Below are 56,218 nucleotides of genomic sequence, written 5' to 3'. Positions count from 1 at the left end.
AGAATATTGATACTGTTGGCAATATTCCATTATCACAGCGTGAGCGGCAATGATTTTTCTCGTCATTTCATCACACATCTCTTTCTGTTCCATGCATTTATCCGGATGCCACCTGGCCAGCAGACGACGGTAATTCTTTTTGATCGATTCTTTTGTCGCGGTCTCTGGAAGTTCAAGAACAAGTCGTGCCGCGGTAATTTTCTGGTATGAATCAATCATGTGTCTTTTTGCTTTTCTTGGATTTCTCAAGCTTTGCCATGAGAAACGTCGCACCCCGGAGAGAAAGACCTGATTTGTCGGCCAATTCCTTGTCACCTATCGGGCCGTGTATTTTGACAAGTGCCTGCACTTCCGCTTCCAATTCTTTCAGATGATGAGAAACGAGCGGTTGAGAGCCAGTGGAACCTCGATTTTCAATGGGGAAAAAGACATTCTTCTCTCTTATAACGACAATGACCACAACGTGAACCTGTTTTTGCGATACAGGCTCCCCATTACTTGCCCATACGAAGAATCTAGAACCGAGGAATCTAGAACCCGGCACAGAACAACATATCAATGGATATTTATATATTATCTTGCCAATGTCAATTAATTTTTCACGTTTTACTGGAATCAGCCTTCAGGGCGGGAGTCATAAAATTTTTCAGAAAAGCAAAAGGCTGTCCGACAGGCATAGGGGGGGAAATAAAAAAGCACCTACCGAGTGAACGATAAGTGCTTGAAATTCCTGGAGCGGGATACGCGATTCGAACGCGCGACTTTCAGCTTGGGAAGCTAATTTTTTATTTTTCTCTGTATTTACTTCAATGTTGATTACTTACCTTTTTTCAAATACTTAAAACACCCTGTTTGTTGATTGACTTCCTCTTATTTACTGGTATATTCCTTCTATTGGTGGGGAATACGGTGGGGAATAGACTTTCAGCTTGGGGGCAAACATGGCAGCAAAAAAAAGATTCAAGACTTCTTACCCTGGAGTTTTTTACATCGAGGGATTGGCTGTAGGGAGATCGGGAATAGAGAAAATCTATTACATCCGATACAAGCGTAACAGGAAGCTAATTGAAGAAAAAGCAGGTAGACAATTTACCGATGACATGACCCCGGCAAGGGCGGCAGGAATAAGAGCTCAGCGGATTGAAGGCAAACAGGAAAGCAATCAAGAAAAGCGAGATGAAGAGAAAAAGTATAGATGGACCATTGAAAAATTATGGGAGCATTACAAAACCCACCCGAGAAAAAACGGCAAGGTGGGCGTGAATCGTTCAGACGTTTCTTTCTGGAATGTATATTTAAAAAATGTCTTCGGGCAAAAAGAACCGCACCAGCTCGTCAAGCTTGATACTGACCGGCTTAGAATCAATCTCTTGAAAAAGCGATCACCTCAGACAGTAAAGCATGTTTTGGCACTACTTCGCAGAATAACAAAACATGGCGCTGACAGTGGGCTTATCCCCCCCCTACCCTTTAAAATAAATCTACCTGAAGTCGACAATATAAAAACAGAGGATCTTTCCCCGGACCAATTGCAAAGCCTGATTACCATTCTTGATACAACACATCTCTCCACGGCTGCAAATATGATGCGATTGGTTTTATTTTCTGGACTGCGCCGGGGAGAAATATTCAAGCTAAAATGGTCTGATATCGACTTCCACAGGGGTTTTATTACCATACTCGAACCCAAGGGCGGCAAAAGTCAGAAAGTGCCTCTAAACGTCAATGCGCGTGAATTATTACAGTCGATCCAGAAACAAGACAGTGAATATATTTTTCCTGCCCGGGGCGGCGGACCTCGAAAAGATATTACAAAAGATGCCCGGGCAATAAAAGAGGCTGCAGGTTTACCGGCGGACTTCCGCCCCTTCCACGGTTTACGACATGTGTATGCCACCATGCTGGCGAATTCCGGCCGGGTGGATATGTTCACCTTACAAAAGCTGTTGACGCATAAGAGCCAAGAGATGACGGCCCGCTATGCTCACCACCGGGACGAGGCCATGCGACGAGCTGCAGAAGAGGTTGGAAATATTTTGACGGATGCAATGCAGGTCGACGGGAAGAAAAACGTTGCTTGATTAAAGATAAGTGAAGTTAAACTTTCTGTTTGACAATGGCAAAGATAAGTGGTAATCATCTTTGTATGGAAGAATACAAAATCAAAGACGTAATTGAAATCCTTGGTATTAACAAATCAAGGGTTCAATATTACTACGACACCGGAGTCATTGTTCCTTTAAGAGATTCTAAAGGACCAGGCACCAATAGGTATTTTTCCAGGAGGAATATTGCTGAAATACTTCTTGCTATGACTCTCACAAAACTTGGAGTAGGTATCAGAATTAATGCTATCATAGTAAATGTACTAAGAAATATAGAGCGAGAAAAAAGTGAAGAGCTGCGTAAAAATGGGGAAATCCAACCCCACGAAGTTCTTAGCTGCATAGAACCAGGTGGGGTTGATTATGGTAGCATTATCTATTTATCTATAGCTTTTAGTTTTGAGGATGAACAACACCCAACTGTTAATATTCATATTTTTAATGATGGAAAAGATACCCACCAAATTGATATTCCATTTGATAAATCCTCATACATCTTGTGGGTAAACTTAACAGAAATAAAATTAGTTTTAGAAGAAAAACTGAAAATAGATTATTAGCACCAACTTTTTTTTGACCACAGAAGATAAGTAAACTTAAGCTTTACATCAATTATCTTCAGCAAATTGGAGATCCTATGCGAACAAAAAAGAACATCAAGATCAACATTGAAATGGCAAAGGCGAACATGACTCAAGGACGATTAGCGTCTTTAGCAGGCATTCCAAGACCAACATTAAATCAGATCATATCCGGCCGGATAAATCCCACTGAGGAAGAAAAGCGGATGATTGCCGAAGCTCTCAACAATTCAGTAGAGGAAATATTCCATGAATAAACCGCAATGGATCACAGAGAAGGAAGTGTCGACGATGACCGGCCGGGCAGAACAAACGCTCAGAAACGACCGGATGAAACGGAAAGGCATACCGTATTCAAAACTAGGCCGGTCTGTCAGATATCGAGTTGAAGACGTTGTCGACTTTATGGAAGGCAAAAAAATAACATTTTCATAAACGGGAAAATAACCATGACCGACAGCCGCGACATATTCGAAGAAGCAGAGAAAAAAGGCCTGAAAATTACATCATTCAAGACTGCTAATCAGCGCCTTTATTTTGTTCGGGACAGAATGACCAGGCTACTACTCGACGGCGAGAGCCTGACCAGAACCGAACTAACCGAGTTTGTAAATCAGTACTCCATGAAGGAGAAATAACGTGGAACAAATGACACCAGTCGGCAGGCTTAAACAGATTATGGATGTAAGCAAAGCCATGTCAAAAATCCTGGATGAGTCGGACGTTGAACACAAAGACAATATGTCAACTCAGCTCCGGGCAAACATTCTTGTATTAAATCACCACATCGAGCAGATGAGCGCCGAGTTGTCGGCAAAACATAACCATCCAATCAAAACAGGAGACACTACCATGGCAAAATTGACCGAGCAGGAAGAGAAGTATTTAAGCGAAAACACCCCGGCAAGAGACATTGAAAGCATTGACCGCATTGTCAGATTGTCCAGGGCTTTAGTTGCGATCTGCAACGACATCGAGACAAGCGAAGAGGTAAAGGACACTGTTTTGTGGGCAGTAACCACCAACCTTGAACACATGAGCAAGATTGTCGATGGAGCACAGCACTACCAACAGTTGCTGCAGAAACAGGCAAAAGAAGCCTGATTTTACCATAACCACCCACCACCTACCAACGGGAGAAAACAATGGATTCAAAAGCACTTAGCACGAAAGAGATGATGGATATTTACAGAAAATCACTCTCACAACAGGAATGGATGAAAATATACATCGGCCGAAAATGTGACGTCGCCGGGACACTGGACGAGCAAAACAGACCGATTTTTCAAACCATTTCTAAAGATGGAATACTTACCGGCTGGCGATATGGCGATGATCTGGAACAGGCCAAGAAAGCGGCAGATAACGACGGTAAATAACTGTCTCTACCCGGTCTATGCGGGGCCGGGTAGAGGTCACAACAAGGAAACGATGACTGATTATTCCTCATATGCAGAAAATATGCAAGCTTGGATATACTCCATAGTGCTTCGAGTAAACATGACGACACCTGACAACCTGGCGATGCTGTGCGCACTTGTGGCGGTTTTTGAGGTGGTCTTATGAGTGCGACCAAAGAAACCTTTCTGCAGGCCATGCAACAGGCTGGACTTATCCCACCTGACGAAATTATTGCTGATGGGAAAATTCATCGTTTTCCTTGTAATGGCCGGAAAAACGACACCGCCGGATGGTATCTCTATTTTGGTGACAGCATACCCGCCGGTAGTTTTGGATCATGGCGAGACTGTCCTACTACCACCTGGCGCGCCGATATCGGACGGCAACTTACCCCAGAAGAAGAGCAGGCACACCGGGACCGGGTAAAGGTTATGCGACAACTTCGCGATGCCGAAGAAGAGAAGCTCCGAACTGAATGTCGTAAATGGTGCGTTGATATCTGGCAGAAATCAAAGGATGCCACCGGCGAACATCTATATTTAAAAGAAAAAGGTGTGCAGTCTTATGGCCTTAAACAGTTGCGTGATAGTCTTTTAATACCTCTTAGGGACGTAAACGGAACTATCCAGGGAATGCAATTTATTCCCACTGACGGCTCGAAAAAATTTAAAACCGGATCAGCGAAACAAGGAAATTATTATTCAATCGGCAAACCACAGGAAAACACCCTGCTTGTCTGTGAGGGGTACGCTACCGGCGCAAGTCTTCATGAATCAACAGGGCATGCAGTAGCGGTTGCCTTCGATGCCGGGAACCTAAAGCCAGTTGCCGAAAATCTCCGTAAGAAATTCCCAGATATGAAGCTGATTATTTGTGCCGACAACGACGGATCAGGTGTTGGCCGACATAAAGCAGATGAAGCGGCGGCAGCTGTTGACGGCATGGTTGCAACGCCGCCTGATACCGGCGATGACTTCAACGATTTGCACCAAAAGAGAGGCCTGGCAGCGGTGAAAAATATTATTGAATCTGCGGACATTCCCAAAGGTAGAAAAAAGCAATCTATCGAAACAATGACCGATGAAGTCTACCCACAGAAAAAGAAAATATACCCTGTAGATATCATCAATTTCCTTGGCCTTCAATTTCCGCCACGTGAAAATCTTATGTCTCCATGGTTGCCGTCACAAGGGCTCGTAATGCTTTATGCAGGTCGTGGGATAGGTAAGACACATCTTGCTCTTGGAGTGGCTTATGCTGTTGCATCTGGCGGCCCTTTTCTTGGATGGCAAGCACCTTCACCGGCGGGCGTTCTTTACATCGACGGAGAGATGCCGGGAATAGTCATGCAAGAGAGACTAGGCGCGATCATCATGAGCAACGACAAAGAACCGGTTGCGCCCTTTATTCTCCTGACACCGGATCTGCAACCGGAAGGCATGCCCCGCATTGATACCGAAGAGGGACAGCAAGCCATAGATGGCATACTCACCGACGATATTAAACTCATAGTCGTTGACAATATCAGCACACTGTCAGGAGCCAAAGAGAACGATGCAGATGGATGGACACCAATACAAGCATGGGCACTGAGACAGAGGGCGGCAGGCCGTTCTATTCTGTTTGTGCATCATAGTGGCAAAGGTGGACAGCAGAGAGGCACAAGCAGGCGGGAAGATGTGCTTGATACCGTCATAAGCCTAAAACGGCCTATGGACTATCAGCCGGACCAGGGCGCAGTCTTTGAGATCCACTTTGAAAAAGCACGTGGAATCTATGGTGATGATGTGAAGTCACTTGAAGCGACACTCACCACAGACGAACACGGAAAAATGACCTGGCTCACTCGTACTGTTGAGGCTGGAACATTTGACCGAGTGGTTGCGCTATTGAATGAGGGCATGAAGCAAAACGAAATTGCCATAGAGCTAGGCCTGCATAAATCGAACGTATCACGCCATGCGAAAAAAGCAAAAAATGAAGGGTTGGTGACAGTATGAATAGTCCATTGAAAAAAAGTTGCGCAGTTGCGTTGCCTAGGGAGCGCAACTCCGCAACTTTTACCCAAAAGACCGCAACAGCAGGCGCAACCAATACGCAACCAACAGGTCTGAAAGCCTTAGCCTGTAGGGTTTTAGAGCGCAACAAGGAGCGCAACTCCCCCGCAACTACCCCAAAAACAGACCGCAACTTTTCACCCGCAACTAAAGCAGTTGCCGCAACTATTCAAAAAAGTTGCGCAGTTGCGTTTACTAGGGAGCGCAACTCCGCAACTCCGAAAAATGAACATCTCCAGGCGATCAGTGATAACGACGATGATATCATGGCGGCAATATCTCCCCGGCTCCCTGGCAGGACATGGGCACCCGGGAACCCTTACACCTGCAAGTGTGGTGATGTGACAGGCTGGACCCTGGCCGGTCAAGCATTATGTCCTCTCTGCTATCACGAAAAGTATCATGGGCCCGATGACCAGGCAGACCGACCAGGGAAAACAGCAGTACAGATTTTATGCAAAGCCTCAAGCCTGATCGGAATAATTGCCGCGACAGATGGAAGATTTTGCAAAGACTGGCAGGATCATTTTTGCATCGGCTGTGAGCTCTATAAACCACAGATAAATATTCTGAAAACCATTACCCAATAAGGTGATAACCATGATGGCACAACGACTGATAACGGCAGCAGCAGAAAACGGCATAGTCCTTATTCCCACCGGCAATGACCCGCACGTCTCTTTTCGTGGTCAACCAGACACTCAGCTACTCAATATGATTGCAGAGCACAAAGCCGAGATCATAGAAGTGCTCAAGGCGCGAACCTGTTCGAAAACTCTATACGGCCGGGAAAATATGCTCCCGACGTTGGAGAAATTCATATGAGCGGAAAACTGAAAATTAATGAATCGCTGATAACAATTTCTGATTTCATCCATTCAGCCCGGACCGCGTCTCCTGATGTTGTGCTCAACAGCTTGATTGATTTATCCATGCAACTGGTTCGTGCAACGTGTTTACCCGGGACCGACGAAGAGACTATAACCGTGCTTGCGATCTATGAGGCCAGTAAGGTGTTAGAGAGATCCGAGGTGGACATTGAAAAAAGGATAGCCGAGGCCGAGGCGGAGAAGGAAACAATTGACCGCCTCGAACCTTTGGGCGGCCTGCAATAACCATGGAGAGAATCAAACATTTGCTCTCAGCGATGGAGACGATTGAAAAACACGGCGACCCGGCTACCGCGGCATGGTTCCGGGAAGGACTGCAAAAATTCATGACCGGTAGCGAACGCGCAAAACTCGATGCGTGTCTTGGTCTTTCCGGCAGTCGCGGAAAGTCCACAAGTCGAACTCTCTATGCGATCACCACGCGAAATAAATATCTATCCCTGGCAATGGATTACATCGATAAAGATTTACCCAATATGACGAAATGCGAGCAACTGGCAGATGCAATCAAGGCGTTTGAATCAAGAATATATCCTCGTGTTTGCGATTTGAAAGAACCGCCGGCGGAATGGTCAGAGCAAAGGAAGTATCTATTTATGGCGAAACGTACAGGTGCACCGCTCACAACGAAGTGGCGCTCTCTGCACCTGTGGATATTTGGTATCTAAGTGGCTGGAGTTTTGTTTTTAAATGATGATTTAAATGCAAAACATATGCGGTATTCTTTGATTATTAGAGCAGGACAAACAAGGTTTTCACCGAGAACGGGAAGACTACAATCAAACTCAATGAGGTTTTAAAATGAATGAACGTGAGAATTTAGATTATGAAGACCAGAAACTTTATGACACTTGTCAAGCAAAGTGGAACTCTGACAAGACCATTCGTGAAGAATTCATGGAGCTTGCTGACTATTTCCATTTCGAAAAAGCCAACAAAAAAGGCACTGTTCGAATCCAGGGCTTGAGGCGGTAGGCCATGTTTGAGAAGAGTCTACAAAAGATCCGCGACGGCATTATGCAGTTTGCCGACGATAGCCGGAAATTGAAGGCGGAATTATCAAAGGCACTTGACGACAGACAGGACTTATTGCTGTTGCCTTTGCCAAAAGATGATTTTATTTTGAAAATACAAGACGCTGTTGATCGGGGAATGGGCAACAGTTTTCCGAACAGTTTAAAGCATCGTCTCGCCTATGAACTTGAAAACCCAAACACCACGACACAGAACCCAAGTTTTAATGTTCTGGCCGGTATCTCTGGGCGTGATATTGAACCGTCTGCATTGCTATGGTGTCTTGGCCCACAGATCAAGGAGGGGATTGCACGAGCCATACAGACGTGGCCTTGGCCTGCCGAGGTAGGCTTACCACGGGCAGAACGTGCGAAACAGTTAGCAGTCCTAGACAAAAGGATAGGAGAGCTCCAAAGTAAACTGGATGCAATCAAGCACATTGCCGACGAGCAATCAGTTGCCATTCGTGGTGTTGAATCCGGAAGTATTGAATCGGCCCGCGAGTCGAAGCGGAAAGAGAAAGAGCATAAGCGTTTGCGTAGATGATGAATCACTCGGTGTTGCACATGTCGGATAAGACCGAACTGTTGTGTCTCACAGAATCCCATGAGCTGGCCGTTTCTTCAACTTGGCGGCAGCTGCGCAACTGTGAGAGAGATCCACTGGTTTAGGTGACCAGACCTTTTGCCCGCTGTCCAGGCTCACACCTGGCGGCGGGTTTTTCATTGGTGCATGGCTTATGTGTACTTGATGTTGCTAGATGTTCTGGGTCCTCCTAGGCACTTGCTATGCGGGGATTTTGACAGCCCGATATATCACTATTCACAAAATATTTTACAGAGGGGTTCCGTTTCCTATGAAATATAAAAATAAAATGAAGAAAAAGTATTTGCGATTGAAGAAGGAATATTCGCAATTGAAGCGAGGACTCAACCGGGCAAAGGCGGCAGAGGACGAAATGATTAAGCAGGCGGAAAAAAACGACGCGGCTCGACCGACAATCGCCCTGGAGTCATTCAAAGCGGAACCGGTCGGTGATGAGTGATGGCGACACAAAAGGAGGTTGCCGCACACCTTGACCTCAGCGACCGGCAAATAAGGAACCTTATTTCCACCGGCATTTTACCGGCGGGAAGAGGTAAAGGCGGGCTGGACCTGGACGACTGCAGGCGATCATATATTTCCTACCTGCGCGGCCTTTCGTCGGGACAGGTGCAAGTCAAAGGTGATCTTGATTTAACCGAGCAGCGGGCTATTCTGTGTTGTGAGCAGGCCCGCGAAAAAAAGCGGCAGAACGATCTGGAGGAGCAGCTTGTTGCGCCTGTCTCGGTAATCACGGAGGCAATCGAGCAGGTTGCAAAACAGATGATACCGATACTCGACGCATTGCCGCTGCGGATGAAGCGAAACAATCCTTTATTATCTGGCCATGATATCCATTTGGTCAGGAAGAGTGTGGCTGAGTGCAGAAACATCATTGCACAAATAAAACTCCCCGATGATAAAGATTGAAAATGCGTAATCAACTAAGCACCTTATTGAGCAATTTTAGCCCTGGAGAAATGAGTGTGATTGCAGAAATTTCTCATCGTATGGCGATCATTAAAGGTGAACGGTTCACCGGGCAAATCATTCTTACAGTGATTTCCAACGTAGGCGATGTTATCGATGCGCGCGTCTCAAAAACAGAACGGATCAAGGTAGCCAAAAAGTAGAGGCTCAATTCAACAGGCGGCAGCGATCCACGACAAAGGTGATTGACCTCGTGTATGTAACGTTTTGTAACACTTGACCAGGCCCGGCAGGAGATCATTCTTGACCGGGCTTTGCTGTTTCCGGAAACACTGACACATCTCGTCAAACAGGCTGAGGCACAGACCGGCGCACCAATGGCAACAGTATGCCGGGCGCTTGCTGCTGAAGTGAACAAGGATGCTGCACCACAGGACAAGGTGAACGCTGAGCAATTGCGAGGAAGGGTGAGGGTTAGAGAACTTGGTCGAGAAAAACTGGGTCACAGTGACCCAGCTAAAAACGAACATGAAGAACCAGAACAGGAGGAACAACCAGAAATGCAACCAGCGGCAGCGATCACGACCACGACACCCGGTACAGTATCATATCACTATATCATATCATATCGCGTTACAGTGTAACGGTTTTCTCCAATGGGGATAGTTCAATCGTTGGGGACGTATTCAATTACTCTCATTTGGTGGGGAATATGATGGGGAAAACAAAAAGGCACTTACCAAGATTCTTGATAAGTGCCTGAATTTGCTGGAGCGGGATACGCGATTCGAACGCGCGACTTTCAGCTTGGGAAGCTAACACTCTACCACTGAGTTAATCCCGCTTCTTTGTGCGCACACTATAGAATCAGGGGAGGATTTTGTCAAAGTTTTTTCTCATGACCTGCACATATCTCGGCTTGCCGCAGGTGTTCCGCGGCATCCGTTCAGCCCTGCAGGCCTCTTTTGACAATCAGGGTAAATGCCGACCCCTTGCCTTCCTCACTGGCCACCTCGATTTTGCCGTTATGGGCCTGGGCGATATGCTTGACGATGGCGAGCCCCAGGCCGGTTCCCCCAACGGTCCGGCTCCTGGCCTTATCGCTGCGGTAAAAGCGCTCAAACAGCCGGGGCAGGTGTTTTTTGGCAATACCGCAGCCGGTGTCCCGCACGACGATCCTTACGGTATCATCCTGGTCATTGTCACTGACCACGCCCGCAACCGTGACCGTATCTCCCTGTTTACTATAGGTAATGCCGTTAATCAACAGATTGACCAAGGCCTGTTCGAGGAGGGTGGTATTCATTTCGACCTGAATATTATCGGCACAGTCGATGACCATCTTCACTCCGGCCTCATCGGCTTTCAGCTGACAGGTCTGGATGGCCGACTCGATCACCGGCCGAAGCAACCCTTTTTTCAGGCGGATTTGATCCTGTCTCGAATCTTCTTCAATTCTCGACAGGACAAGGAGGTCGTCGATAATAGTGGTCAGCCGCTCGGACTGCCGCAGAACAATGTGCAGAAACCGTTCGGCATCTTCGCGAATATCGAGTGCGCCGTCAAGCAGGGTTTCGACATAACCGCGAATGGAGGTAATCGGCGTGCGCAGTTCATGGGAGACGTTGGCAACGAAATCCCGCCGCACATTTTCCAGCCGGCGGAGCTTGGTCACATCGTTCATGACCACCAGCACCCCGACATTTTCACCGACACCGTTGCTCAGGGTGACAATATTGGTCTGCAAAAACCGGTCACCGTCAAGATCGTGGAAGACTATTTCCTCCTCGAGACATTCCTTGCTCGCCAGGGTGTGGCTGATCTGCCGCTGCAGATTGACGTTACGCACAATCTGCTGCACTATCCGGCCCGGAGCGGTCTTCCTGTCGACGTCGAACAGTTGTGCGGCGGCATCGTTGAGGCTGATGACCCGTTCCTCGGTATCGATGGCGATGACCGCTTCAACCATGCTTGAAAAAACAGTCTCCAGCTGATTTCTATGGGTAACGATGGCCTGAATTTTTTCATCGAGGAGTTCCGCCATGCGATCCATGGAGGAGGCCAGGGTAATCACCTCAAGCGACGCGGTTTTTCGCGCCATCGGCAGCATCCTTTCACTGAAATCTCCCCGGGAAAACCTTTCGGCACTTTTGGTCATCTGTTCCAGCGGTTTGCTGATATTGCGGGAAATCAGCAGGGTGATAACCCCGGCCAGCAGCATAATCGCCATCGCCCCCATGCCTATCCTTATTTTGATCGCCGCCAGGGTTTTTTCCAGTGTGGCCACCGAAACCGAGGTCCTGATAACCATATTTACCGAGCCGCTGCCTGTATTTTCGGGAACTTGCTGAAAATCGACGCGCAGTGGAACAGCCACATAGAGTCGATTTTCGTCAAGGGTATCACTGAAACGCCTTGATTTGCCAATGCCACCGGCAAAAGCCTTCTCAATTTCAAGCCGATGGCGGTGGTTATCCATCACCTCGGGATTTTCGTTGGAGTCGGCGAGGACCTTGCCATTCAGAGAGACGACGGTAATCCGGGTCCCCGACTCTCGACCGGCACGCACACAATATTCCCGCAACTTTGGGATCCGCCCCTCGACCAGATAATCGATCACTCTGGAACTGATCAACTTGGCCCGCGCTTCAAGATCGGCTTCGGTTTCCTGCAGATAAAATTCCCTCAGGGAAGTGGTGCCGTACCAGCCGACGGCAATAACGGCGATGAGAATTGTCAGGATATTGGCCGGAAAAATCTGCCAGACCAGTTTTCTTGGTTTCAACATAGTGCTACGCCTCGGCCTCCGGTGTTGATCGATAACGATAGCCGATACCGCGAACCGTTTCGATCATCCTACCGTATTCGTTCAATTTTTTACGCAAACCAAAGATCTGGACATCAATAGCTCGAGGGGTGATAAGAAAATCATACCCCCGGGCATGATCAATAATCTGCTGCCGGGTAAAAACCCAGCCGGGCTTTGCGGCAAGAAGAGAAAGAATACTGAACTCCGTCGAGGTCAGCTGCACATCGGCGCCGTTCACCTTCACCTCATGCCGGCCCTTGTCAATCTCCAGCCCGTCGACGACGATGATCGATTTCCGCGATTCATCGGCCTCGCTCTGGTCGGTAAATGCCCGCTTGATCACCGCCTTTATTCTGGCGATCAGCACCTTGGGGCTAAAGGGCTTGGTGATATAGTCATCGGCGCCGCACTCGAGGCCGGCCACCACATCTTCTTCTTCTCCCTTGGCCGTCAGCATGATGATCGGGATGGAGCGTTGACTATTCGATTCAACCTTTCTCATCGCGGTGCAGACCTGCAGGCCGCTTATTCCCGGCAGCATCAGATCGAGCAGAACACAGTCGATCTCTTCGGTTCGCAGTCGCTGCAAGGCCTCTTCCCCGGAATCGGCACAGGTGACATGAAAACCTGCTCTGATCAGGTTATAGCTGACCAGCTGCTGAATATCCGCCTCATCCTCGACGACAAGCACGTTGACTTTTCCCATAACCTATTACTTTGTTTTCATTTAGTTAACTAACGTAACTCTGACAGCGGCCGCCATAGCCAACCATAATCGCGTCAGAATTTCCCCCCTGAGCATGTCCCTATCGTGTATCATTTTTTGCTCCGCCGCAAGCCCCAATCCACCCTCCTAACCATATCTTAATATTTCCCTAACGGACAACAAACAATCGCCCTCTATTGTAGCACGCATACCTACCGGAAACCGCTTTCCGGCATGGGCGACATAACATTTTCTTAGAGGATTTTAGCAATATGGATCACCATTACACCTTTCATCACGAGCTGACAAAACTGAACAAAAAGCTGCTCAAATTGAGCACCATGGTCGAAGAACGAGTGCGTACAGCAGCCCAGGTGATCGAATCGAAAGACCAGGCGGTCATCCAGGCGTTGATCGTCTCCGATTATGAGGTGGATGACATGGAGGTCGAGATCGAGGAGGACTGTCTGAAGATCCTTGCCCTGCATCAGCCGGTGGCCAGTGATCTCCGATTTCTCATTGTGGTTATCAAAATCAACAACGAAATGGAAAGAATTGCCGACTACGCTGTCAATATCGCCAAGCGCGTCGATAATATTTCTAAATTCAACCACCCCGCGGCCATCTCCTACGACTTTTCAAAGATGAGCGACAAGGTCGTTTCCATGCTGAAAAACAGTATTGATGCCCTGATAAACAAGGATGTCAAACTGGCCAGATCGATATTTCATGATGACGACATCGTCGATAAATGCCGAAACCGCTGTTATGTGGACATAAAAGAAAGAATCAAAAAAGACCCTCTGCATCCGGGCTATCATATCAACACCTATCTCCTCGCCCGCCATCTTGAGCGGATCGCCGATCGTGCCGTCAATATCGCCGAGGAAGTCATCTACTTCGTGGAAGGCACCATCACCCGATTTAATTGAGAGAAATGATCATGTTTAGCTATGTACTCCCCTGCATTCTGCTCCTCTCCGCCGGGGCCTATTATTGGGGAACTGCTCGAGCCAAGAGTATTGCCGAAGCCGCGGGCGGCATGCGCTCCCTGCATTCCCTGCCGAGCCATTACGGCATGCTCACCGCCCTGAGCTGTGCAATTCCCGCCCTTTTGCTGTTTATCGTATGGCAGATGGTCGAGGATACGATCGTCACCTCTCTGGTGACAAAAAGTCTGCCGGCGGAACTCCTGCAGCTGTCCGCCAATGAGCTGACCCTGGTGTTGAACGAGATGAAAAACGTGGCCTTCGGCGGTTTTGGTGCACACAATACCGCTCCGGCCATTCAGGCTGCCGCCGACCTGTATCTCACAACCAGGAGCTGGATGAGAAACCTGGTCGGCATCACCACCATCCTCTGCTGCATAGTGCCCGGCGTTATTGCCCACCGGAGTATCAACAAGGATTTACGCGCGCGAAATCTGGTTGAGGGCACGGTAAAAATCTTTCTCATTGCCTGTTCAACGGTCGCCATTCTTACCACCCTCGGCATTGTTCTCTCGGTGGTATTCGAGGCATTGATATTTTTCCAGAGCGTCAATTTTTCCGATTTTCTCTTTGGCCTGCAATGGAGCCCGCAAACAGCCATGCGCGTCGATCAGGCAGGCTCTTCCGGAGCCTTCGGCGCCGTGCCGGTTTTTGTCGGAACCTTGCTTATCGCCCTGATAGCCATGGCGGTGGCCATTCCCGTCGGCCTGCTTGCCGCTATCTATCTGTCCGAGTATGCCAGTTCCCGCATGCGCACCTGGGCCAAACCAATGCTGGAGATTCTTGCCGGCATTCCAACAGTCGTCTACGGCTTTTTTGCCGCCCTGACAGTGGCGCCGCTGATCAGAGATCTCGGCCAATCTGTCGGTTTACAGGTTGCCTCGGAAAGTGCCCTTGCCGCCGGCCTGGTTATGGGCATCATGATCATTCCTTTCGTCTCTTCGCTCTCAGACGACGTCATCCATGCGGTACCCCAATCCATGCGTGACGGCTCCCTGGGCCTTGGCGCCACCCGCTTTGAGACCATCAGGTATGTTATCATTCCTGCGGCTCTGCCGGGCATTGTCGGCAGTATCTTGCTGGCCGTGTCCCGGGCAATCGGCGAAACCATGATCGTTGTCATGGCCGCTGGCCTGTCCGCCAACCTCACCTTCAACCCATTGGAAGCGGTGACCACGGTAACCGTGCAGATCGTTACCCTGCTGGTCGGTGATCAGGAATTTGACAGCCCAAAGACTCTGGCCGCCTTTGCCCTGGGGCTCTTGCTCTTTGTGTTCACCCTTTTTCTCAATTTTATCGCCCTGCGTGTCGTGCGGCGCTACCGCGAGCAGTACGAATAAATTGATTACATGGCAATGACACTCTCATTCAGAACCGATAACATCCTATTTTTACAAAAGAGCCATGAACAGTACTGAAACGACCTCTGACCTCCTGAAACCGACCAAAAGACTCAAGCGGCGCTACCGTGCGGAGAGATATTTTAAACGTCTCGGATTGACCGCCATCGCCCTCTCCCTGTCTTTTGTGGCGTTTTTATTTTTCACCATCTTCTCAGACGGCTACACGGCTTTCAAGCAGAGCTATATCGAGCTGGAAGTCCATTTTGCCGCAGAAGAATTTTCCCAGGAAAAACTGGCGAATGCCGATTATCCCGGCCTGGTGAAAGCAGCGATGCGCACGATGTTTCCCGAAGTCACCTCCAGAGAAGGAAAAAGACAGCTCTATAGCCTGATAAGTCCATCGGCGGCCTATACTTTACAGGATATGGTCGAAGCCGATCCGAAAATAATCGGCACCACGCAGAAGGTATGGGTTTTGGCCGATGATGATGTCGACATGCTCATGAAAGGTAAAATTGACCGCAGCCTCGGTGAAGGAAACAGGCGGATCCGCGATATCCAGCTCGCCTGGATAGATAGGCTGATAAGCGAAAAAAGACTGGAAATGAGATTCAACAAAACTTTTTTCACCACCGGGGATTCACGGGAGCCCGAGCTGGCCGGCATCCTTGGGGCGGTCAAAGGTTCCTTTCTTACCCTGCTCATCACCCTGTCGCTGTCCTTTCCCATCGGGATTGCGGCGGCAGTCTACCTGGAAGAATTTGCCCCGGAGAACAACTGGACAGATCTCATTGAAATTAATATCAACAACCTTGCCGCGGTACCCTCGATCATCTTTGGCCTGCTCGGCCTGGCCATCTTTATCAATTTCTGGGGTCTGCCCCGCTCTACGCCGATAGTCGGCGGACTGGTTCTGACCCTGATGACCCTGCCAACGATCATTATTGCCGGCCGTGCTTCGCTGAAATCGGTGCCGCCGTCCATACGGGAAGCAGCCCTTGGCGTCGGCGCCTCGAAGATGCAGACGGTGATGCATCATGTCCTCCCCCTGGCCCTGCCCGGGATGCTCACCGGGACCATTATCGGCATGGCCCAGGCCCTGGGGGAAACCGCACCCCTGCTGATGATCGGCATGGTTGCCTTTATCGTCGATGTTCCAGGCGGCATCACCGATCCGTCCGCCGTCCTGCCGGTACAGATTTATCTCTGGGCAGACAGTCCGGAACGGGCGTTCACCGAGAAAACAGCAGCGGCAATTATGATCCTGCTGACCTTTCTCATCGCCATGAACAGTCTGGCAGTTTTTCTCCGCAAGAAATTTGAAATCAAATGGTAACGGAATCCTAATAATTAGAGAGTATCTTTGCCATCGTTCCTCCACATAAACATGCATACAAAGGTATCAAATTAAACCCTACAAGGAGAAAAAAATGAAAGTAACAAGTATTTTCGCAGCGGGTGCTCTGACCCTCGCTCTCACCGCCCCGGCAATGGCCGCCCGTGACTATATTTCCATAGTTGGGTCGTCAACCGTCTACCCCTTTGCCACCGTAGTCGCCGAACAGTTCGGCAAAACCAGTGGTTTCAAGACGCCTAAGATCGAGTCGACCGGATCGGGCGGCGGTTTCAAACTTTTCTGCAGCGGCGTCGGCGTGAACTTTCCGGACATCACCAACGCTTCCCGGGCGATCAAGGCAACGGAGATGAAAACCTGTGCCGACAACGGGGTCACGGAAATCGTTGAAGTAAAGATCGGATACGACGGCATCGTCCTGGCTAATTCCAAAACGGTAGAAGCTCTCAAGCTGACCCGGCAGGATATTTTCCTCGCTCTCGCTAAAGAAGTACCCGATCCGGCCAATCCCGGGAAACTGATCGCCAATCCCTACAAGACCTGGAGAGAAGTCAACAGCAGCTTGCCCGACAGCAAAATCGAGGTTCTCGGACCGCCGCCGACATCAGGCACCCGCGATGCCTTTGTTGAACTGGCCATGGAAAGCGGTGCAGATACTTTTCCTGTCATTGAGGGCATGAAAAAGACCGACAAAGAGGGCTATAAAAGAGTCAGCCAGACCGTCAGGGAAGACGGTGCATACGTTGAAGCAGGTGAAAACGACAATCTCATTGTCCAGAAACTTCAGGCCAATCCCAACGCCTTAGGTATCTTCGGTTTTTCTTTTCTTGACCAGAATGCCGATATCGTCCATGGATCGATCATCGAAGGCGAAGAACCAACCTTTGAAGGTATTGCCAAGGGCGCCTATCCGGTCTCTCGGCCCCTCTTCTTCTATGTGAAGAAAGCCCATGTTGACGTGATTCCCGGCATGAAGGGATACCTTACGGAGTTCACCAGCGAAAAAGCCTGGGGTGAGGAAGGCTATCTCACCGACAAGGGCATGATCCCCATGCCGAAAGAGGAAAGGCAGCTGTTTGGTGAAAACGTCGCTTCTCTCAAGGCTATGGAAATGAAGTAATCATCATAAACAGCAGCAAGGAAAGGCCGGCAGAGCCGTTCGTCTTGTATCGGGAGGGCTCTGCCGCTGTAAACGCAACACCCATAAGGCAGCAACATTAAGGCAACACCATTAAGAAAAGCGGAGAATACCATGGAACTCGTATCCAGAACCAGCAATCCGGCCTTCCCGACCATGCTCAGCGAAGATATTGTCCGGGAAGCGGACGAGGCACATACCTCTACCACCGGCAGGAAAACCGTCGGCAGCCCTTTTGTCGACAATCCACGTATGACCTGCAGGGATGTCGAGGTCTACTACGGCGAAAAATGCGCCATCAACAAAATCAGTATCGATGTCGACTGCAATGAAGTTCTGGCGATGATCGGGCCTTCCGGTTGCGGTAAATCCACCTTTCTCCGCTGCCTGAACCGAATGAACGACACGGTCCCCTCCTGCCGCGTCATGGGTGACATCCGCCTGGACGACATTGATATCTACCACCCATCAATTGATGTCGTGCCTCTGCGGGCACGGGTCGGCATGGTCTTTCAGAAACCGAATCCTTTTCCAAAATCGATCTACGACAATGTCGCCTATGGGCCACGGATTCACGGGTTGACCAGAAACAAGGCCGAGCTCGACGAGATTGTCGAGACCTCGATTTTGAAAGCCGGACTCTGGGAGGAAGTGAAGGACCGGCTGCAGGAACCCGGCACCGGTCTGTCCGGCGGCCAGCAGCAACGTCTGTGCATCGCCAGAGCCATCGCCGTGTCCCCTGAAGTCATCCTCATGGACGAACCCTGTTCCGCCCTCGACCCAATTGCCACGGCCAAGGTTGAAGAACTTATCGCCGAGCTGCGCACGCAGTTTTCCATTGTTATCGTCACCCATGCCATGCAGCAGGCGGCCAGGGTATCGCAGCGTACCGCCTATTTTCATCTGGGTGACCTCATCGAAGTAGGCCCGACCGATAAAATTTTCACCAATCCCAGGCACCGGCTGACGGAAGATTACATTACCGGCCGCTTCGGTTGAGTCAAGCAACCACCATCAAACAACGATCAGGGCTCATCGTGACAGAGGTCACAGCTCTGGGAAATTGTTTTGCCGAAGGCCGTCTGGTGCTCGTCGTCATGACATCGGAAACAACCGTACCCTTCATCCTCGTTCTGATGGCCAAGATGCTGTTTGTACGTTCCCCAGGTCACCTTCATTTTCGGCCAGACGTTGGCCATGTAGGTGTCGAGCAGGTAGGCGCCGGAGCTGATCAGGGTCTGCTCGTTTTCAGCGACGAAAGCCGCCCCATGCCTCTCAGCCTGTAAGGACAGCAGACTTTCAACGATTTGTTCCCTGGCTTCGTCCCGGCTGAGATAGTCTTTTTGCAGAACCTGCAGACTATCCTCACGGATCCCAGGGATCTCCGGATTGATCTTCTTGCTGTACAGACCAAGATCCACACTGCTGGCCAAGTCATCGTAGACATGCGTCGGCCGGTTATGGCAATCGACACAATCCATGGTTCGCCAGTATCCTGCCGTGCCGTCCGAAGTTGCCCCGTCGAGGGTGTACTCCTCGGTAACACCGGATGGTTTGGTCACCTTGATGGCACCGATGGACGTTCTCTTCTCATCGAGGGAATGATATTCGACCTTGACATTGTTGCTGACATGCCAGTGGATACCTTCAAAGTTGTCGGTCAGCGGATTTCGCCCGCCGATATGCAGGGCAATTTCCTGGATCTGGGCATTTTCCTGGTCATCGTTGGTAAAACTGATAAACTCTTTAACCTTTTTACCATGAAACTTTTCCGGCCAGTGGCATTCCTCGCAGGTATCCTGAGCCGGCCGCAGGTGGGCAACCGGGGCGGGAATAGGCGTGCTGTAGCTGCCATCAAGCACCGCCTTTACCTGCCGAAGTCCGGACAGTTTGGCCTTGACATACCACTCGGCGCCGGAGCCGATATGGCAGGAAACACAGCCAACCTTGGCATGCGGTGAACGCTGGTAGGCGGTATATTCCGGATCCATAACGGTATGGCAGATAGCCCCGCAGAAAAAATCCGACTCGGTAAAATGATAGGCCTCGTAGACAACCAGGGCAAAAACCGTCAAATTGACCACCGACAAAACCAGAATGAGTGTCACCATTCTTCGGTGATGTCTTTTGCCGAAGTCGATGACCACATTACCCATATTAAGGTTGTCTTTAAACCATTTCTTGCGACGAAAATACCATGAAATGGGTATCAGCAGCAGACCGAAAACTGCTCCGGCTGGAAAAACCAGGAAGGTGACGATCGCCGCATACGGATTTTCAATCAGCCCCGTGATGTGTCCAAGGAGCCCGAGAACAGTCAGGGTAAGACAGACGGTGGTCAAAGCGACACCAAACAGACCGATCGGCGTTTTCATCGACAGACCGGCTTTTTCCTGCCAGGTGAAATTATCCGTATCCACATTTCTTTCTTCTGTTCCACGCTTTTCCGGTAGTATTTCAGCCATGGTATCTCCTATTTTATTTTTTGCCATTCATGTGCGATGTACACCCCGCTGTCCATTATCTTCTGCAGCATACTCCTCTGTTCTTCGGTCATCTGCAGCTGTTCGGAGGAATCATAGAGGAGCTGCGCGTAATTCATTATGCCGTTGAGCCTGTTTGTCGTTTCGTTAACGGTGTCCGCCAGCAGGGCCTGCATATCTCTGCCGGTGGATTCCTGCACCGGCCTGCCTTCTGTACGAAGGGCCAGCTGTTCAACAGCCTCGGCAAGATCGGCCACTTCTTTAACCACCGGCTGGCCCGGCGTAAAGGTGCTGCCATCGAACCGGTCCGACTGCAGCCGGCGAGACAGCTGCAAAAGTGGCGAGACCGTATTGCGGTACAGCAAGATGAGAGAGAAACTGGTCAGGCTGATGATCAAACCAAGGGCGCCGATAACCACCTTCTGAAAACTGACGATCTGTTCCCGGGCCTGGCCGACGATGATCCGATCGTACTGCAGCAGGTAGTCGGAGATGGAGCGCAGCTGTTCCTGCAGTTGTTTGCTGCGTTTGATCTTGTCCGGATCGTTTATCACCTGCCGCATGAGAATGGCCAGGCCGGTGAGATCTATTTTGTCGACGAGGGCCAGTTTCAATTCCGCCGACACCAGCTGGTTATCTTTGAGCCGCGACAGTTCCGAGTTGAGCTTTTCGACATCGCCGGTAACCCGTTCCAGCAATTGCCAATCGCCGGCGATAAGCGTCTCGGTAATTGTCTCCCTGATGGTCATGAAGTGAAACAGAGCGCTTTCGTTTGCGCTGATGACCTGGTTATAGGTACCAGCCAGCCGGTATTGATAGATACCCAGGACAATAATGGTTGCCAGAAGGATGGACACCACGAGAAAAGCCAGCCATACCAGTCTTTTCAAGGAATTCATAGGCGTTAGTTGGCGTTGAATTGCAGACAGTGATCCTTGGCGGGACAGACACTGCATTCCGATACTTTCTCGATGGTGCCTTCTTCCTCGGCCTTCTTCGTCACGGAGCATTGGTAGATAATCTCAAACTCTTCCGCATCGAGGGTCTCCACCTGAAAAAGAATATCCGACAGCGCGTTTAAAAAGATCTTCTCACGTTTGAGAATCTCCACCGCCTGCTTATAACATGATGACAGCAATCCCTTAATTTCTCTATCAATCAGACTGGTGGTATCGTTACTCATGACAAATCGCAGCGAGGTTTCATCGCCAAGAAACGAACTGTCCCCGACGGCATAGGCCTGCGGCCCGAGAGCCTCACTCATACCCCAGCGACAGACCATATTCGTCGCAATCTCCGTTGCCTGCAGCAGGTCATTTTCCGTCCGGGTCGTGCGGCTGTCAAAGATGATCTTTTCTGCGGCCCTGCCGCCGAGAAGCGTGGTGATTCGGTTGGTCAGATAGACTTTACTGTATGCGGTCCGATCACCAAGCGGCAGTTGCTGGGTCTGGCCGAGTGCCCGGCCCCTGGGAATAATGGTGATTTTGTGCACCGGATCGGAACCGGGGAGCATTTTCGCGACAATGGCATGCCCGGCCTCATGGTGCGCAAGAATACGTTTATCTTTATCGGTAAGAATGACCCCTTTTCGCTCCACACCGAGCATGATCCGATCACGGGCCATATCAAAATGGCTTTTACTGATTGCATCACAGCGGTCTCTGCCGGCAAGAAGGGCAGCCTCATTGACAAGATTGGCCAGCTCAGCGCCGGTAAAGCCGGAGGTCATCTGGGCAATTTCCTCAAAGTCAATCTCCGGCGACAGGGTGACTTTTTTGCTATGGACCTGAAGAATTTTCACCCGCCCTTTCACATCGGGCGGCAGCAAGGTGATCCGGCGGTCGAAGCGACCGGGCCGGGACAGGGCGGAATCGAGGATATCCGGTCGATTGGTCGCGGCCAGAACGACGACAGTGTCTTTTGAGCTGAAACCATCCATTTCAACCAGCAAGGCATTGAGCGTCTGCCCCCGCTCGTCCTGGCCATCGCTAGGCGCTGTCGCCCTGCTGCTGCCCACCGCATCTATTTCATCGATAAAGACAATGCACGGCGCATTTTTTTTTGCTTCCTTAAAGAGATCCCGCACCCTTGATGCGCCGACGCCGACAAACATTTCAACAAAATCAGACCCACTGAAACTATAGAAGGGCACTCCGGCCTCTCCGGCAATGGCCCGGGCCAGCAGCGTCTTTCCGGTTCCCGGCGGCCCCTGCAGCAGCAATCCTTTGGGCATGAAGGCGCCAAGTCGGTCAAACTGTTGCGGATTCTTCAAAAAAGAAACAATTTCTTCCAGTTCTTCTTTTGCCTCGGGCACGCCGGCGACGTCGTCAAAGGTGACCGACTCCCTGTTTCCTCCCGGGGTGATGAGCTTGTCGCTGGCAAATTTGTTTTTTTCCTCCTCCGTTTTTCTGGCGGAAATAGACATCCAGACAACGAAAGAAAGGGCAAGGGCCAAGGCGAAAAGCCCCCCCTGGAAATAATAGAGGGTGTAGTCTTCATGGAAACTGACTCTGGTGGCTGCGACAGGGATTTCATCGGTCAAACCGGCTGCATCAGGCACCCTTACGGCGTACCTGTAGCCCGATGTCAAGGTGATATCAGCGTTGTTCCCGGTAAAACGAATCTCAGCTATCGCATTGCCTCGGAGATCCTGGAGGAACTCGCTGTATCCCTTTTCCGGTAATCTTTTTTCCATGTTGAGGAAAAAGCCAACCATGAACAGGGAGAACAAAACGATAAAGAAAATAAAGAGATTTCTAGCAAGTATTGCCATTCGGCCTCCGGAGAGAAGTGATAACAGAGATGATAAAAAGATATTTTCCTTATTTTATACAGTACTTTCTCTCAGAATTGAACATCGTTCTCACTTCCCGAGTTGCCTCTCTGCATTTGCGAATCGACCAAGCGACAAAAAACAACGACAAAAAGGGCCGGGATATCAGAAAACCCCGGCCCTGCTCATATAAATTTTCGTTGAAATGTGAAGCAAACTTCGTATGCTGCTTACATTCCGGTTACCGCCTTTACCCAGCTGCCGACAAGTTGCAGAGGACCACCGCTCGCAGCCAGCCCACCGACGATGCAGGCAAGACTCCACACGCCGACTGCGACTCCAAGAATTGCCACAAAAGTCAAGCTCACTTTGGAAACCTCTGTCGAAACACTTGTCTTATCGGTTGCCCTGGTCTTTTCTCGCTGTTGAATCCGTGTGTTGTTTGCCATTTTCATCCGTCCTTGTATCAAAGAAGTATTGGAGAAATTACATCCTACATGATTAGCCGATAACCGCTTTCAACCAGTTGGCGGCAAGAGCAACGGGACCGCCACTTGCAACCATACCACCCACCAGACTTGCCACCGCCCAGAGGCCTATTGCACAGGAAGAGATGCCGATTACCGCAAAACTCACCTTGGCTACCTGAACGTCCACTTTATCGTTTGTCCGGACCGCACTCTTTGTCTTAACTGCTGCTCTCTGAGTTCCCATCTTCTTCCTCCGTTCCTGGTTGCTCTTCATACCGGCTGGATTTATGACCGGTTTCTTTACTTGTCTTGTTCTACATGTTGCAGGTTGCGTGCCACAATTTCACCCCAATCTACCACACAAGGATTAAGTTATTAATTTAAAATGATATTTAATATTTATTCCGGTGCAGTCGACTGCACCATCGTCGACAAAAAATGCAACAACATCGAACCGGATAACAGCACATTCAGTTTAACTGACTGTAATAATGTATCTTTGTACTATTTCTCGGTACACGGCACAGCACGGCAGATGATGTAAAAGATGGTGCAATAGTGTTGCAAACGCCAAAACACTCTACCGGCGCAGCATTTTTGCGACAGATATGCCACATATCTGCAACACCTTGTGTGGCTGTTTCCTGGTTGTTACTGCGATGAAAATTGAAAAAGGATTACGGCTCAGGGGAGTTACAGTCTTTGCGGGGTACCGGGGATCGGCTTTTTACAATTTATAGCGCTTCATCTTGCGGTACAGGGTACTGCGGTCAACACCGAGGAGTTTTGCCGCCTTGCTTTTATTACCGCCGACGGCCTGTAAGGCCTCGATGATCTGGGCCTCTTCGCTCTTCAGGGTCTCATACTGCGGATACGGCAGCCTACCGGCTGTCGCAACCGGCGTGGTACGGATTTTTCCGGCGGCTTTAGCCGCCGGGTCTGCACCGGGTCCGGCTAGTAAAAGTTCCTCTGGCAAATGTTCCTGCAGCAGAGTTTTTCCGTTGCAGAGGACACAGGCTCTTTCTATAACATGCCGCAGTTCCCGAACGTTACCCGGCCAGGGATATGCCTCGAGGATGGCCATCGTTTGGTCGGAAATATTAATAATCTTTTTGTCCAGCTCAGCACGAAATTTGGCCAGAAAATGGTGCACCAGCAGGGGAATGCACTCAGCTCGCTCGCGAAGAGGCGGCAGATGAATCTCGACCACCTTCAATCGGTAATAGAGATCTTCCCGAAAGGTCCCCTCTTTGACCTTTTGCCTGAGATCCACATTGGTGGCGGCGATAATCCGTACATCAACCTGAACGAACCGGTCCTGTCCCACCGGGTTAAAAGTCTTTTCCTGCAGAAAGCGCAGCAGGCGCAGCTGCATTCTCGGCGAGATATCACCAATTTCATCAAGAAAAAGGCTCCCTTTATCGGCCATCAGCAATCTCCCGGGCCGGTCGCGGTCCGCCCCGGTAAACGCACCTTTTTTGTGGCCGAACAGCTCACTTTCCAGTAAATCCTCCGGCAGAGCCGCACAATCGACCTTGACCAGAAGGCGGTCGCTTCTTTTACTCTCGGCATGCAGCGCTTCGGCGGCCAACTCCTTGCCGGTTCCTGATTCTCCGGTCACCAGTACAGCCGTATCGACCCTACCGACATTTTCGATGAGACGATAAACCTCCTGCATGATATCGCTGGCGCCGATAAACCCGTGAAACTGTATCCGCTTGTTTTTTTTATCTTCCGGCAAACCGAGGGTGATATCGCGAGCAACAATCACCGCGCCGTTGAATTCTTCAACCTCATCCCTGATCGGTGCGGCATTCAGGCTGATCATCCGGACCGTGCCGTCGGGTTTATAACATTCTACCTGGTGCTCCCTGACGACATCGCCATTTTTAACGACCTTGCCGGCATCAAGAAAACAGGCCCGCCCCATCTCACCGGGCAGATCTTTCAGCTCGTGTACGTCGCTCGGATCTATCTCGCCCAGCCATTGTCGAGCAGTATTGTTGAGCTGGATAATTTCCAATTTTTCGTTGACGGTGATAATCGCATCACTCACCGATCGGAAGATCACCTCGAGGTAGCGTCTGAATTTTTCATTTTCACGCTGCAAGGCGATTTTTTCGCTGGCCAGCTGCCAGTGTTTCAGCGCCTGGCGGACAAAACGCAGCAGTGTTTCCTTGTTCACCGGTTTGGAGATGTAATCAAAGGCGCCCAGGCGAACCGCTTCGGCGGCACTGTCCAGATGCGGGAAGCCGGTTATCATCACCACCGGACACTGCACTCCGCTTTGTCGGATGTAACGCAGAAGATCGGTGCCGCTGGCGCCTTCAAGGACAATGTCGCTGATGATCAGATCAAACGGCTGCTCATTGATCAATGCCAATGCTTCTTCGAGAGTTGCCGCGGTGGTGATTTTGCCATAGCCTTCCCTTTTTAGAAACATCGCAAAGGTAATGCGTATGCTTTCTTCATCGTCGACGATCAGGATATGAATATCCTCTTTTTTTATGTCCATTACAGCTCCGCGGCGGGAATCTCGACAATCATCTCCGTGTATTTATTCAGCATCGAATCGACACGGAGGGTGCCGTTATGATTCTTCACAATACCATAACTGAGGCTCAGTCCGAGCCCCGTCCCTTTACCGGCCGGTTTGCTGGTAAAAAACGGGTCAAAGAGTTTATCTAAAATTCCCTGGGGTATCCCGGTTCCGTGGTCTCTGACGATAAGGCGGCAATATTTCCGGCCGTCAATTGCCACAGCCGACGTAGAAAAGTGCATCTTTTTATCCGGCGATGGATCGGGATATCTTTCATTGAGGGCAAAACGGCTGTTGCTTATCAGATTAAGGACCACCTGCATGAGTTGCATGTGGTTGCCGATTATTGGTATCGAAGGCGAAGGAAGATCCGTGGTGATAAGAATGCCGTCATTTTTCAATTGGTGTTCGACCAGAGAAATGCTGTCGGCAACGACCTCATTGACGTCGACCAGGGTCAGCTCATTCTCGTTTTCCCGGGCAAAGGAGAGCAGATTGTAGGTAATTGTCGCGATTCTCTCTCCTTCCTGGACAATCCGCCGCAGGATCATCGCCTGTTCGCTGTCTTCCGGGCTATCGTCGTAGAGCAGTTGGGCAAAATTGATAATGCCGTTGATCGGATTGTTCACTTCATGGGCGACCCCGGCGGCCAGCTCGCCGATTGCCGCCAGTTGGGCGGTACGAATAGACTCCACCTTGCGCACCTCGTCCTGGGTGAGTTTTCTGGCAACGAGCAGGATCAGTTCCTTGCCTTTTGGCCCCTGCTCCACCGGAACGATGCTCAGACGGTATTCCCCATTGAGACCAGGTAACCTGGTATCCTCGACCCGGGAGGACCTGGTCAGGAGAAACTCTTCCAGCGGACATTTTATATGCGGCCAGCGCCCGCCGTGGATAATCTGGCAGACCCCTTTGCCTTTCACCTCGGCAAGGGTCTTGTTCGCCGCCTGCAGCAGCGCACCGTTCACCTGGACTATTTCCCCCTGCGGCGTGACAACGAGTAAGGGATCCTTGCTTGAGTGAAAAAGGGCCGCACCGACCCCTTTAGGTAGGGTCGGCAAGTTTTTTGAGCAGCTTTGGCAATCGGTCTTCGTCAACGTTTCAGGCAATGGTGGGCAGTCGTTGGTCATCGAGGTTCCCCGTTGAGCGGTAGTTTCTTCCCTGGATCTGGCCGAAAAACAGAGAGTTTGCCACGGCGCAATCTCCGAAAGAAGGCTTTCTCTGCATCTTCACGTTTTTTCCAACAAAAATCAATACCGAAGAGACGGGGAGTTCCTTCCCTGTCCTGTTTGATACATTTCATGCCTCGACACGCCAATCTCTATGGACTAGGACTTGTCCGAACAATCGTTTAAGTCTATAGTGAAATAAATGAGTTTTACCTATGAGCCAACCCCTGCCAATGAGGAGAATATGGCGTTTCCCGCTACTGTTGCTGAGTCCGAACTTCTGGCCAGCGGCTATGTTACCGTCGATGAAAACTGGATTGTCACCAACTGCAACCAGAAAGGTTCAATAATTCTTGACCGGGACCCCAAGGACATAATCGGCAAACCCTGCCGGGACGTCTTCTCCGACGACCCCCGCTTTGCAGCGATCTGCTCACATGTCATCTCCCTCAGTCTGCAGGAAGACCATCGTGACGTCGAATTAACGATAAGTAACCCTGTCACCGGTGAAGAAAACGCGGTTCGGGTGAGAATTATCCTCATTCCCGGGACAGAAGGAACTATTGTCGGGGCAATTATCGGCTTTGCCGACCTCTCCGAACCCCTGGCCGCCAGCCGTCTTGCCCTGAACAGCATCGCCGAGGGGGTGTTCACCGTCGACAAAAACTGGCAGATTACCAGTTTTAACAAGGCCGCAGAAAAAATCACCGGCTATAAGGAAGATGACGTACTCGGCAGCTGTTGCAAAGTAATATTCAAGGCCAATATCTGCCGGAGCAACTGTGCCATTTCCGATTGCATTCACACAAAATCGGTGATTCAGGACCGGATGGCCTATATTGAAGCGAAGGACGGCCGATCTATTCCGGTAAAACTGAGTGCCGCGCCGATACTTGATATGAACGGCAATGTTATCGGCGGCGTGGAAACCTTTACCGATATCACCACAACCCTGCAGTATGAACTTATCTTTCAGGCCGTCGCCGATGGTATTATCACCGTCGACGCAGAAGGCAAGATCACCTCGTTCAACCGGGCTGCGGAAAAGATTACCGGCTACACGGCATCCGAGGTGCTGGGTAAACTGAGCTCCGAGGTCCTGCTCTCCAGTAAGAGTTTCCGCAGCTGCCCCTTAAGCATCTGCATGGAGCAAAAAGTTTCCCTCGTCGACCAGGAACTTTTCATGATCGGCAAGGACGGCTACTCCATCCCCGTCAGTGTCAGCGCCGCGCCCTTTATCGGGCATAACGGCGAAATAATAGGGGGCGTCCAGTCCTTTAGAGACAATACCAACCGACTCCAGAGAGAACTCATTCTCGATTCAGTGGCCGACGGCGTTTTCACCGTCGATCGTGAGTGGCGTATCACCTCCTTCAACCTTTCCGCCGAGCTGATCACCGGCTGGAACCGGGAATCGGCCATCGGCCAGTATTGCAGCGATGTCTTTTGTTCTTCTATCTGCGGGAAAAATTGCGCCATAGCCGAGAGTCTGTACAGCGGTCTGCCCGTTGCCGGCCGAACAATTACCATCAAAAACCGCAATGGGAAAAAAGTGTCGGTGAGTATCAGCGCCGCGCCGCTGGTCGACCACGACGGCAACGTGCTGGGCGGAGTAGAGACGTTTCGTGATCTCAGCGTGGAAATGAGTCTGCGGCAGCAGCTGTCGAAAAAATATACCTTCGATCAGATTATCAGCAAGAGTCCCGCCATGCAGCGCATATTTCAGATCATGCCGGAGATATCCAAAAGTGAAAGCAATGTGCTGATCCTCGGGGAAAGCGGTACCGGAAAAGAGCTGGTGGCCAGTGCCATTTTCCACGCCTCGGCCCGAAACGACAAGCCTTTTATTGTGGTAAACTGCGGCGCCCTGCCAGACACCCTGCTGGAATCGGAACTCTTCGGCTACAAAGCCGGGGCCTTTACCGACGCCCGCAAGGACAAAATCGGTCGGTTTGCCGCCGCCGAAGGGGGGACGATCTTCCTCGACGAAATCGGCGACATCCCCCATTCCCTGCAGGTAAAACTCCTCCGGGTTCTGCAGCAGAAGGTCTACGAACCGCTGGGATCAAACGTTCCAATACAGGCCGACGTGCGAATAATCGCCGCCACCAATAAAGACCTTCTCGAACTGGTCCAGCAGGGCACATTCAGAGATGATCTCTATTACCGTCTCAACGTGGTCAACATTCTGCTGCCGCCACTCCGCGAGAGACTTGAAGACATTCCCCTGCTGCTGGAACATTTTGTCAAAAAATTCCGCGCGGAAAAACAAAAAGATATTGTCGGTATAAGCGATGAAGTCATCGCGCTTTTGATGAAATACACCTATCCAGGCAATATCCGGGAGCTGGAAAACATCATCGAATACGCGTTTATCCTCTGTCCCGGCGGCTATATCCAGCTTGAACACCTGCCGGCAACATTCGGTAGACGGGAGAAACAAATGGACTCACCTCTGCTTTCGGTCTATGAAGGACATTCGCTTGATGAAATTGAGAAAAGTGCTATCGCACTTTCTCTGCAACGCAACAAATGGAAGAAAATGCTTACCTGTAAAGAACTGGGGATCTCAAAAGATACCTTACGGAGAAAAATCGAAAAGTATCAGCTGACCAGTATTCTTGAGACAGGTGGTTAATCCCTCTCACCTTCCTGTTCCCGCCTTGCACCCTTGGACAGCATCTGCTATTTTACCCGGATTATTCGACGGCGGTCTCGGCTACCCGCCTTATCAAAACCGATGCATCTGTGATGTTGGTTTATACACGGAACTGGCCTCTCCGCTTTCGGCAACATGTTGATCATCTCCCTGAGGCTTTAGTATGACCACATTTTCTCTTACGCTCGGTACACTTTCCAACGAAGCTCTCTGGTTCCTTCTGCTGTTGGCCAATTTTGCCGCCATTCTCTTTTCCTATCGATTTTTCGGCAAGCTCGGTCTCTATGTCTGGATACCCATTGCCACTATTCTCGCCAACATTCAGGTTCTGAAAATGGTCGACCTGCTGACAATAGGGGTCACTCTCGGCAATATTACCTACGCCTCTTCCTTTCTGGTCACGGATATCCTTTCGGAAAACTATGGCAAAAAGGCAGCGAAAAAGGCCGTATTCATCGGTTTTTTTTCCCTGACGACCACAGTCATCATCATGAATATCGCCTTGATGTTCAAGCCGAATGAGTTCGATTTTATCCAGGAGAGCCTGCGGAACATCTTCGCCCTTCTGCCTCGAATCGCTCTGGCATCTCTTGTCGCCTACGGCGTGTCACAGCTGCATGACGTCTGGGCATATAATTTCTGGAAAAATCTCTTACCAGGCATGAGATTTCTCTGGCTACGCAACAACGCCAGTACCATGGCCAGCCAGTTACTCGACTCGGTGATTTTTACCTTTATCGCTTTTTGGGGCCTGCTGCCTCAGACCGAATTTGTGCAAATTCTTATAACCACCTATGTTTTGAAATGGATCGTCGCAGTTATCGATACACCATTTCTCTATCTGGCCCAGCTTATGTTCAACCGAGGGATGATAGCCGCAGATGTTGACAATGAGTAAGGGAGGTTAGGCGGATATTTTTCCATAAAAAAAGGTTTGTCCAACGTCGTTGGGCAAACCTTTTTTTATCAGCTTAAAGACAAAGAATCAGGGGGGTGTTTGCGTCTTTTCAGCGTACCTTTCGATCCTTTGTTTTTTCTTTTTTTTTTGTATCCTGTGCTTTCTTTCGAGCGGCGATATCTCGCTCCTTCGCCTTTTTCTCGGCCTCTGCATCGCCGGCCAGACGAGGACTTCTCGGAATAGCTTTGTCCACTACCGCATCACAGGTACAGTGGATTTCTTCAGGACACTCGGCTATTTCATGGCAGGTGGCATAGCGCAAAAGCTTTTTAATTCCAGCGATGGAAATGCCCTCATCATGAATGAGCCTGCGCAGACAGCCTATCCAGGTAATATCGTTTGTCGAGTAGAGCCTTCTGTTGCCTTCACGACCGGGTTTAATCAGCCCCTCATCCTCGTAGATCCGCAGGGTACGAGGATGAACGTCGAGTAATTTCGCGGCCACGCCAATTGGGTAAATAGGCAAATCTTTCCGTAAGGGCTCTACCTTGGATTTTTTTTTCACTCTGGGCAATCTCCTGCAACATGGAATTGTAACTGTCTTCCCCAATTTACCTTCAAGCAATGACAGAAAAATCGGGGATCAGACCACTGCTCAGTGCTGCTCCGACACATGTCCACGAAACAATTTTTCCCCCATAAAGAAGGTCAGCCCACAAAAGGCCATACCGCCCAGCACGACAAGATTTTCATGCAGACTAGGCATATAGCTGAGCAGCTCCGGGTAATCAACCAGTCCCATACCATGGTAAGCCGGTACCAGCTGGCCAACGATCACCAGGTCATAGCGCATAAAAAAGATCCCGATCATGCCGGCCAGGGCGGCGATAAACAGCGCATTCATATTCCGGCCTTTCACCGCCAAAATTATGGCGAAGGGGATGATCATGCCCAGTGCCACTTCACCGATCCAGAAATTCAACGCATACTGCCCGGTTAACAACGTCTGCATTGCCTCGTATTTTCCAGGAGGTTGACCGGTGACACCGGTAATCATCTTCCAGGCGGTGAAAAAGATGATGATACCCATCATCAGCGCCCCCATCTTCGCCACGCTTTCCAATGATTTTTTCATCTTCTCACTCATTTTCCAGCCATTGAAGCGATAGGCGATGTAGGTAAAGAAGATAATCGCCACACAACCCGACATCGCCGCCGAGGTAATAAAATAGATCGGCATATAGGGGCCGTGCCAAAATTCGCGACCATTTAAAAGTCCAAAGACCGCTCCGAGATTGGAATGAGCGACAATACCGGTCAACAATCCCGCCAGCCCAAAACCGGTGGCGACCTTATGATTATTCATCTGCAGCATGACGAACTCAATCATCATAAAGAAGAGATAGGCGCCGTACAGGGTGCCCATCCACCAGATATTGGAGGTTGGATTCGCCCCGATGACATTGCCAACCGGCATCCGCCAGGAGTTTTCAATCTCGAAGGCAATGACCAGAAACCCCGCAATGATAGTACCAATGGACATAAACACCGCCCGTTTGGCAATTGGGTTGAAATTTTCAAAACCAAAGACATGGCCCACCGAAGAGACGATGCACAGCCCCGTCGACGTCACGACAAAAAAGACATAGGCCGCAATCAGGATGCCCCAGGGCACACCACGACTTACCCCGAAGGTATGTTCATGACCCACATACAGGGAATGGATTCCGGCGGCTACCCCGATGACGGTGAGCAGCGCCAGCACGCCGATTGTCAGAGTGTACTTGCCGGATCCGGCCGCTTCCAGACCCCCTTCCTGGGGAAGGATTCCTGCCAAGACATTGTTCATTTTTCACCTCTCTAAAAATAGTAAATATTGTTTATGGTCACGTTGCTCAGAAAAAAGGCCAATTACCGGTATTCCTCCAGAAGGTATCTAAATACGGCTTAACTTTCAGATCATACAATGTGTGCAGCAATGCACTCCCTATCCAAAATATGAGAAAAAAGATTCCTTCCATAGCACCTCCTGTTCCAGTATCCGGCCATTCATTCATACCAGTGGTCACCCACCTGTCCCCCACTATCTAAAACTAACAATAGCTGTACATCTTACAATTCTAGTTGTCAAGTTATTGATCACATAAAATATGCATCCATTCTCCATCAACACCTCGCATAAAGCCAGGACATACCTCTAATTATTGTTTTTATTGTATTTTTAAGTTTTCAGATGTGAGCGAACATCCAACTTTTCTCCAACCAAAAAGGACGCACTTATCGCCCACCTTTCACACTAGACGCATTTTGCGCCATAAATATTTCCCAAAGAGGCAAACGATCCCGACCAAAAGATCGACAAGGAGGGCAAAGAGAACCGACCATGTCGGTAGATTTGTCGCGGGAAGAGAGAGGAAACTGTCAGCAGGAGGCAGGCCGCGCAGGACGCGGCACAGCAGAAAACACAACGCGGCGGGAACAAAGGATGAGACAGAAAAATGATGTAATATTAAGGCCTAGGCAGCGATATCATCATTTATTGCCGGCGGAACAATCCTGGTAATCTTTTTAGGCACCAGGGTATTGGAGAAAAATGCCGAACAACGTCTTCTTTTTTCAAAAGGACAATCGATAAGATTCCAGCAGGGGGTGTATTTGAGCAGTTTCTTGACGGAGTTTATACTGAGTCCATGTTCGTGCACCATCTCTCTGAGACACTCAATCCACTGCATGTCACGCAGGGTATAATACCTCCAGGATCCCTTTCGTTTGGGGCTGATGAGCCCGGCATCCTCATAGTTTCTTAAAGTACGTGGATGAACGCCGACCATTTCAGCTGCAGTACCAATGGTGAAGAGGGCTTTATTTTCTTTCATATCTACTTCTCCTTGTCATTCTTCCGGTGCGGGAACAGAATTTCTCTCGACGCACCGGAAGAATTAGTCATAATGGCAGATTCCGAGTCAATCAGTGAGAAGCCTTGTCGCTGAAGATGCCATCGAGAAATCGCTCTCCCAAAACGAAACCCAGGCCGACTACGCCGAGTCCAGCAACCACCAGAAGATATTCAGAGGCGGTGGGCATATAGGAGAGATACTGCGGTACACCGACAAGACCAAAATCGCTGGGGACAATCTGGCCGGAGACAACCAGGTTATAACGTGAGAAAAACTGTCCAACCAGGATCATCAGCGCAGCAGTCGACATGGCATACATTGAATTGAGCCGACTGACAACCAGAAGAAAGCAGGGTAAAACCAGGCCGATACATATCTCAAAGACCCAGAAGCTGGTAGACAGCGGTCCATTGATCATGGAATTGGCGGCCATGATCATTTCGTCATTGCTGCCATAGGCGTTGGCGAATTTCCATGCAGTGGCAAGGGTTATCAAAAATGTCATAAGAACCATTATCTTACCGGCAGTCTGCAAGCCGCGAAAGGTATCGTCGCTCATCGGCCTTTTCTGAAGGACATGGCTGTAATGCGTAAACATCACTACCGCGGCAGCCCCTGACAAGACGGCACAGGCGAGAAAGAACACCGGCAGCTGGGAGCCGTACCAGAACGGTCGCGAGGCAAGCGATGCAAAGACCGAACCTAAATTGCTGTTTGCCAGCGCCTCGGTAACGGCACCGACTACTCCCAGAAAAATTGCTATCGAATAGCGTTTGGTGATGATCAGGAAAAGCTCAAGAAACATCACTCCAACGGCCATGCCGTAGAGCGTTCCCATCCACCAGATATTGGACGTCACGTTTGGATATAAAACAACCCCGAGAGGCATGCGCCAGGGATTTTCGATCTCCAGACCAATCACCATGAAAGCGCCAAGAAGCGATATAATCGACAGCCAGACCATCCTGTTGGCTAAAGGTGCCATCTGATTCCCGCCAAAGGCGTGGCTAAACGCTGCCAGTACACAAAGTCCCGTGGAAATAATTGCAAAATAGGCATACACCCCGATGAGCATTCCCCAGGGCATCTCCCGGGTGTTGGCAAAGGCGTGATGATGCCCCACCCATTGCGCATAGACTGCTGCGGCCACCCCGATACATATCATAAACAGACTCAGCCACATCAGCTTATTCGCCGGCAACTTGACGGATACCGGTGCCGTGGTTATAGATATATTCCCTTCCATTGTGTATCTCCTTCTTTTCAAGACTGTTTTTTGTAAGATTGAACGATCGTTTCCGTTACTTTGCCGATATGGATTCCGGCTCCCGATGGTCATTATCCTCCAAGCCCAGTTTAATAAGGGCTATCAATGCAATCGGAGCACTAAAGGGGCCGAGGACGACAAACAGGACAAATGAAAGGAGAAACCAGAACCACTGGCTGACCTGCTCCACCAAGATCCGGAGACTGTAAAAAACACTCTCAACCGATCGACTTATTCCTTGTTTTTGCAGTGTAGCCGCCATGACAACCTCCTCATATTTTTTATCAAAACCATCCTTTATCTACCTATTAAACAGCAAGAGGTATGCCATGATAAAAAAGCCACGGAGAATCTTTACATCAACACAATATCCTATTGTTTTTATGTACTTTTCACGTACTTCTTCCAACAGGAAAGGCAGGGGGCGACGCCTGCACTCTTCCCCAATAGGACGCAATACACGCCACAACCATGCTTGATACTAGGCGCATTTTGCGCCCAAAGGAGAACAGAGCTATCATACTGAAATGAATGATATATTCTACAGAATCGAGAAAGAGGGGTTTACAGGAAAAGGCTGAGGCAGTGCAAAAGGAATGTGGAAGATCAGTAATATTTCGAATACTATCGGTACATTAAAAGAAAATACAGCAAAATGGGCGTATTTTGCGTCGTAACAAAGGAGAAAACCGGAAACGGTGGGAGAATTCTGCGGTCAAGAGACGAAGCGGCAAACAAATATAAAAGGACCGTTCGTGAACGGTCCTTCTATCAAACAATGGTCAAGGCCTGAATTTACTCTACCAACTCAATGTCCTTTTTCAACGGAACCATCGTCTCCAAGCAGGCGGGCGTGCCCCCGCACGCCAATATGACAGGTTGTACAGCGGGTATTCGAGGCAAAGGCCGTTGATCCGTCATGACAGGCACCGCAATAGCCGCCCTCATACAACGTTGCCATGGTGAAATCCTCATTTTCCTCGGCGGCTCCAGCCTCCATGGCAAACAGGTCGTCATGACAGGAATCACAATCGAGACCGGCATCCATGGTATGTGTTTTATGATGAAAAACCACTGACTTCACCGGCTTTACCCAGATAATGGGATCTTTTGGGCCGTAGGTGTCTTCATCATAATCATCGGCAACCTTTGCATCGTCGCTCGCCGAAAGAAGCGCCCCGGAAAACAGAAAAACACCGACAACCATCAATAATAGAATCTTCTTCATTTTTTTCTCCGACGTATCATCATCACTCCTCCAGTTCTGGCGAGGAGAAGATCAAATTACTCTCGAGGCTTATTTCCCGTTTACCGGGGTTAGGAATTTATATAAAACACATTAGGCACTGCACCTGTTTCCGGACGTAACACCCACACCATGGTTTCCGGAGAATGGACAAGTTGATACACGCGGCTTTTCGGATCAGCCAGATCACCGAAGACACGCACGTCAGCCGGACACGCTTCGACACAGGCGGTGGTCATTTCGCCTTTGGACAACTTTGCTTCGAAACAGAAATCACATTTATCCACAGCCCGTGTTTCTTCCTTAAAATACCGGGCATTATAAGGACAGGCGGTCATACAGGTTTTACAGCCGATACAGCGACTTGGCTTCATAACGACGATGCCGGTTTTCTCATCCTTCCAGGTTGCCGTTGTCGGACATACCCGCACACACGGCGGTCGATTGCAGTGATTGCAGAGTACCGGCATAAAGGTTGTCTCGAATTTATCGCCGCCGAGGGACCGGCGTTTTTCAAGGATAGTGGTCCTGAAGCCATACGCCGGGACATGATTGGTTTTGACACAGGCATCTTTACAGCGCTCACAATCGATGCAGAGTTTTTCCCTGAGAACCATACTGTAATGTGGGGTATAGGCGTACTTGCCGATTTCAGGTACAACGCCTGCGGCATGTACCGGTTTCGCAGAGGTCAGCGACAGGACGCTTCCTCCGAGATACATGCCGGTGACCGCCAGACCAAACTTTAAAAACCTCCGACGCTCAGCCGAAGAAAGGCTACGCAGATCTTCACTTTCCATCTGTTCCAAATCATCAATTTTCATACTCACGCCTCTTAATTTTCGACACAACTCAACACACATCCATCAGCTGAGTGTTATTTTTCTTTCAGCAAAACAACCGCGCAACAACATTAATATAATGGAAATGTTATCCTCGCCTTGGCGACAAGAAATACATTTCATAAAAAGATGTCTATCCTTTTAAGGAGTAATTCGACATACCTCTGCCCAAAGCTTTCAATTAATGGGGTAAACGGTGACAAAATACAACTAAAAAAGCTCTCCTTGACTAAAATAGAGCGCAAAAAAGCCTCTGACTTGTCACTAGTCACTACATATGTCCATTTATATGCATATGTACATAAGTGTTTCACTATTCTCTTAACTTCAAGTTTGTACATGGTACAAAACACCTTGTCAAGTTATTTGCCGCCGGAGAAGGGCACCCTTTTTTCCCGGCAAATTTGATCGGCGGCGGGACAGAAAAGATACTCACTGCTGGACTTGAGCCGTCAATGCGTTACAATCTGATAAGTTACTACTTTTTTGGTATGCCTCTCTGCGGAGAAGCAATGCACCATGAGTGGTATACCTGTTTTTCAGGGCACAACAACTCCTCCACAAGAAAATCCCATGGCGCAGGTGAACCCTATGCAAAGAGACAAATGAAGCAGGACAAAGCAGCTTCTCCAATAACCGAGAAATCCCTTTTCTATTGGGTGTTCAGGGATAATTTTAAACTGCAGATCATCTTACTGGTGGTTATTGTTGTGATCGTCTTTGCCCGGGTTATCCCCCTTGAAATGCAGAAACGGATCATCAACGACTCGATTGCCCTGCGTAATATTGATGGCCTTATCCTCTACTCCGCCATTTACATGGTGGCCATTACCACAGCCAGCGGCCTGAAGCTGGCCATCAACTATCTCCAGGCCGTCATTGGTGAAAGGGCCATGACTGCAATGCGCAAGGAACTGTATCACCACATCCTCACCCTCTCTTTAGGCTTTTTTCGTACCACCCAGCCGGGAATGGTGGTCTCCTCCCTCATGACCGAACTGAGCACGGCCGGCACCTTTGCCGGGATGGCCTTTGCCGTGCCGGTCACCAATATCCTTACCCTGCTGGCCTTTACCGCCTACCTCCTCTGGCTGAACCCGAAACTTGCAGGAGCCACCCTGCTCATTTATCCGATGGTCGTTTTTGTTATCCCGATCCTGCAGAAAAAAGCCAACAAAGCCAATAAGAAAAGGGTTGACCTGTCGCGTACGACGTCCAGCCAGATTGCCGAGTCGATATCCGGTATTCACGAAATTCAAGTCCACGGCGCATACCAGCAGGAAGGAAGAAAATTCAATAATCTCGCTGAAAAATTAAAAAAAATCAGGATTCGCTGGTCCCTCTTTCGCTTTGGCATTAAAACGGCCAACAACTACTTTGTTGGTCTGGGGCCTTTTGTGGTCTTTATCTTCGGCGGATACCTGGTTATGCGCGGCGAACTTGCCCTGGGGGCAATGGTCGCCTTTTTGTCCGCCCAGGAAAAGCTTTTCGATCCCTGGAAGGAGCTGATCGACTTCTACCAGACCTACCAGGATGCCGTTGTCCGCTATCGACGCACCATGAGTTATTTCGATTCGGTTCCCGAATTCTCCCTTGATCTTGTTAAAACTACCCGTCCGCTGCTTAACGGCACTATCGACGTGAGCAATCTGGTCTACGAAACCATCGATGGTCATCGGCTGCTTAACGGCATCTCTTTTTCTCTTGCAGCCGGAGAACACCTGGCGGTAGTCGGCTATTCCGGCGGCGGGAAAAGCACGCTTATTCAGAGTATCGGCAAGATGTTCAATTACACCTCAGGCAGTATTCAGCTGGGCGGCCGTGAACTGTCGACTATACCCAAAAATGAGATCATCCAGAATGTTGGTTATGTCTCTCAGAACCCTTTCATCTTCACTGGATCGATCGAAGAAAACCTGCTCTATGCCTATAGGGCGGCGACGGAAGCAGCGGCAGAGCCGCCTGCCGAGGAGATGAAAATCGATCTGGACAGGATGATTCTGGTGCTGCAGCAGGTCGGACTTTTCATCGACGTCATGCGCTTCGGCCTCGACAGTATCATCGCCTCGGACGACGCAGATACTGCCGCAAAGATCATTCGCATCCGCCGGCGTTTCCGGGAAAAATTTGGCGAAAAACTCTCCAGCTACGTCGAGTTTTATAATGTGCACAGCTACCATGTTAATTCGAATGTGGCGGAAAACATTCTTTTCGGTACCAGCACCAGCGAGGAATTTGCCTTTCATCTCCTCCCGGATAATGCGCAGTTTCGATCCTTTCTCCAATCGGTTGACCTCCTGCAGCCCCTGCTGTCCCTGGGGATTGAACTCGCCGGGCAGGCGGTCGATATCCTCGCCGGTGTCGGCACCGTCGATCTGTTCTTTAAAAACAGCCCCGTTCCCGCCGACCGACTGGAGGAATGTGAAACCATACTCATCAGGCTGAAAAAGCAGCCTTTATCGTCGCTTCCGCCGCAAAATCAAGCCTTTCTTCTTTCCCTGGCGCTGAACTTTACCCCTTCTATTCATACCATGAGCCGGTTGCCGGAAAAACTCAAAGAGCTCATCCTCTCGGCACGGAAAATTTTTCCACAATGGTGCCGCGCGATGAGCCAGGATCTCTTCACCTCCTATAGCGAGACAAACTATATCCATGGCCAATCGATCCTGAATAATATCTTCTTCGGCAGGATCAAACCAGGTCTGCCCCAGGCCCAGGAAATCATCAATCAATCGATCATGCACCTGCTGGTGGAAGAAGATTATCTCGAAAAAATCGCCGCCTTCGGCATGTCTTTTCAGGTCGGCACCATGGGCGATCGCCTTTCCGGCGGACAACGGCAGAAACTGGCCATTGCCAGGGTGCTCATCAAACAACCGAAAATCATTTTGATGGATGAAGCGACTTCGGCCCTCGACAACAAATCCCAGGCGAGAATCCAACGCCTGATGACCACCCGCTGGAAGGGCAAGAGGACGGTCGTTGCCGCGGTGCATCGTCTGGATATACTGAACACCTTTGATAAAATCGCGGTAATGAAGGCTGGAAAACTAGTTGAGTTCGGTACCTACCAGGAACTCATCGAACAAAAAGGAATACTCCATGAGCTCATCTACGGCAGAAAATAATCAGGTTCCGGAAATGCAACAAAATCTGGAGCTGTTGAAAGAAATGGTCTGGTTTTCTTCATTTCCAGGCAAGGCACTGAAACTCCTTGCTTTTCTTGCAGAAAGAGCGCAGGTTGTACCCGGTGATGTCCTCTTTGAGGAAGGAGATGACCATGGCCGAGCCTACCTCATACTCTCCGGCAAACTGACCCTTGTCAAACAACAGGAAAACACAAAATTGGTTGTTAAACACTTTGCCGACGGGGATTTCCTCGGCTTTTTTTCTCTTCTTGGGGCAATGCCCGCCCTCTTTACCCTCGAGGCAGCAACTGAGACGACCCTTCTGACCATCAATCGCAAGCAGTTTTCAAAAATACTTGAACAATTCCCCGAGACAACCACACTTGCCCTAAAGGCTCTTTTAAAAGAGCTGCATACGTGGGAACGAAAGAACATCCACCAGGCCGCCGCATGCTGCCTCAGTAGAACGGGAGTAACCGTCCTCTAAGACACATGAATATGAAGATCTCTTTCCAGATACATAACGACCTGGCGGAAATTATCACCCTGCCGGATCAACTCCGGGTTCTGGGGCAGCAATGGTCTCTTTCCAGAAAAACCATTGCTGAGATCACTCTTATTCTCGATGAACTGATAACCAACACCATCTTGCATGGAGACTGCGACAAGAAACAGCCAATTGACATTACCCTGATAAAAACAGGACAGACACTGACAATTCAGATCATTGACGCCGGGCTTCCTTTTGATCCGACCCTCTGCACCATCCCCGATACCAGCCTGCCTCTTGAACAGAGGAAGTGCGGCGGACTCGGCATCCTCCTGGTACGCCAATTCTGTGAATACTGGCACTATACGCGATTAGACGACAAGAATATTCTTACCTTACAAAAAAAACTATAGGGAGCACAGGGAGCTACACGCACCTGCTACGACAGCTATGCAAACCACGATAACCAAAGACAACAATACCACCATTTTTGCCCTCAACGGCCGTCTCGATTCGAACTCCGCACCACAATTTGAACAAGAGCTGCAGGAGTTTCTTGTCTCCCCCTGTACCAACCTGTTGTTTGATTTCAACAATCTCGAGTATATATCCAGTGCCGGCCTGCGTGTTATCCTGAATATCGCCAAAGCGTATAAATCCTGTCAATACCTTTTTGTCACCTGTGCCATGCAGGAGCACGTCCAGGAGGTTTTTGAGATTTCCGGCTTTGACTCGTTCATAACTATCCACCGCTCACTCGACGAATCCCTGTCGGCATTGAAAGGCCGGAAATAAGCCGTTTGTCGTGGCGCCTACTGAACGGTTATGCCGACAGCACCTTCAACAATTTCACCTATCTTTACCGCGGCCTCAATACCGGCGCCATGCAGCTCACCAAGCAGTTTTTGTGCCTGGTCCCCGGGCAGGGACAGCAGCAGTCCTCCCGAGGTCTGCGGATCATAGAGCAGCTCCTGCTGGGACTTTGACAACGATCGCTTAAGCAGAAGAGGATATCTGGTAACCAGGGCTCTGTTCGCCTTATTGCTGCCGGTGGTCTGCCCCTTTTTATACATATCTTGCGCCCCCGAATAAAAAGGCAGCGCACTGTAGTCAATAATGGCATGGACCCTGCTGCTGTCGACAACCTCAAGCAGGTGGCCGAGGATGCCGAAACCGGTTACATCGGTACAGGCATGCAGGTTGTATTGCAGGGCTTTGGCCATGGCCGGACCGTTCAGCGCAGCGATGATCGGCAACACCGATCGTTCGAGCTCGACACCATTAAATTTTCCAGCTCGAACCGCGTTAAAGAGCACCCCGGAGCCGAGTGGCTTGGTAAGAATCAGCACATCACCCGGTTGCGCCCCGGCGTTGGTGATAATCCTGTCCGGATGGACAATCCCGTTGACACAGAGGCCATATTTCGGTTCGCAATCATCGACGGAATGCCCTCCGGCCAGGCAGGCGCCGGCTTCGACAACCTTGTCATTGCCTCCGCGTAAAATTTCCTTGAGGATGCCCATATCAAGATCTTTAGCGGGAAACATCACCAGATTCAGCGCGGTAAGAGGTTTGCCGCCCATGGCATAGATATCGGAAATTGAATTGGCTGCGGCAATCTGGCCAAACCAGTACGGGTCATCGACCGGCGGGGTGATAAAATCGACGGTGTTGATCATGGCCAGTTCGTCGGACAGTCGATAAACCGCGGCATCATCGCCCGTTTCCACGCCGACCAGCAGATTCGCATCTCGCCGAAAATCCAGGTGCTTGAGTGCGTCCGACAGATCCGCCGGACCAATTTTTGCCGCTCAGCCGCAGGTTCTGGCTAAACCGGTGAGTGTTTTTTTCTTAAAAAGCCGCATTCTTTTCCCCGGATAAACAAAAAATTATCAAATTTTACAATGCTTTTGCCATTGCTGCATCTGTAAGGTACTTACCCCATAGCAGGTACTGACAGGAATACCGGTTGGTTTCTTTTTACCGGCATTAAACATCTTTTTCTCGACCAAAGTTGCAAATTCTGGCTGGTGGTGCTCGGACAATTTTCCCTGCTTACGCCTTCTTCGTTCTATGCCCCGGCCTGGCGAGAATTTCCAGATAAAACGATTCGAGCTGCTGCTCTTCGACCTTATCGATACATTTGTTGATTTCAGAGAGGTGAATCTCACTTGCCTCCCCTTCATTATTACCGAATTTGCAGGCAAAATCCCAGAAGTCAACACCATCCGGCAGTGTTTTATTCCGCTCCCTCTTGATATACTTTTTCACATCGTGCCGTACTGCTTCTATCAACCTGGCATATTTGATTTTCGGATGGGTCAGGGTGAATGTTTTTTTCATATTTTTCCTTTAAAATAATAAGCGGCAACCTGTACATGACCATTTTTTCTTTGCCTTGTCACAAGTATTCCCTTTTTTTTGACCTTGTCAATCATGATGGCGTTGCTGTACCCTTATCGCCGGGGATTATCAAGCAAAAACCAATGAAGCCGATCGATACTCCTGCGATGCAGTTCACTCGCCCTTCGGCAAAGAAGCGGGCTGCTCGACGCTCGGTTCCTCAGGCTGTGCAGGTTCCAGCAGTTTTTCACGGGTCACTTTCCGCAGGGCCTCGACCGGCAGGGTATGCACCTTCAGATAGAGATCCCGGTCGGATAGCTTCAGGACATAGAAGTCTCCCGGCCCTTGTGCAAAAAGGTATTCCACCTGCTTGTCATCCTTTCTGACGGCGGTGAAATGAAAGAGTGGCTTACCGGCAAAAAGACCAGACACCTCTTTCGGATCAAGTACATCCTGGACAATCAGCCCGCGAGCCTTGGCCACCAGCGCATCCACCTCCAGCCGGTTGATCTGTTCCTCACCTTGACGGCCTTCAAGCTGCCAGCCGTCCGCCTCTTTTTTCAGGGTGAAGGTATCAAAGATCAAACCGACGAGGTCGTCATCCCTCTGCATCGCCAGAGAAGTATCCAGCCATTTATCGACACCGCTTTCCAACTCAAAGCCGGAGAGCGGGGTGGTGACAATTGCATTGCTCTCCGCCCGCCGCGCATACACCTGGCGAAAGGCCGGCGAAGTGCCGACATAAAAGTCCGCCAGGGCTTGATCGACTCCGCGCAGCAGCACATGGTTTTCAAAGCTCTCGGGAGCAACCTTAAACCTCTTCGCCGCCTCCACCGAGGTGGCTACGACCAAACCCTGTTTCATCCCGGCCAATTTATCGAGAAGTTCCTGAACTTTGTCGTTATCCACCGGTGCCGAAAAATGGGCCGGCACAATCCACTTGTCCTTCTCTTTGGTGAGGAGTACATTTTTCCCCTCGCCATCGGTAATTTCGATGGAGTGTACCGCGTCCGGGGCAAAGCTGATAAAGAGACTGTCGGGACCACCGGTATCGACACCCTTCCTGCCCACATGGAAAAACAGCGACAGGCCTATCTGCAGAAGCAGCAGGAGCATGGCTGCTGTAATCATTTTTTTCATCTGTTCTCCTCCAAACCCCAGGAGGCTGGTGTCAAATACTGTTGGTAGTGTTGCCGCCTTCTCTTGCGTATGGAGCGCCGTACCAGCCAGACCAGAACCAGACCGGACAGGGCCAGGCCATAGTTGAGATATTCCCAGAAAAGCTGGAGATCCCTGGTCATCGGCAGGAGGGTGCGCGAGAAATGACCGCGCCCTCTGATCGACAGCAGACCGCGATCCTCCAGAGACCAGTCGACAGTATTGGCCATCAGCTGGACTGGGTTGAGGTAACTGCTGCGCATGACACTCGAACCGATGCCGAGAACCGTATCGTTCAAGAAACTGTTTGAGCTGAACAGAACAATACGGCTTGGTGCCGGTGACTTATCGATCTGGCGGCTGATAATCCGCGGTTTATTCTCCTGCATTTCCTGCTCCGGCCCCTCGTCCCCATCCTCTCTGTTTTCGTCTTCCTGATCCGTCTCCACCAGCAGGGGTGAGGGTTTTCCGGCAAAAAACGAGGCAAACCGCCCCTCGACAACGACACCGAGGAGCTGTCTGCCTGTCTCACCGCCGGGGGCAAAGCCAAGCTCGCCATGCGCGGCGAAGTCCGGTTGGATATCTGTAGTGTCGGTCAGCCAGCTGTTTGCCGAACTTTCCAGCAGCCTCATCACCCGCCGCTGTTCGTTCTTGGCCATATCAATGGTTATCGGCGAGGCCCAGTTCATGGTCAATTGATTTAGACTGGTGAGCAGGCCGTTATCCTGATCCATGCCATCAGGGCGGATATCGACAAAAAAAGGATAGTTGACCAGCTGAGTTTCCTGGACGGTGAAGCCGCCAACATCCCGCTCCACGGGTACCGGAAAGGCACTGTTTTGCGGATCAAGAACCATTGCTTCCTCGATGGAAATGCCGTGAAATTTCAACCACTCCTCCAGGCCCGATGCTTTCTTGGCGACTTCGAGCTGTTGTTCAAGGTCAATGGCAAAAGGCGAGGTGGCCAGAACAACCGTGCCGCCCTGCATCAAAAATTGATCCATGGCAAAGAGCTGTTTTTCGTCAACAGCATCCGGGGCGACGACCAGCAGCAGATCCGTGGCATCGGGTACGCGGCCGTTGCTCAGATCGGCACTTATAACCGCATGTTCTCTGGCAAGTAATTCCTGCAAAATAGCAAACTGTGGTCCCAGGCCCCCCATGCCGTATTGCGGCAAGGGGGGCTGATTTTTCGGGGTATGCAAAGCGACAGTCCTGGTAAAGCCGCCGGCAAACCGTTTCAGGCCGGCGGAAAGTGCGCGCAGAAGACTTTCCCGGCTAAAATCCTCCGGCAAAGCCACTTCCACTTGCTGCTCGCCGCTCTTTAAGGTCAGATAGAACCAGAAGGTCCGCTCATCGAACAGGCTCGCCGCCATCGGCTGAAAGCCATACTCCGCATTTATCGCTGCCGCAACCGCCCCACCGTCACCATCGGGATCGACAATTTCAAAGCGGAAAAGTCCCTGCGCCTTATTCTCCATTTCCGTAAGAATGGTCCGCAGGTGGCTCTTCAGCTCGACCAGTTCCCCGGGCAACCGGTTGTCCGGCGATATATAGCCGATAAATTCCACCGGTCTGCCGATATCGGCAAAGAGATCTCCACCTCCCTGATAACTGTAGAGCACTTTCTTTATTGCCCGGGTGATATCGTATTCCGGGTTGCGCAGTTCGACATCGAGCTCCGTCTCTCCCCCGGCTTTGACCTCGATCAGATCGCGAAAGCCCAGGGTTTCGAATTGATCGCCATACTGGATGAGGATGTCGAAATAGGAGTTGGTCACCGAGGCCTGGTACCTGCTGGCAGTCTGAAAAGGCACCGGCCGGATACCATATTTCTGTCCGGCTTCCTGTTCCATGTCCGGGTGTTCCTGGGGATCAATAAACTCGACACGGACCTTGTCTCCGCCGGCCACGCCGTACTCGCCGAGCAGATCACGGATACGCGGCACCAGAGGCGCCAGCAGCGGATGCGTCTGGGCTGAAAAATAGCCGCGGATAAGCAACGGCTCTTTCAATTGCGCGAGATAGTTGCGGCTGGTCTCCGAGAGGGAATAGATGTTCCCTGTGGTCATATCGACGCGGAGCATATTGACCGGGGCCAGCCAGAAATTGGCGACAAGAAAGTTGGCAATGACCAGGCCGCAGAGTAGTTGCCGGCGGGTATGCTGAACATTGACGGGATTATCCCCCCAGCGGATTTTCTCCAGGCCATAGACATTCAGGGTAAGAAATATGCCCATCAACGAGAGATAGTAATAAAGATCGCGCAAATCGACAACCCCGCGGGTGATCGAGGCAAAACGGGAACCAGAGCCGAGCATCTGCAGAATTTCCGCGCCACGGTTGCCGAAAAACGACACCAGGGTATTCGAACCGATGACATAAAAGAACGAACAGACCAGCACCGTGACGATCAGGCTGACAATCTGATTGTCCGACTTGACGCTGACATAGAGACCAATCGCAATATACGCCGCTGCCAGGAAAAGGGTCGCCAGGTAACCACCGTAAACCGGTCCCCAGTCCAGAGGCCCCATAAAGCTCACCGTTACCGGTATCGGCAGGGTCAACAGCAGGGACAGGGCGACAAGACCCAGGCAGGCAAAAAACTTACCGAGAACCAGCGCCGCAGGCGACACCGGAGAGGTGAGCAGCAGTTCCAGGGTGCCCGCACGCCTCTCCTCGGCCCACGAGCGCATGGTCACTGCCGCCGAAAGAAAGATCAAAAGAATCGGCATCCAGGTAAAGAGCGGTCGTATTTCCGAGATATTACGGGAGAAAAATGTTTCTACCCAGAAAAAGATAAACAGATTCACCGCCAGAAAGACTCCGATGAAGATAAAGGCGATCGGTGAACTGAAAAAGGAACCGAACTCCTTGCGGGTTATGCGAAAGATATGTTTCATTGCGCTCTTTTCCTCCTCAACCGCTTATCTCCGCGAAGACTGTTTCAAGATTACGTGAGGCAAAGTGCATGGTGTAAAGCCGGTAGCCCTTGTCATGCAGGGCATCGGCTATGCGGGCCGCAGCTTCCTGACGATCCTCCCCAGCAGCTATCGTCACGGCGTAACTCCTGCCCGATGTGCATGACCGGCAATTGCCGACCGGCAGGATGGCGTCAACGCCGGGAAATTTTTCGATAAGCAACCGTGGATCTTCATCGATTCCACCTACCTGCAGCAGCAGCCGGCCCTCCGTCTGCAGTTTATCCAGCTGGGCATCGAGGGCAACCTTGCCGTTTTTGAGAATAATGACCCGGTCACAGATAGCCTGCACTTCCTGCAGAACATGGGTGGAGACAATGACCGTCGACGATCGGGCCAGCTCGGTGATCAACCGGCGCATCTGCTGAATCTGGGTGGGATCGAGGCCATTGGTCGGCTCGTCGAGGATGAGGATATCCGGTTCATGCAGGATTGCCTGGGCAACGCCGGTTCGTTGCCGATATCCTTTGGAAAGTGTCGCTATCGGCAGCAGGGCTTTTTCCTGCAGACCGGTCCGGTCAATGGCCGCGGCGAGCAGCGATGCGCGCTTTTCCGTTGTCAGATCGTGCAGCGAGGCCATATAGTCGAGATACTCAACCACCGTCATTTCCGAGTAAAGCGGACAGTTTTCCGGCAGATAGCCGATGTCCTGCTGCACCGCCCGGCGGGTGGCCCCGATCTCCTTCCCGTTGACGGTGATGGTCCCTGCAGTCGGTTCAAGAAAGCCGGTGATCATCTTCATGATCGTCGTCTTTCCCGCTCCGTTATGGCCGAGAAGTCCGACAATCTCTCCCGATCCAATGGCGATCGACACGTCATCGACCGCCTTGAAACTGCCGTATTTTCTGGTAACGTGTTCAATTTTTATCATTTTTTTGACTCCTGCACTTCCTGGTCAATTATCGCCATCATCATGAAAATCAACATGAAAATTGTCTTATTTATGCCGGAATATACCCGCCGTACATTACTTGCACCTTACAGCAACATTACAAAGCTGTAATACAAGGCACCATACCTCACAGGTAGTAAATACTATCAATAAACTGTTTTTCTTCGACTATTGCAGCACACAGTAAAGAGACATAATGTAAAGGCACAGCAAGAGGATGGAAAAAGCAACAAAGAGTTCATTGCTGGTTTACTATTTAATTATTCGTTACTATTACATAAGGAGTCTGCCATGAGTATGCGAGGCGATGTTATTTCTGAAGAATATAACAAGATGGTTTGGGTTCATGACAGGGAAGGAAAAGAGTATGCCTGTTACGTTGAGGACCTCAAAGGAAAAATTAAAACCAGAGAGCAATTGACCGACGAAGAGAAGAAGAAGTGTCTTGATTTGAATACCGTTGTTGGAGATAGCTGGTAAGCCCAGCAGTAGGTACAGTATTTGACTTCTGACATTTTCTTACGTCCCCCACTGCAGAGTACGATTCGTGGGGGACTTTTTCATTTTAAGAATAATCCAGTTATTGTTCATTGTTCCCTGTTACGGCAATGTAAAGATTCGCTGGATAACAAACAACACAAGAGGAAAACGTGAAAAATCTACAACAATACTTCGAAAAGACCAAAGGAACTGGGGTGTTGGCTACTGCCGACAGCAACGGCAAAGTGGATGCGGCGATTTATTCGCATCCGCATTTTCTTGAAGAAGGCACGCTGGCCTTTATTATGCGCGACCGCCTCACCCACCACAACCTGCAATCAAACCCCTCGGCAACCTTTCTCTTTATCGAAGAAGGACCAGGCTACAAAGGCAAGCGGCTTTTTCTGCGTAAGGTTCGTGAAGAAAACAACCCGGAACTCATCCGGCAGATCAAACGCCGCAAATATACTGACGAAAATCAGGAGCCGATCTATCTCGTGTATTTCGCCATCGACAAGGAACTGCCACTCATCGGCGGTGAAAAGATGTAGGCTAAACAATGTTCATCCCACCGCATAGTAGCAGGAGCTGATCGACAGCGGTTTGATCTTTCCCTGGTGGATTGCCTGTATTGTTTGCCATGTTTTTCCCGGCAGAAATTTCTGCAGTGGTTGCGCTACCAGCATCATCCTGGGAAAGGTCGCGGCCAGTTGTGCATCCCACCTCCCGGCAAAATGCAGGAGGTCGTCGGGATAGACAACCGTCCGATCGCCCTCTTCGGCATCTGCCTCGAACGGCTCAATAATATTCAGATAACCGTAATCATCGGTTATCTCTTCGCCGGGCTGAATGTCTCTGACGGCAATCTCGAAATCATAGGGGGTAAGACAGCAATTCGCCTTGAAACTGTGATTGGTGTAACGGCAGTTATCCCAGCAGAAGATATAATTTCCCCTCTTGTTGCGAAAAGAATATTTCAGCAGGATTTCTTGATAAATGGGATCATAGCAGGCCAGCTCCGCCGGCTGTATTTCCCGGTCAAGTGCATCGAGGCACCAGGTTATTGTCCCGCAGGCAATGAACGTAGTGGCAAAGAGACCATAACCTTTATTGTTATCTATAAAACGTACTTCCGTATCGGGGTGAATCATCGAGCAATCTCCAAAAGAGGTAATATTTTCTATACCTTCGGCAAATGGGCCAAGATGTGCCATGCCGTATAAGTTGCGACATCCTCCATGATTCAAAAATCAACACCCACCGACGGGAAGTCGGTGGGTGTTGTATCTATTGTCGCTAAACGTAACGATTGCCGATTCCTTCGCAAATAGCCAGAAAGACATTTTTAATCATTAAACAGCGTCTCGCCGTAATAATCGTCCGGATCATAATCGGCTTCAAGCATGGTCAATTTAACCGGCTCTTTAGAGGTGAGTACATATTCCGTGCCGCATTCATAGCAGACGATCGCATCCCCCTTGCTAAAATAGTATTCAATCGGAATATATTCCATACAGATCTCGCATTTTCCAAAACGTTCCCTGTCACCCTGATGTTTATTAAACTTGCCCATGGTATCCTCCTCTACGCAATTAAGTCATGGATAGTCTTTAGAATGCACCTAACAAGAAGCGTGCCACTTTCGTCACTCACCTATCCAGCTGTATTTACGTAACAATCCAACTCGACTGATAATTTATGCAAAATATACCATCACAGCAGGAATTCCGACAGACAGGGCAACCGTCTGACAACAAAGGAATAATATTTTATGATAACATGCACTTACTTTATATTTCCGATACACATTAATTATTCCGATTTCCTGAAATCTTCCTTCTTCAAGCCATAGATTTTCATTTTGTTATAGAGGGCTCGCGGGGTCAACCCGGCAAATTGCGCCGATTCGCCGATGCGTCCATTGGTATAATCGAGCAGCTCAACGAGGTACTTCCGTTCCGCAGCCTGAGAAAGAAAAGTTTTATATGATTTCAAGGTGGTGCCGGGCCGAAAGGCATGCTCATGTAATTCGCCTTCAGACGGATGCGAAGGGGCGATCGGCAAGCCCGGAATGTGGATAAGATCGGCGCTGATGATCTCGCTGTCGGCGAGCATAACCGCCCTTTCAATGACATTTTGCAGCTCTCTGATATTGCCGAACCAGGGAACGGAGAGGAGAATTTTCTTGGCCTGTCGATCCAGTCCTTTAATATAGTCTCGTCCATCCTTCTTTTTCTTATTGATTAAATGCTGCGTCAGCAGCGGAATGTCCTCGATTCTGTCACGAAGCGGCGGCACATGGATCTGAAAGACCGATAAACGGTAATAGAGGTCGGAGCGAAGTCGCCCTGAGGTCAAGAGTTCAACAGGATCGGTATTCGTGGCCCCGATCACGCGGAAATCGGTACTCACTTCGGTATTTCCACCCAGACGCTGCAGGCTTTTTTCCTGCAGAACACGCAACAGGCGTACCTGCATAGCCGGCGACATCGATTCTATTTCATCGAGAAAGAGCGTCCCCCCGGCGGCATGTTCAATCTTTCCGATACGGCGACTGGTGGCCCCGGTGAAGGCCCCTTTTTCATAGCCGAAAAGTTCCGATTCAAGCAGACTGTCAGGCAGGGCGCCGCAGTTGACCGCCATGAACGGTCCTGAACGGCGGCGTGATTCATTGTGAAAAATATTGGCAAGGAGTTCTTTGCCCGTCCCCGTCTCCCCCTGTAAAAAAATCGGTGACTCGGTCGGGGCAATGTCTTTGATCAGGTCGAGCAATTTTTCCATAAGCGGGCTCTTGGTGACAATGGCCTCTCGTCCCGGCTGGGCCTGGATGTAACCGGCCAGATACCTCTCCCGGTTTTGCTCACGGATGTCACGCATCAGCTTTGCAAAAAGCTCCGCACAGCGTCCGATAGCCGTATCGGCCAGCACCTGTACCTTATTTGCATGACTGCGGACCAGTTCCTCAGCCTTTGCGTCTCCACCTCCTATCAGAAAAATCTGCGGCGTATTATGGGTCGCCGCCAGCTCGGCAAGTGCCAGCTCGGCAAAATCAGGGTGCCCCGCTTCGATTATCCATACATCGAAAATACGCGAGAAGGCTGTTGAATAAAATTCAGCGGAGGAATTGACATGCAAAAACCGGCATGGCATTGAAGAAAAATCGGCAAGGAGTTTTTCGCGTTTTTCTTTCAGACCAAAAATGAGAATATTATACATGGTTCCTCACCTGAAACATTGCACAGGTCATTTCATGGGATTATATTCCAGGAGGCTATCTCTGCAGCAAATCAGGACTTCTGAAAGGATCGAATGAACTTGCGGTCAATGTAATCCTTGATACGAAAAGCCAGCCGCCCGGAAAAAGTTATACACCATTTGGCGAGAACGCCTTCGCCATCACCGAGATTGTAGATGAGAAGATATTTTCCCCCGGGAGAAAATTTTTCCGGCTCTTTTCCATCAAGACAGGCGAGCAGATTGTTGTACAAAACACCATTCTGTCGAACGGCATAGACCCCCACCTTATCGAGAGGCTGCGGGGCGAAAGAGATACAGTCGCCGCCGCCGAAAATGTTGTCATAACCGGTTGAGCGCAGATATTCGTCGACCAGCAATCCGCCATCCGGACCGATGGGCAGCCCCGATGCGGCAAAGATCGGCGATGGTCGGACCCCTACGGCCGGAAAAACAATATCGACCTGATAACTTCGGTCGTTTTCCAGCAGGAGTCGACCGTTTTCTATCTGCCTGACATAACCGGTCTCAATGATTTCAACCCCCTTTCTCTCGAGTATCTTTCGTGTCAGGCGACGAACCTGCGCCGGTCGGCCGGACATAAACGTTCGTCCGGCAAACAACTGGATCCGGGGCATCTCCACGCCCTGCTCACTGCACAGCTGGTGTATATTTCCGGCAAGTTCGATGGCCGACGGCCCGCTGCCGACCAGAGCTATGGTGATCTTTTTCGTCGCGGCCAGCTCAAGGATTCGCTGTCTGGCGGTGAGCAGAGCTTCGATGGGTTTGGCGGTAAAAACAGTGTCGGAGTTCCCCCGGACCATGTCCTGCGGGACATACGAACCGGCATTACATGAAAGGACATCATAGGGAATTTCTTCCTCTGCGCCTTCCGCTTTCCCCTCGTCTATTTTCTGCACATGGACGAGCTGTTTGTCCGGGTCAATGCGGTATGCCTTGCCAAGAACAAACCTGCCGCCCTTGGCTTCCACCTGCCGGCGGGTGGCAAATCGGATATCATCCGGGTGATACGTCCCACCGAGCATTCCCGGCCCCATGCCGCTGTAATAATGGTATTCAGACGGTTGAATGACGGTCACCCCATAGCCTTTGGCGACAAAGACATGCAGGTTGGCCAGGGTGACCATGTGGGCATGGCCGCCGCCGATGAGAACCAGTTGTTTGGTCATGTCAGACAAGCTCCTGCCGATCGATATAGCTGCTCAACCGGGCAATATGACTGCGCTCTTCCTCGGCAATCTGCAGCAGAACCTGCTTTGTTGCCTGTTTATCGCTTCGCTCGGCAGCCCGCAGATAGAGATCAAGCGCCTGCGCTTCAATGGCCATGGCCAGGCCGAGCACTTCGATTTCAGAATCGACATCAACTGCGTACAGCTGCAGATATTCCTCTGTAGTCAGACCGCCTTCCAATGCCGGTTCGGCAATTTTTTCGGCAAACTCGGTCATCGTCAAGGCAGTTCCGGTAATCTCGCGATAGAGTTCGACCAATCGCTGCTGATGCAGGATCTCAATGTCGGCGAGTTGAGTAAAAAGTGCCCTGGTCGATTCCAGCGAAACCTTTGACTGCATGGACAGGTAAAAGTCTCGCAATCCCATTTCCAGACCAAAACCGACAACAATCGCCTCTTCGGGACTCTCTTCCCTGGTAAAAAGATGCAGACCGGTCTCCTCGGAGCCAACCGCGACCTCTTTTTTCCAGGCCTTTATTCCGCCGGTCAGATTATAAACCTTACGAAAACCTTTACCGGAGAGCATCTGCGCAGCGACCCGGCTGCGCCCGCCAATGGCTCAGTAGATGACGATCGGTTTGTCCTTGTCGAGCTCCGCCAATCGGTTGTCCAGATCGCCGAGCGGCAGGAGCTTTGCCCCGGGAAGATGACCACGGTTATACTCTTTTGGTTGTCGGACATCGAGAAAAATGACCTCGCCATCAGGCTTCTTCTCGGCGAGCTGAAGCGCCTCTTCCCAGCTTATAGAAGAGACCGGGGTGAAAAACTGCATCCATTTCATAGTGTGCTCTCCTCAAATTATTTTGCCGCTGGATAAATTCCCTATAACGGTTCCGCATGCCAAAGCGATACCATCGTTTCGCGTAAAAAACAACGTTGCTGTCAGGGTAGAAAGAGCAAAAGTGATAAACTGTGCTGTGCCCTGCAGCTTAGGGGTAATCCCTGCTTGAGATGCTGGATATTCAGGGTGATAATCATCGGGTAGACCACGAGAAAACCAAGCGGCACAGACGAGATTTTTATTGATACGCTGCAGAATTTTCCACATAATCATTCACCCTTGGGTATACTGTTTTTCAAAAAGAGAGATAGACTCAAATTGTGCATATGCTATATTGACATAAACAAGCAACTTTGACAAACCTACAAACATTCTTCTAGCAGAACAATATGGAACAGACAGATTCCCCATCGCCCCATGCAAGCCATCGTTTTTGTCTCATGTGCGGCCAGGACAATCCCTTATCTTTCGGCCTGAAGTTCACAAAAAATGCTGACGGCGCCGTCTCGACTAGTTTCACCGGAAATCGCAATCTGCAGGGATACACCGGCGTCATGCACGGTGGTGTCCTTTCCGCCCTGCTCGACACGGCCATGGCGCAATGTTTATTGCATCAGGATATTGAAGCGGTGACCGGAGAATTGACTGTGCGGTATCTCGAACAGGTCGACTGTGACGGTACGCTGGACATCCAGGCCTGGATAGACTCGTCTCTGCCGCCGCTTTATCACCTCAAGTCACAGATCCGCATCGGCGGCAAAATAGTCTGCAAAGGCAAGGGCAGATTCATGCAACGGGAAAGACAGGAAAAAGGCAGCGTTGAATAATGATGGGGGAAAACATGACAGGGGCGGCAACACGAAATATCTATCTCGATGACAACCAGAACAGGTTCATCGAACAATTGATGGAATGGCTGGCAATACCGAGTATCAGTGCCCTCTCCGAGCATAAGGACGACGTCGGCAAAGCCGCCGACTGGGTCAGAAACAGGTTGATGGCGATCGGTTTCCCCACATCTCAGATCATAGCAACCAAGGGGCATCCTCTGGTCTTCGCCGAGTGGCTGGTGGATGACAGGCAACCGACCCTGCTCATCTATGGCCATTATGATGTGCAGCCTGTCGACCCGATAGAGCAGTGGAACAGTCCACCCTTTCAACCGACCATCCGTGCCGGTAACATGTACTGCCGCGGCGCAAGTGATGATAAGGGACAGATCATACTCGTCCTTGCCGCTCTCGAGGCATGGATCAAAGTGGACGGCGCCCTGCCGGTAAATATTAAAATTCTCCTCGAGGGTGAGGAGGAGGCCGGTGGTGCATCAATTGCCACCTATGTGCAGGAAAATCCGGAACCGCTCCGAGCCGATGCGGTGTTAATCTGCGATACCCATATGGTCGATGCGGATCAACCGTCACTGGTTACCGGCCTGCGCGGTGTGCTCTATACCGAAATCGCCGTAACCGGAGCCAGGACCGACCTGCATTCCGGCAGTTATGGCGGCGTTGCCCCGAATCCCATCCATGCGCTCTGCGTGCTGATCAGCCGACTCAAAGGTGAAGACGGGATCATTCACATCCCCGAACTTGCCGCAGCCATCCCGGCGGCAACGGCTGCTGAAAAGCTTTTCTGGCAGGAAGATCCCCTGCACATCGAAAAAGCCTTGTGCACCGAGATGGGTGTGGCGGAGCTGGCCGGCGAAAAAGACTACCCTCCCCTGGAGAGGATAGGTCTGCGCCCGACTCTGGAAGTCCACGGCATACAAGGCGGTTTTACCGCGGAAGGGGCAAAAACCGTTATTCCATCATCAGCCGTGGCCAAAGTCAGCTTACGCCTCCCGGCCAATCTCGAGCCAAACGAGGTCTTTGGCTGGCTGGCGCAGGCGGTGCAGCGACACATGCCGGCGGGACACACTGTTCAGCTGACCAATCTACACGCCGGAAAGGGCTTTTACATCCCCCCCGGCGATCCCGCTCTTCTGGCCGCCGCCGACGCCCTCGAATTGATATATGGCAAGGCCCCGGTCTTTATGCGCGAAGGCGGATCCATCCCCATTGCCTCACTTTTTAAGGAAGTGCTGAATGTACCAGTGGTGTTAATGGGTTTCGGGCTGCCTGACGACTCGATCCATGCGCCAAACGAGAAATTCAGCCTGAGACAATTCAGCAAGGGGATGAAGACGGTTGCTGAATTTTTGGGCCGCTTGGCTCGCGGTTAGGGATGGCGCAGCGGATCAAACAGATACTCTAGCCCATTGACTTTAATCTCATAGACAATGGCCAGCATCTCCCCCAGTTTGCCCTGCGGAAAACCTTTTTGCGCAAACCAGACCA

At 50.4% G+C, this 56,218-nt stretch carries 63 protein-coding genes and 1 tRNA gene (2 of these 64 only partly in view); 33 read left to right on the top strand and 31 right to left on the bottom strand.

The features are described 5' to 3' along the window. Window positions 1–219 carry the 5' portion of a J domain-containing protein gene (locus ACYQ8U_RS14710; RefSeq protein WP_459946312.1) on the bottom strand. 111 nt of this gene lie to the left of the window's left edge, so 219 of the gene's 330 nt are visible here — the first part of the coding sequence; it begins with the start codon at window positions 217–219; the stop codon falls past the left edge of the window. Then, window positions 212–544, bottom strand: a complete 333-nt coding sequence (locus ACYQ8U_RS14705; protein ID WP_459946311.1) for a hypothetical protein — start codon at window positions 542–544, stop codon at window positions 212–214. The genes ACYQ8U_RS14710 and ACYQ8U_RS14705 overlap by 8 nt, the downstream gene beginning before the upstream one ends. Before the next feature lie 397 nt (window positions 545–941). Between ACYQ8U_RS14705 and ACYQ8U_RS14700 the strand changes: the two genes are divergently transcribed. The 18 genes from ACYQ8U_RS14700 to ACYQ8U_RS14615 all read left to right on the top strand — a co-directional run bounded on the left by ACYQ8U_RS14700 (window position 942) and on the right by ACYQ8U_RS14615 (window position 10,204). After that, the gene (locus ACYQ8U_RS14700; RefSeq protein WP_459946310.1) at window positions 942–2,081 is read left to right on the top strand and encodes a tyrosine-type recombinase/integrase; all 1,140 of its coding nucleotides are present in this window, start codon (window positions 942–944) and stop codon (window positions 2,079–2,081) included. Between the two features lie 65 nt (window positions 2,082–2,146). Next, a complete protein-coding gene (locus ACYQ8U_RS14695) occupies window positions 2,147–2,665 on the top strand; it encodes a MerR family transcriptional regulator (protein WP_459946309.1) in 519 nt (172 codons plus the stop codon). A 77-nt stretch (window positions 2,666–2,742) separates the two neighbouring features. Further along, window positions 2,743–2,943 (top strand): helix-turn-helix transcriptional regulator, encoded by a 201-nt coding sequence (locus ACYQ8U_RS14690; protein ID WP_459946308.1) that lies wholly within the window; start codon window positions 2,743–2,745, stop codon window positions 2,941–2,943. Continuing rightward, complete coding sequence (locus ACYQ8U_RS14685; RefSeq protein WP_459946307.1) at window positions 2,936–3,121, top strand: helix-turn-helix domain-containing protein; 186 nt, start codon at window positions 2,936–2,938, stop codon at window positions 3,119–3,121. Before ACYQ8U_RS14690 ends, ACYQ8U_RS14685 begins: the two co-directional genes overlap by 8 nt. A 14-nt stretch (window positions 3,122–3,135) precedes the next feature. Then, a complete protein-coding gene (locus ACYQ8U_RS14680; protein ID WP_459946306.1) occupies window positions 3,136–3,324 on the top strand; it encodes a hypothetical protein in 189 nt (62 codons plus the stop codon). 1 nt (window position 3,325) lies between these two features. Beyond that, window positions 3,326–3,790 carry a hypothetical protein gene (locus ACYQ8U_RS14675; protein WP_459946305.1) on the top strand — a complete coding sequence of 155 codons (465 nt, stop codon included), beginning with the start codon at window positions 3,326–3,328 and terminating at the stop codon, window positions 3,788–3,790. 41 nt (window positions 3,791–3,831) lie between these two features. Continuing rightward, window positions 3,832–4,065, top strand: coding sequence for a hypothetical protein (locus ACYQ8U_RS14670; protein ID WP_459946304.1), 234 nt, complete (start codon window positions 3,832–3,834; stop codon window positions 4,063–4,065). 183 nt (window positions 4,066–4,248) lie between these two features. Continuing rightward, entirely contained in the window at window positions 4,249–6,087 is a 1,839-nt protein-coding gene (locus ACYQ8U_RS14665; protein ID WP_459946303.1) for an AAA family ATPase, read from the top strand. After that, the gene (locus ACYQ8U_RS14660) at window positions 6,084–6,734 is read left to right on the top strand and encodes a hypothetical protein (protein ID WP_459946302.1); all 651 of its coding nucleotides are present in this window, start codon (window positions 6,084–6,086) and stop codon (window positions 6,732–6,734) included. The genes ACYQ8U_RS14665 and ACYQ8U_RS14660 overlap by 4 nt, the downstream gene beginning before the upstream one ends. Before the next feature lie 10 nt (window positions 6,735–6,744). Further along, window positions 6,745–6,969, top strand: a complete 225-nt coding sequence (locus ACYQ8U_RS14655; protein WP_459946301.1) for a hypothetical protein — start codon at window positions 6,745–6,747, stop codon at window positions 6,967–6,969. Continuing rightward, window positions 6,966–7,259: a hypothetical protein gene (locus ACYQ8U_RS14650; RefSeq protein WP_459946300.1), complete on the top strand. Its 294-nt coding sequence runs from the start codon at window positions 6,966–6,968 to the stop codon at window positions 7,257–7,259. The genes ACYQ8U_RS14655 and ACYQ8U_RS14650 overlap by 4 nt, the downstream gene beginning before the upstream one ends. Window positions 7,260–7,261: 2 nt before the next feature. Continuing rightward, entirely contained in the window at window positions 7,262–7,702 is a 441-nt protein-coding gene (locus ACYQ8U_RS14645; RefSeq protein ID WP_459946299.1) for a hypothetical protein, read from the top strand. Window positions 7,703–7,835: 133 nt separating this feature from the next. Next, window positions 7,836–8,009, top strand: a complete 174-nt coding sequence (locus ACYQ8U_RS14640; protein WP_459946298.1) for a hypothetical protein — start codon at window positions 7,836–7,838, stop codon at window positions 8,007–8,009. Window positions 8,010–8,012: 3 nt separating this feature from the next. Further along, window positions 8,013–8,594 (top strand): hypothetical protein, encoded by a 582-nt coding sequence (locus ACYQ8U_RS14635; RefSeq protein WP_459946297.1) that lies wholly within the window; start codon window positions 8,013–8,015, stop codon window positions 8,592–8,594. 310 nt (window positions 8,595–8,904) lie between these two features. Continuing rightward, complete coding sequence (locus ACYQ8U_RS14630) at window positions 8,905–9,093, top strand: hypothetical protein (protein WP_459946296.1); 189 nt, start codon at window positions 8,905–8,907, stop codon at window positions 9,091–9,093. Next, complete coding sequence (locus tag ACYQ8U_RS14625) at window positions 9,093–9,560, top strand: hypothetical protein (protein ID WP_459946295.1); 468 nt, start codon at window positions 9,093–9,095, stop codon at window positions 9,558–9,560. Before ACYQ8U_RS14630 ends, ACYQ8U_RS14625 begins: the two co-directional genes overlap by 1 nt. 56 nt (window positions 9,561–9,616) lie before the next feature. Beyond that, entirely contained in the window at window positions 9,617–9,763 is a 147-nt protein-coding gene (locus tag ACYQ8U_RS14620) for a hypothetical protein (RefSeq protein WP_459946294.1), read from the top strand. A 174-nt stretch (window positions 9,764–9,937) separates the two neighbouring features. After that, window positions 9,938–10,204, top strand: a complete 267-nt coding sequence (locus tag ACYQ8U_RS14615; RefSeq protein WP_459946293.1) for a hypothetical protein — start codon at window positions 9,938–9,940, stop codon at window positions 10,202–10,204. A gap of 125 nt (window positions 10,205–10,329) precedes the next feature. Here the strand turns inward: ACYQ8U_RS14615 and ACYQ8U_RS14610 are convergent. The 3 genes from ACYQ8U_RS14610 to ACYQ8U_RS14600 form a co-directional block, all read right to left on the bottom strand. Next, window positions 10,330–10,404: transfer RNA gene (locus ACYQ8U_RS14610), tRNA-Gly, on the bottom strand. A 102-nt stretch (window positions 10,405–10,506) separates the two neighbouring features. Further along, window positions 10,507–12,348, bottom strand: coding sequence for a sensor histidine kinase (locus tag ACYQ8U_RS14605; RefSeq protein ID WP_459946292.1), 1,842 nt, complete (start codon window positions 12,346–12,348; stop codon window positions 10,507–10,509). Window positions 12,349–12,352: 4 nt separating this feature from the next. Further along, a complete protein-coding gene (locus tag ACYQ8U_RS14600; protein ID WP_459946291.1) occupies window positions 12,353–13,075 on the bottom strand; it encodes a response regulator in 723 nt (240 codons plus the stop codon). Between the two features lie 272 nt (window positions 13,076–13,347). Here ACYQ8U_RS14600 and phoU point away from each other — a divergent pair, with 272 nt between their 5' ends. The 5 genes from phoU to pstB all read left to right on the top strand — a co-directional run bounded on the left by phoU (window position 13,348) and on the right by pstB (window position 18,898). Beyond that, entirely contained in the window at window positions 13,348–14,007 is a 660-nt protein-coding gene (gene phoU / locus ACYQ8U_RS14595) for a phosphate signaling complex protein PhoU (protein ID WP_459946290.1), read from the top strand. Window positions 14,008–14,018: 11 nt separating this feature from the next. Further along, on the top strand, window positions 14,019–15,404 hold the full coding sequence (gene pstC / locus ACYQ8U_RS14590; protein ID WP_459946289.1) for a phosphate ABC transporter permease subunit PstC: 1,386 nt from the start codon (window positions 14,019–14,021) through the stop codon (window positions 15,402–15,404). Window positions 15,405–15,468: 64 nt separating this feature from the next. After that, window positions 15,469–16,743: a phosphate ABC transporter permease PstA gene (gene pstA / locus ACYQ8U_RS14585; protein WP_459946288.1), complete on the top strand. Its 1,275-nt coding sequence runs from the start codon at window positions 15,469–15,471 to the stop codon at window positions 16,741–16,743. Window positions 16,744–16,837: 94 nt separating this feature from the next. After that, complete coding sequence (locus tag ACYQ8U_RS14580; RefSeq protein ID WP_459946287.1) at window positions 16,838–17,881, top strand: substrate-binding domain-containing protein; 1,044 nt, start codon at window positions 16,838–16,840, stop codon at window positions 17,879–17,881. A gap of 132 nt (window positions 17,882–18,013) precedes the next feature. Next, window positions 18,014–18,898: a phosphate ABC transporter ATP-binding protein PstB gene (gene pstB / locus ACYQ8U_RS14575; protein ID WP_459946286.1), complete on the top strand. Its 885-nt coding sequence runs from the start codon at window positions 18,014–18,016 to the stop codon at window positions 18,896–18,898. 26 nt (window positions 18,899–18,924) lie between these two features. Here pstB and ACYQ8U_RS14570 read toward each other — a convergent pair whose 3' ends face one another. From ACYQ8U_RS14570 to ACYQ8U_RS14540, 7 genes are all read right to left on the bottom strand, one after another. After that, window positions 18,925–20,364 (bottom strand): cytochrome c3 family protein, encoded by a 1,440-nt coding sequence (locus ACYQ8U_RS14570; protein ID WP_459946285.1) that lies wholly within the window; start codon window positions 20,362–20,364, stop codon window positions 18,925–18,927. Window positions 20,365–20,372: 8 nt separating this feature from the next. Then, window positions 20,373–21,281: a hypothetical protein gene (locus ACYQ8U_RS14565; protein ID WP_459946284.1), complete on the bottom strand. Its 909-nt coding sequence runs from the start codon at window positions 21,279–21,281 to the stop codon at window positions 20,373–20,375. Between the two features lie 5 nt (window positions 21,282–21,286). Next, on the bottom strand, window positions 21,287–23,155 hold the full coding sequence (gene ftsH / locus ACYQ8U_RS14560; protein ID WP_459946283.1) for an ATP-dependent zinc metalloprotease FtsH: 1,869 nt from the start codon (window positions 23,153–23,155) through the stop codon (window positions 21,287–21,289). A gap of 230 nt (window positions 23,156–23,385) precedes the next feature. Beyond that, window positions 23,386–23,604 carry a hypothetical protein gene (locus ACYQ8U_RS14555; protein WP_459946282.1) on the bottom strand — a complete coding sequence of 73 codons (219 nt, stop codon included), beginning with the start codon at window positions 23,602–23,604 and terminating at the stop codon, window positions 23,386–23,388. Between the two features lie 52 nt (window positions 23,605–23,656). Continuing rightward, the gene (locus ACYQ8U_RS14550) at window positions 23,657–23,869 is read right to left on the bottom strand and encodes a hypothetical protein (RefSeq protein ID WP_459946281.1); all 213 of its coding nucleotides are present in this window, start codon (window positions 23,867–23,869) and stop codon (window positions 23,657–23,659) included. A gap of 483 nt (window positions 23,870–24,352) precedes the next feature. Next, window positions 24,353–26,140: a sigma-54 dependent transcriptional regulator gene (locus ACYQ8U_RS14545; RefSeq protein WP_459946280.1), complete on the bottom strand. Its 1,788-nt coding sequence runs from the start codon at window positions 26,138–26,140 to the stop codon at window positions 24,353–24,355. Continuing rightward, window positions 26,140–27,225, bottom strand: coding sequence for a PAS domain-containing sensor histidine kinase (locus ACYQ8U_RS14540; RefSeq protein ID WP_459946279.1), 1,086 nt, complete (start codon window positions 27,223–27,225; stop codon window positions 26,140–26,142). Before ACYQ8U_RS14540 ends, ACYQ8U_RS14545 begins: the two co-directional genes overlap by 1 nt. A 310-nt stretch (window positions 27,226–27,535) precedes the next feature. On the opposite strand from ACYQ8U_RS14540, the gene ACYQ8U_RS14535 reads away from it, so the two are divergent. Beyond that, a complete protein-coding gene (locus ACYQ8U_RS14535) occupies window positions 27,536–29,971 on the top strand; it encodes a sigma 54-interacting transcriptional regulator (protein ID WP_459946278.1) in 2,436 nt (811 codons plus the stop codon). 184 nt (window positions 29,972–30,155) lie between these two features. After that, the gene (locus ACYQ8U_RS14530; protein ID WP_459946277.1) at window positions 30,156–30,890 is read left to right on the top strand and encodes a queuosine precursor transporter; all 735 of its coding nucleotides are present in this window, start codon (window positions 30,156–30,158) and stop codon (window positions 30,888–30,890) included. A 109-nt stretch (window positions 30,891–30,999) separates the two neighbouring features. Here the strand turns inward: ACYQ8U_RS14530 and ACYQ8U_RS14525 are convergent, their stop codons facing one another. From ACYQ8U_RS14525 to ACYQ8U_RS14495, 7 genes are all read right to left on the bottom strand, one after another. Continuing rightward, on the bottom strand, window positions 31,000–31,455 hold the full coding sequence (locus tag ACYQ8U_RS14525) for a MerR family transcriptional regulator (protein WP_459946276.1): 456 nt from the start codon (window positions 31,453–31,455) through the stop codon (window positions 31,000–31,002). A 90-nt stretch (window positions 31,456–31,545) separates the two neighbouring features. After that, a complete protein-coding gene (nrfD, locus tag ACYQ8U_RS14520) occupies window positions 31,546–32,739 on the bottom strand; it encodes an NrfD/PsrC family molybdoenzyme membrane anchor subunit (protein WP_459946275.1) in 1,194 nt (397 codons plus the stop codon). Between the two features lie 667 nt (window positions 32,740–33,406). Next, on the bottom strand, window positions 33,407–33,766 hold the full coding sequence (locus tag ACYQ8U_RS14515; protein ID WP_459946274.1) for a MerR family transcriptional regulator: 360 nt from the start codon (window positions 33,764–33,766) through the stop codon (window positions 33,407–33,409). 91 nt (window positions 33,767–33,857) lie between these two features. Then, window positions 33,858–35,033: an NrfD/PsrC family molybdoenzyme membrane anchor subunit gene (nrfD, locus tag ACYQ8U_RS14510; protein WP_459946273.1), complete on the bottom strand. Its 1,176-nt coding sequence runs from the start codon at window positions 35,031–35,033 to the stop codon at window positions 33,858–33,860. Window positions 35,034–35,088: 55 nt separating this feature from the next. After that, the gene (locus tag ACYQ8U_RS14505; protein ID WP_459946272.1) at window positions 35,089–35,316 is read right to left on the bottom strand and encodes a hypothetical protein; all 228 of its coding nucleotides are present in this window, start codon (window positions 35,314–35,316) and stop codon (window positions 35,089–35,091) included. 546 nt (window positions 35,317–35,862) lie between these two features. Further along, window positions 35,863–36,282: a cytochrome c3 family protein gene (locus ACYQ8U_RS14500; RefSeq protein WP_459946271.1), complete on the bottom strand. Its 420-nt coding sequence runs from the start codon at window positions 36,280–36,282 to the stop codon at window positions 35,863–35,865. An 89-nt stretch (window positions 36,283–36,371) separates the two neighbouring features. Continuing rightward, the gene (locus ACYQ8U_RS14495; RefSeq protein ID WP_459946270.1) at window positions 36,372–37,124 is read right to left on the bottom strand and encodes a 4Fe-4S dicluster domain-containing protein; all 753 of its coding nucleotides are present in this window, start codon (window positions 37,122–37,124) and stop codon (window positions 36,372–36,374) included. A gap of 623 nt (window positions 37,125–37,747) precedes the next feature. Between ACYQ8U_RS14495 and ACYQ8U_RS14490 the strand changes: the two genes are divergently transcribed. From ACYQ8U_RS14490 to ACYQ8U_RS14475, 4 genes are read left to right on the top strand one after another with little or no spacing between them, the layout of a single operon-like run. Continuing rightward, on the top strand, window positions 37,748–40,270 hold the full coding sequence (locus ACYQ8U_RS14490; RefSeq protein WP_459946269.1) for an ABC transporter transmembrane domain-containing protein: 2,523 nt from the start codon (window positions 37,748–37,750) through the stop codon (window positions 40,268–40,270). Then, on the top strand, window positions 40,245–40,757 hold the full coding sequence (locus tag ACYQ8U_RS14485; RefSeq protein ID WP_459946268.1) for a cyclic nucleotide-binding domain-containing protein: 513 nt from the start codon (window positions 40,245–40,247) through the stop codon (window positions 40,755–40,757). The genes ACYQ8U_RS14490 and ACYQ8U_RS14485 overlap by 26 nt, the downstream gene beginning before the upstream one ends. An 11-nt stretch (window positions 40,758–40,768) precedes the next feature. Further along, window positions 40,769–41,173 (top strand): ATP-binding protein, encoded by a 405-nt coding sequence (locus ACYQ8U_RS14480; protein WP_459946267.1) that lies wholly within the window; start codon window positions 40,769–40,771, stop codon window positions 41,171–41,173. A 37-nt stretch (window positions 41,174–41,210) separates the two neighbouring features. Then, window positions 41,211–41,555 carry an STAS domain-containing protein gene (locus ACYQ8U_RS14475; protein WP_459946266.1) on the top strand — a complete coding sequence of 115 codons (345 nt, stop codon included), beginning with the start codon at window positions 41,211–41,213 and terminating at the stop codon, window positions 41,553–41,555. 17 nt (window positions 41,556–41,572) lie between these two features. On the opposite strand, the gene selD is transcribed toward ACYQ8U_RS14475, so the two are convergent. The 5 genes from selD to ACYQ8U_RS14450 form a co-directional block, all read right to left on the bottom strand. Continuing rightward, window positions 41,573–42,625 (bottom strand): selenide, water dikinase SelD, encoded by a 1,053-nt coding sequence (selD, locus tag ACYQ8U_RS14470; RefSeq protein ID WP_459946265.1) that lies wholly within the window; start codon window positions 42,623–42,625, stop codon window positions 41,573–41,575. A 190-nt stretch (window positions 42,626–42,815) separates the two neighbouring features. Beyond that, entirely contained in the window at window positions 42,816–43,103 is a 288-nt protein-coding gene (locus ACYQ8U_RS14465) for a DUF6172 family protein (protein WP_459946264.1), read from the bottom strand. A 174-nt stretch (window positions 43,104–43,277) separates the two neighbouring features. Next, window positions 43,278–44,243 (bottom strand): DUF4340 domain-containing protein, encoded by a 966-nt coding sequence (locus tag ACYQ8U_RS14460; RefSeq protein WP_459946263.1) that lies wholly within the window; start codon window positions 44,241–44,243, stop codon window positions 43,278–43,280. Further along, on the bottom strand, window positions 44,240–47,167 hold the full coding sequence (locus ACYQ8U_RS14455; RefSeq protein WP_459946262.1) for a Gldg family protein: 2,928 nt from the start codon (window positions 47,165–47,167) through the stop codon (window positions 44,240–44,242). Before ACYQ8U_RS14455 ends, ACYQ8U_RS14460 begins: the two co-directional genes overlap by 4 nt. Window positions 47,168–47,183: 16 nt before the next feature. Next, the gene (locus ACYQ8U_RS14450; protein WP_459946261.1) at window positions 47,184–48,116 is read right to left on the bottom strand and encodes an ABC transporter ATP-binding protein; all 933 of its coding nucleotides are present in this window, start codon (window positions 48,114–48,116) and stop codon (window positions 47,184–47,186) included. Between the two features lie 312 nt (window positions 48,117–48,428). Between ACYQ8U_RS14450 and ACYQ8U_RS14445 the strand changes: the two genes are divergently transcribed. Beyond that, window positions 48,429–48,617 carry a hypothetical protein gene (locus ACYQ8U_RS14445; RefSeq protein WP_459946260.1) on the top strand — a complete coding sequence of 63 codons (189 nt, stop codon included), beginning with the start codon at window positions 48,429–48,431 and terminating at the stop codon, window positions 48,615–48,617. Between the two features lie 170 nt (window positions 48,618–48,787). Continuing rightward, window positions 48,788–49,168, top strand: a complete 381-nt coding sequence (locus tag ACYQ8U_RS14440; RefSeq protein ID WP_459946259.1) for a pyridoxamine 5'-phosphate oxidase family protein — start codon at window positions 48,788–48,790, stop codon at window positions 49,166–49,168. A gap of 12 nt (window positions 49,169–49,180) precedes the next feature. Here ACYQ8U_RS14440 and ACYQ8U_RS14435 read toward each other — a convergent pair whose 3' ends face one another. The 6 genes from ACYQ8U_RS14435 to ACYQ8U_RS14410 all read right to left on the bottom strand — a co-directional run bounded on the left by ACYQ8U_RS14435 (window position 49,181) and on the right by ACYQ8U_RS14410 (window position 54,149). Next, window positions 49,181–49,768 carry an SET domain-containing protein gene (locus tag ACYQ8U_RS14435; protein WP_459946258.1) on the bottom strand — a complete coding sequence of 196 codons (588 nt, stop codon included), beginning with the start codon at window positions 49,766–49,768 and terminating at the stop codon, window positions 49,181–49,183. A gap of 194 nt (window positions 49,769–49,962) precedes the next feature. Further along, a complete protein-coding gene (locus ACYQ8U_RS14430; protein ID WP_459946257.1) occupies window positions 49,963–50,190 on the bottom strand; it encodes a hypothetical protein in 228 nt (75 codons plus the stop codon). A 239-nt stretch (window positions 50,191–50,429) separates the two neighbouring features. Then, entirely contained in the window at window positions 50,430–51,833 is a 1,404-nt protein-coding gene (locus ACYQ8U_RS14425) for a sigma-54 interaction domain-containing protein (RefSeq protein WP_459946256.1), read from the bottom strand. A gap of 71 nt (window positions 51,834–51,904) precedes the next feature. Next, window positions 51,905–53,041 (bottom strand): NAD(P)/FAD-dependent oxidoreductase, encoded by a 1,137-nt coding sequence (locus tag ACYQ8U_RS14420; protein WP_459946255.1) that lies wholly within the window; start codon window positions 53,039–53,041, stop codon window positions 51,905–51,907. Between the two features lies 1 nt (window position 53,042). Next, window positions 53,043–53,882, bottom strand: a complete 840-nt coding sequence (locus tag ACYQ8U_RS14415; protein ID WP_459946254.1) for a rhodanese-like domain-containing protein — start codon at window positions 53,880–53,882, stop codon at window positions 53,043–53,045. A 12-nt stretch (window positions 53,883–53,894) separates the two neighbouring features. Further along, the gene (locus tag ACYQ8U_RS14410) at window positions 53,895–54,149 is read right to left on the bottom strand and encodes a hypothetical protein (RefSeq protein ID WP_459946253.1); all 255 of its coding nucleotides are present in this window, start codon (window positions 54,147–54,149) and stop codon (window positions 53,895–53,897) included. 122 nt (window positions 54,150–54,271) lie between these two features. Here ACYQ8U_RS14410 and ACYQ8U_RS14405 point away from each other — a divergent pair, with 122 nt between their 5' ends. Beyond that, window positions 54,272–54,709, top strand: coding sequence for a PaaI family thioesterase (locus tag ACYQ8U_RS14405; RefSeq protein WP_459946252.1), 438 nt, complete (start codon window positions 54,272–54,274; stop codon window positions 54,707–54,709). Then, window positions 54,709–56,103 carry a dipeptidase gene (locus ACYQ8U_RS14400; protein ID WP_459946251.1) on the top strand — a complete coding sequence of 465 codons (1,395 nt, stop codon included), beginning with the start codon at window positions 54,709–54,711 and terminating at the stop codon, window positions 56,101–56,103. The genes ACYQ8U_RS14405 and ACYQ8U_RS14400 overlap by 1 nt, the downstream gene beginning before the upstream one ends. Here ACYQ8U_RS14400 and ACYQ8U_RS14395 read toward each other — a convergent pair. Then, window positions 56,100–56,218, bottom strand: partial view of a DUF3820 family protein gene (locus ACYQ8U_RS14395; RefSeq protein WP_459946250.1) — the 3' portion only. It continues 109 nt past the right edge of the window; the window shows 119 of its 228 coding nt (coding positions 110–228); its start codon lies off the right edge, out of view; its stop codon occupies window positions 56,100–56,102. The two genes, ACYQ8U_RS14400 and ACYQ8U_RS14395, sit on opposite strands and share 4 nt — an antisense overlap.

The organism is Desulfocastanea catecholica, from assembly GCF_054657295.1.
Note: the sequence above shows the minus strand (reverse complement) of the source record. Positions and strands in the feature narration are given on the sequence as shown.

Bases quoted from the DNA above. Each gene is read 5' to 3' on its own strand.
- ACYQ8U_RS14515 (WP_459946274.1), bottom strand. From the start codon at position 33,766: ATGAAAGAAAATAAAGCCCTCTTCACCATTGGTACTGCAGCTGAAATG.
- ACYQ8U_RS14645 (WP_459946299.1), top strand. From the start codon at position 7,262: ATGGAGAGAATCAAACATTTGCTCTCAGCGATGGAGACGATTGAAAAA.
- ACYQ8U_RS14530 (WP_459946277.1), top strand. From the start codon at position 30,156: ATGACCACATTTTCTCTTACGCTCGGTACACTTTCCAACGAAGCTCTC.
- ACYQ8U_RS14670 (WP_459946304.1), top strand. From the start codon at position 3,832: ATGGATTCAAAAGCACTTAGCACGAAAGAGATGATGGATATTTACAGA.
- ACYQ8U_RS14410 (WP_459946253.1), bottom strand. From the start codon at position 54,149: ATGTGGAAAATTCTGCAGCGTATCAATAAAAATCTCGTCTGTGCCGCT.
- ACYQ8U_RS14640 (WP_459946298.1), top strand. From the start codon at position 7,836: ATGAATGAACGTGAGAATTTAGATTATGAAGACCAGAAACTTTATGAC.
- ACYQ8U_RS14680 (WP_459946306.1), top strand. From the start codon at position 3,136: ATGACCGACAGCCGCGACATATTCGAAGAAGCAGAGAAAAAAGGCCTG.
- ACYQ8U_RS14685 (WP_459946307.1), top strand. From the start codon at position 2,936: ATGAATAAACCGCAATGGATCACAGAGAAGGAAGTGTCGACGATGACC.
- ACYQ8U_RS14570 (WP_459946285.1), bottom strand. From the start codon at position 20,364: ATGGCTGAAATACTACCGGAAAAGCGTGGAACAGAAGAAAGAAATGTG.
- ACYQ8U_RS14600 (WP_459946291.1), bottom strand. From the start codon at position 13,075: ATGGGAAAAGTCAACGTGCTTGTCGTCGAGGATGAGGCGGATATTCAG.
- ACYQ8U_RS14450 (WP_459946261.1), bottom strand. From the start codon at position 48,116: ATGATAAAAATTGAACACGTTACCAGAAAATACGGCAGTTTCAAGGCG.
- ACYQ8U_RS14455 (WP_459946262.1), bottom strand. From the start codon at position 47,167: ATGAAACATATCTTTCGCATAACCCGCAAGGAGTTCGGTTCCTTTTTC.
- ACYQ8U_RS14545 (WP_459946280.1), bottom strand. From the start codon at position 26,140: ATGGACATAAAAAAAGAGGATATTCATATCCTGATCGTCGACGATGAA.
- phoU (WP_459946290.1), top strand. From the start codon at position 13,348: ATGGATCACCATTACACCTTTCATCACGAGCTGACAAAACTGAACAAA.
- ACYQ8U_RS14460 (WP_459946263.1), bottom strand. From the start codon at position 44,243: ATGAAAAAAATGATTACAGCAGCCATGCTCCTGCTGCTTCTGCAGATA.
- ACYQ8U_RS14500 (WP_459946271.1), bottom strand. From the start codon at position 36,282: ATGAAGAAGATTCTATTATTGATGGTTGTCGGTGTTTTTCTGTTTTCC.
- pstB (WP_459946286.1), top strand. From the start codon at position 18,014: ATGGAACTCGTATCCAGAACCAGCAATCCGGCCTTCCCGACCATGCTC.
- ACYQ8U_RS14505 (WP_459946272.1), bottom strand. From the start codon at position 35,316: ATGGCGGCTACACTGCAAAAACAAGGAATAAGTCGATCGGTTGAGAGT.
- ACYQ8U_RS14695 (WP_459946309.1), top strand. From the start codon at position 2,147: ATGGAAGAATACAAAATCAAAGACGTAATTGAAATCCTTGGTATTAAC.
- ACYQ8U_RS14700 (WP_459946310.1), top strand. From the start codon at position 942: ATGGCAGCAAAAAAAAGATTCAAGACTTCTTACCCTGGAGTTTTTTAC.
- ACYQ8U_RS14420 (WP_459946255.1), bottom strand. From the start codon at position 53,041: ATGACCAAACAACTGGTTCTCATCGGCGGCGGCCATGCCCACATGGTC.
- ACYQ8U_RS14565 (WP_459946284.1), bottom strand. From the start codon at position 21,281: ATGAATTCCTTGAAAAGACTGGTATGGCTGGCTTTTCTCGTGGTGTCC.
- nrfD (WP_459946273.1), bottom strand. From the start codon at position 35,033: ATGGAAGGGAATATATCTATAACCACGGCACCGGTATCCGTCAAGTTG.
- nrfD (WP_459946275.1), bottom strand. From the start codon at position 32,739: ATGAACAATGTCTTGGCAGGAATCCTTCCCCAGGAAGGGGGTCTGGAA.
- ftsH (WP_459946283.1), bottom strand. From the start codon at position 23,155: ATGGCAATACTTGCTAGAAATCTCTTTATTTTCTTTATCGTTTTGTTC.
- ACYQ8U_RS14580 (WP_459946287.1), top strand. From the start codon at position 16,838: ATGAAAGTAACAAGTATTTTCGCAGCGGGTGCTCTGACCCTCGCTCTC.
- ACYQ8U_RS14655 (WP_459946301.1), top strand. From the start codon at position 6,745: ATGATGGCACAACGACTGATAACGGCAGCAGCAGAAAACGGCATAGTC.
- ACYQ8U_RS14495 (WP_459946270.1), bottom strand. From the start codon at position 37,124: ATGAAAATTGATGATTTGGAACAGATGGAAAGTGAAGATCTGCGTAGC.
- ACYQ8U_RS14485 (WP_459946268.1), top strand. From the start codon at position 40,245: ATGAGCTCATCTACGGCAGAAAATAATCAGGTTCCGGAAATGCAACAA.
- ACYQ8U_RS14465 (WP_459946264.1), bottom strand. From the start codon at position 43,103: ATGAAAAAAACATTCACCCTGACCCATCCGAAAATCAAATATGCCAGG.
- ACYQ8U_RS14550 (WP_459946281.1), bottom strand. From the start codon at position 23,869: ATGGGAACTCAGAGAGCAGCAGTTAAGACAAAGAGTGCGGTCCGGACA.
- ACYQ8U_RS14430 (WP_459946257.1), bottom strand. From the start codon at position 50,190: ATGGGCAAGTTTAATAAACATCAGGGTGACAGGGAACGTTTTGGAAAA.
- pstC (WP_459946289.1), top strand. From the start codon at position 14,019: ATGTTTAGCTATGTACTCCCCTGCATTCTGCTCCTCTCCGCCGGGGCC.
- ACYQ8U_RS14650 (WP_459946300.1), top strand. From the start codon at position 6,966: ATGAGCGGAAAACTGAAAATTAATGAATCGCTGATAACAATTTCTGAT.
- ACYQ8U_RS14480 (WP_459946267.1), top strand. From the start codon at position 40,769: ATGAAGATCTCTTTCCAGATACATAACGACCTGGCGGAAATTATCACC.
- ACYQ8U_RS14615 (WP_459946293.1), top strand. From the start codon at position 9,938: ATGGCAACAGTATGCCGGGCGCTTGCTGCTGAAGTGAACAAGGATGCT.
- ACYQ8U_RS14605 (WP_459946292.1), bottom strand. From the start codon at position 12,348: ATGTTGAAACCAAGAAAACTGGTCTGGCAGATTTTTCCGGCCAATATC.
- ACYQ8U_RS14445 (WP_459946260.1), top strand. From the start codon at position 48,429: ATGAGTATGCGAGGCGATGTTATTTCTGAAGAATATAACAAGATGGTT.
- ACYQ8U_RS14435 (WP_459946258.1), bottom strand. From the start codon at position 49,768: ATGATTCACCCCGATACGGAAGTACGTTTTATAGATAACAATAAAGGT.
- ACYQ8U_RS14535 (WP_459946278.1), top strand. From the start codon at position 27,536: ATGAGTTTTACCTATGAGCCAACCCCTGCCAATGAGGAGAATATGGCG.
- pstA (WP_459946288.1), top strand. From the start codon at position 15,469: ATGAACAGTACTGAAACGACCTCTGACCTCCTGAAACCGACCAAAAGA.
- ACYQ8U_RS14690 (WP_459946308.1), top strand. From the start codon at position 2,743: ATGCGAACAAAAAAGAACATCAAGATCAACATTGAAATGGCAAAGGCG.
- ACYQ8U_RS14665 (WP_459946303.1), top strand. From the start codon at position 4,249: ATGAGTGCGACCAAAGAAACCTTTCTGCAGGCCATGCAACAGGCTGGA.
- ACYQ8U_RS14400 (WP_459946251.1), top strand. From the start codon at position 54,709: ATGATGGGGGAAAACATGACAGGGGCGGCAACACGAAATATCTATCTC.
- ACYQ8U_RS14490 (WP_459946269.1), top strand. From the start codon at position 37,748: ATGAAGCAGGACAAAGCAGCTTCTCCAATAACCGAGAAATCCCTTTTC.
- ACYQ8U_RS14475 (WP_459946266.1), top strand. From the start codon at position 41,211: ATGCAAACCACGATAACCAAAGACAACAATACCACCATTTTTGCCCTC.
- ACYQ8U_RS14405 (WP_459946252.1), top strand. From the start codon at position 54,272: ATGGAACAGACAGATTCCCCATCGCCCCATGCAAGCCATCGTTTTTGT.
- ACYQ8U_RS14625 (WP_459946295.1), top strand. From the start codon at position 9,093: ATGGCGACACAAAAGGAGGTTGCCGCACACCTTGACCTCAGCGACCGG.
- ACYQ8U_RS14555 (WP_459946282.1), bottom strand. From the start codon at position 23,604: ATGGCAAACAACACACGGATTCAACAGCGAGAAAAGACCAGGGCAACC.
- ACYQ8U_RS14630 (WP_459946296.1), top strand. From the start codon at position 8,905: ATGAAATATAAAAATAAAATGAAGAAAAAGTATTTGCGATTGAAGAAG.
- ACYQ8U_RS14425 (WP_459946256.1), bottom strand. From the start codon at position 51,833: ATGTATAATATTCTCATTTTTGGTCTGAAAGAAAAACGCGAAAAACTC.
- ACYQ8U_RS14635 (WP_459946297.1), top strand. From the start codon at position 8,013: ATGTTTGAGAAGAGTCTACAAAAGATCCGCGACGGCATTATGCAGTTT.
- ACYQ8U_RS14660 (WP_459946302.1), top strand. From the start codon at position 6,084: ATGAATAGTCCATTGAAAAAAAGTTGCGCAGTTGCGTTGCCTAGGGAG.